Source organism: Caulobacter sp. P1_D6 (assembly GCF_056406095.1).
In genome coordinates this window covers 1-54,561 of sequence record NZ_JBFUAW010000015.1, presented here as the reverse complement: position 1 = coordinate 54,561, position 54,561 = coordinate 1, and the positions used below count along the sequence as shown (strand labels likewise).

Here is a 54,561-nt window from a genome sequence, read left to right as displayed (position 1 = left end):
AAACCTTCACCAGTTCGGCCACCGTGCTGCCGGTCCAGGTGTTCATCTGGGAGAACGCGTCGGAACGCGCCTTCCACGAACGCACCGCCGCCGCCATCATCGTGCTGCTGGTCTTCATGATCGTCATGAACGCCGCCGCCGTGATCCTGCGCCGCCGCTTCGAACGCCGGTGGTAGACTGATGACCTTCCTCAATCCCCTCGCTTCATCCCTTTCGCTGGGACACGCCATGCCGACCGAAAACCGCGACGACACCATCGCCGCTCATGCCCCGACCCTCGCCTCGGCGATCCCCGCCGGCCACGGTCACGTGACCACCAGCGAGTTCAAGATCCGGGCCCGCGACGTCAATGTCTTCTACGGCGAGAAGCAGGCGCTGTTCGACGTCAGCCTGGACGTGCCGGCCAAGTCGGTCACCGCCTTCATCGGCCCCTCGGGCTGCGGCAAGTCGACCTTCCTGCGCTGCATCAACCGGATGAACGACACCATCCCCTCGGCCAAGGTCCAGGGCTCGATCGAGATCGACGGCGCCGACGTCAACGCCAAGAGCGTCGACCCGGTGGTGCTGCGCTCGCGGGTCGGCATGGTGTTCCAGAAGCCGAACCCCTTCCCCAAGACGATCTTCGAGAACGTCGCCTACGGCCCCAAGATCCACGGCCTGGCCACCGGCAAGGCCGAGCTCGAGGCCATCGTCGAGGCCAGCCTGAAGAAGGCCGGCCTGTGGAACGAGGTCGCCGATCGCCTGCACCAGGCCGGCACCGGCCTGTCGGGCGGCCAGCAGCAGCGCCTGGTCATCGCCCGCGCCATCGCCGTCAGCCCCGAAGTGATCCTGATGGACGAGCCCTGCTCGGCGCTGGACCCGATCGCCACGGCCAAGATCGAGGAACTGATCGACGAACTGCGCAGCCAGTTCTGCATCGTCATCGTCACCCACTCGATGGCCCAGGCCGCCCGCGTTTCGCAGAAGACCGCCTTCTTCCACCTGGGCAAGCTGGTCGAAAGCGGTCCGACCGAGGAGATGTTCACCAATCCTCGCGACACCCGCACGCAAGACTACATCACCGGCCGCTTCGGCTAACCGGCAGGATCGACAAGCGATGACCGAACATACCGTCAAATCCTACGGCGAAGAGCTGAACCACCTCACGGCCGAGGTCACCCGCATGGGCGGCCTGGCCGAGGCCCAGGTCGCCGACGCCATCGACTGCATCGCCCGCCGCGACGCGCCCCTGGCCCAGCAGGTCGTGGCCCGCGACGAGCGGCTCGACACCCTGCAGGGCGAGATCGAGCGCAAGGCCTTCAGGCTGATCGCCCTGCGCCAGCCGATGGCCGTGGACCTGCGCCACGCCGTGGCCGCCTTGAAGATCTCGATGAGCCTGGAACGCTGCGGCGACATGGCCAAGAACATCGGCAAGCGCGCGCTGATCCTGACCGAAGCCGACCCGATGACCGCCCTGACCCGCTCGATCGAGCGCATGGGCCGCCTGGTCCAGGGCCGGCTGAAGGACGTGCTGGACGCCTACACCTCGTCGGACCTGCAGCGCGCCATCGGCGTCTGGGGCCGCGACGAAGAGGTGGACGAGCACTACAACGCCATCTTCCGCGAACTGCTGACCTACATGATGGGCGATCCCCGGACGATCAATCCGTGCGCCCACCTGCTGTTCGTGGCGAAAAACCTCGAGCGCATCGGCGACCACGCCACCAACATCGCCGAGATCATCCATTTCGAGCTGACCGGCGAGGAGATCATCTCCCAGCGGCCCAAGCTCGAGCTGTCGAAGTAAGCAAAGAGGGCCGGCCGAAGTGACTCCGTACGTTCTGGTGGTCGAGGACGAAGACGCCCTGGCCACCCTGCTGCACTACAACCTCGACAAGGAAGGCTACGTCGTCGGCGTGGCCGGCGACGGCGAGGAGGCCCTGACCATGGCCTCCGAGCGCGCGCCCGACCTGGTGATCCTCGACTGGATGCTGCCCAAGGTCTCGGGCATCGAGGTCTGCCGCCGCCTGCGCGGCCGCTCCGAAACCCGCAACGTGCCGATCATCATGCTGACGGCGCGCGGCGAGGAGAGCGACCGGATCCGCGGTCTCGACACCGGGGCCGACGACTATGTGGTCAAGCCGTTCTCGATGATCGAGCTGACCGCCCGCGTCCGCGCCGTGCTGCGCCGCATCCGCCCGGGCCTGGCCGACGACCGCATCACGGTCGGCGACATCGTCATCGACCGCGTCGCCCACCGCGTGAAGCGCCAGGGCAAGGAAGTCCACCTCGGCCCGACCGAGTTCCGCCTGCTCGACTATCTGATGCAGCACCCGGGCCGGGTGTTCAGCCGCGAACAGCTGCTGGACGCCGTCTGGGGCTCGGACGTCTATGTCGAGGCGCGGACGGTGGACGTGCACATCGGCCGGCTGCGCAAGGCGCTGAACGGGGATGTCGATGGGGATCCGATCCGCACGGTGCGTTCGGCGGGGTATTCGCTGGACCTGGACGCGGCTTAGGGACGGCGGATCAGTTTTGAAAGATGCGACAGCCCCGGCCGAAAGGTCGGGGCTGTTGGCGTTTTGGGGCAGTTACGGATGCTGCGCGGGCTTCCGCTAGCGACCCAAGGCGGGTTCGAAGGTCAGTTCTCAGCGATAAGAGCTTCAATCTCGGACCGGTGCAACCGCGCCAGGCCCCAAAGATATCTGGTGTTGGCGTCGTCGTTTCGGTCGATCCAGTTGTCGAGGCTCGACGCTTGGGCGGGGTCCTTGCACGCTTCTGCCCCGAACCTGTAGTTGGCCAAAAAGCCATCCGGCGCCGCCTCATGGTCAAGGGCGCGCAGCATGGCTTGCCGACGCTCCACGGGCGTCGATTCAAAATAGGTGCAAACGCCAGAGCGCACACCTTGAGCGAACCACAAGAGCCCTTCGACAAGCACGAAGAGAGGCTGCGAAATGCCATAGGTCGCATGCCTGGGCTGGAAGCTATCTGCCGCACAGATCATTGATGAGATCCAGGCAAGGCCATCGTAGTCAGCGGCTTTGAATATGCTGTCGAGATAGGCTGGCGCGACTTTCATCATGGCCGGCAGCATAACTTCTCCGGAAAGGCCGCCAAGGTCCGACATCGACCCATTGCTGACCTTGGATTACGGCCTCATGCTCACAACATGAGGAAGTTGCTCGCAGTTTCATTGGCGGTGCTGCTCGGTGGATGCTTGCCGAATGAAAAGCCGCCTCAGATCGCAGAGAACATGGAAGTGTCGATCGCTAACGAGGAGTGGCCGCCGCGCCTCGCGCGGTGGTTTCCGCTTGGCACGTCGGAAGCTGAACTCGTCACTACGTTGAGTTCGCAGGGCTTTGTCATCGACCTCACCAAAAAGACGGCGAAAGCTGATTGGTCCAAAGGGCTCTGCAACAACGAGGTTGATGTGGAGTGGAAAACCGACGATGCGGGTAAGCTCGCGAGCGTTGGAGGACGATACTTCCCGGTTTGTCCTTAGGTCCGAAAACCACCCTTAGCAGACGCTCAGAAGGTCCGGTTTTTGGCGCTCCGGCCGAAGGTTCGGTTTCGGCACCGGCGGCAATTTCCGCTTCCGACCCATGTCGGACGTTTGCGGAGTTTGCCTCGGTGCAACGCGTGCGAGGCGTGCGTCGGGGAAAGAGCTCCATGCGAGGACCGTAGAAGTCCGCCCCCGCTTTAGGATCGCTTAAGTCACCGCCTTTAAGTTCCCGCTGTGATTGTGTGGAGCTACGAAATGGCCGCGAATGCCACTCAGCTTTCTGCCAAAAAAATCGTGTTACGGCCGCCTCTAAGCGTGCTGTTCATCGGGGCTGCGAGCACCGCGCTCTGCTTGTTTTTTGCTATCGTCTCCAACTTGGTTCCCAACCCCACGACTACCGTTGGCACGACCGTATGCTTCTTAAGTTTTGCGCTTTTAGGAGTGTTAATTGTCGTCGAATATCTGATGGACCGGCATGAGCTCGACACTCGCGGTATCCGATCACGCGGCTTTTTTGGACAGATTAAGAGCGCGGCTTGGAATGACATCAGCCGTATTGGCTTCAATCAGAGTCTGCAGTGGTTCCACCTGCGAACGAAAGACGGTCGTCTGTGGCATGTCACGGCAATGCTTGTCGGCCTGCCAGCGTTCGGAAAGCTCATACTTGCTCACGTAAACCCGGCAGCCATCGACGATGACCTAAAGATTATGCTTCGCGAAATGGACAACGCGAGCAACCTGTCTACTCGTCAATGAAGGCACCCTAACGTCTCCTTTCCACCCTTCTCGGACTCTCGGAACGCCCGCTTAGCGCAAGCCACCATCCGTCCCGGATGGGGCGCATTCTTCAACCCTCTCCCTATGGGAGAGGGTTGAAGACGCGTCCATGCTCTGCGTTCAGCGAGCAAATATCCATGATTTCAAAGCCCTAGAAATTCTCGACCCAAACTTGTCCCCACCCTCCAAACCGCCCGCATACTTCTCCTCGCCCTGTCGCAGGGGAGGACGTCCGGCCGGCGACCTCGACGTGCGGCCGGGGCGGTCGAGCGGGAAGCGCTCGTCGGTGGTCTTCGGTGACGACCTTCGCGACGGTCCTGGGCAGGTTCCTTGAAACACAGGACGAAACCCAGGCGGCGGAGGGATCGGCGAACGCGGCAGCCGCGGGCTGAAATCGCCCGCGCGGTCCGGACGGGGTCGTCGCCCCTCCGCCCGCCGGGGGCCTCCATCGGAGCGGGTTAAGAATCCGCGATCCGAAGGCTTCTGGAAGACGGCCGCGCGGAGCGCCCGTGACGTGTCGAAACGGTATTCTCCAAACCTCTACGCCGGGCGCGCCCCGGACGCTCCGCCGCCTCCCCAACCCGCCGGTTTCCCGGTCGGGGACATGCGCTCGCGCGTGTCCCCAAGACTGTCGGTGCGTCGGTTGGGGACACGCCCAAGGGCATGTCCCCGGCTCGATCTCACAAAGAAACAGCCCCGGCCGCGGGGCCGGGGCTGCTGACGTTTGGACCTTCGTAGGGTCGGCCTAGTACCGGAAGCGCAGGCCCATGAAGTACTGCGGCCCGCTCTCGCTGACCTCGGTGATCGAGTCCTCGCCGGCCTTGTACATGATGTCCCGGGCGCTGGTGACGTTCAGCGCCTGCAGCTTCAGCTGGATGCTCTTGGTGATGTCGTACTGGGCCGACAGGTTCAGGATGCCCGAGCCCCGGACGCTGCGGTTGGTGCTGCTGTTGGGCTTGGAGTAGTCGGTCCGGTAGCGGTAGGAGGCGCGCAGCTGCAGCCGTTCGCCTTCCCAGTAGAGCGAGCCGTTGACGTTGTGCTTGGACAGGCCGCGCAGGTTGGCCGGCTCGGTATAGGGCGCGACCGTCGACGGGTCGGGGAATTCGAAATCGGCCTTGGCGTAGTTGTAGCCGATGGTCGTGCCCATGCCGTTCCACGGCGCGGGCAGGCCGCTGAACACATAGCTGGCGCTGGTCTCGAAGCCGTAGAGGTGACGGGTCTCCGGGTCGTTGGCCGGGGCCACGGCGTTGAACTCGACCAGCGAGCCGTTGGCGACGATCGAGGTGGTGAAGGGCTGCACCGCGTCGAAGGCCGCGTTCTTGATCCACTTGTAGTAGGTGGCGAACGAGAAGGCGGTGTCGCTGTTCAGGTAGAACTCGAGCGAGGCGTCCAGATTCCAGCTTTCCAGCGGCTTGAGCTGGGGGTTGCCGGTGGTCGAGTTGGCCAGGACCCCCTGGACGGTGGTCGCCGTCGCGTCGACGACGGGGGTGATCCCGACGTTGAACTCCTCGATCCCGACCCGCGAGATCGCCCGCGAGCCGGCCAGGCGCAGCCGGGTCTTTTCGTTGAGGTCGAAGTTCAGGTTCAGGCTGGGCAGCCAGTAGTGGTAGTCGCCCTCGCCCTCGATCTCGGACAGCGAGCCCGGCACGGTGACGATCGTCGCCACCGAACCGCCCACGGACGGGGTCACGGTGACGGCCGAGCGATAGCCGGTCGATTCCACCTTGGTGGTGACGTAGCGCAGGCCGACATTGCCGCTGACCGGGATGCTGCCCAGGTCCGACCCGAAGGACCCCATGACGTACAGCGCGCCGATCGTCTCGGTGACGTCGGTGTCCTCGGGGCCGCGGGAATCGGCCAGCAGCGGGTTGCTGTCGCGGCCGGTGTAGGTGCGGAACAGGCAGGCGTTGTCGAACTGGGCCCACGAGCGGACGTTGGTCGACGACTCCTTCATGAACTCGCTGGACGCGAAGGGCGTGCGGCAGTTGGTGTTGGCCTGGGCCACCAGCTGGGCCGCCGTCAGGCCGTCGCGGGCGATGGGGATGGCCACGTCGGCGTTGTTGTTGGCGTCGGTCTTGCGGGTGTGTTCCGAAAGACGGAAGCCGGCGCTGAGGCTCTTGAAGAAGCCGTCGCCCAGGTCGTACTTGCCGTCGACGCGCACGGCGCTGATGGCGTCCTTGCGGTCGGTGACCAGGCGGTAGCGGGCGTAGTTGGTGTTGCTGGCCGGCACGGCGGTGACGAAGTTGGCCGGGTCGTTGATGTCGAAGCCGATGAAGTCGACCGTCGGCACCACGTCGTCGGACCCGTCCAGCGTGTAGACCACGCGGCGGCCCGACCGCATGTTCGTCGCCTTCTGCAGCTCGGTGCGGTGCGACTGCGAATAGGAGACGTCGCCGTTCACCGTCAGGCGGTCGCCGGTCCAGCGCGTGGCCAGGCCGCCCCCGATGTATTCCTCCTCGCGCAGGCGGTCTTCCAACTGGATCTCGATGTTGGAGTTGCCCGTGTACTTGATCAGGGCGCCGTCGCTGAAGTCGTTGCCTTCGCCGCCGATGATCTGGGGCTTGATGCCGCGGGCGGCTTCGGTGATGGCCAGCTGGTTGCGGTTCTCCAGGCTGCTGCGCTTGGAGTACTGGCCGTCCAGGACGAAATCGAGCCGCTGGTTCGGGCGCCATTGCAGGGCGCCGATCAGGCCGTCGCGGATTTCGCTGGTGTTGATCTGGCGGAAGGTGCGCGAGGTCGTTGCGAAATAGAGCGGCCCCTCGGTCGTGCCGGCCTGGTTGGCGGCGCTGAGCGTCGGGCGCATGGCGCAGTTGAAGCTGGTGCCGGCCGCCGTCTGGGCCGCGGCCGTGCCGGTGATCAGGTTGGCGTTGTTGGCCGAGGTGTTGCAGGGGATGAAGGCGGAGTTGGTGGCGTAGTAGTCCTCGGGCGCGGCCTGGTCCTGGTGCTGGTAGCCCAGGCTGGCCCCGATCTCGCCGATCTTGGTCTCCCATTGGCGCGTGACCGAGATGTTGGCGCGGTAGCCCAGGCCGTCGCGGCCGCGGATGGCGCCGTCCTTGGGCAGGTAGACCTCGCGCCATTCGGCCTGGATGCGGGGCTTGGCGTCCAGCGGACGGATCGAGCGCAGGTCGATGACGCCGGCGATTCCGCCTTCGGCGAAGTCGGCCTGCTGGGTCTTGTAGACCAGCACGCCGTTGACGAGCTCGGACGGGAACTGCTGGAACGCCACCGAGCGGTCCGGCCCGGCGGTGCTGACTTCGCGGCCGTTGAACGTGGAGAAGCTGAGCGTCGGGCCCAGGCCCCGCACCGACAGTTCGTTGGCGTTGCCCTTGAACCGGTCGGCCGTGACGCCGGTGATCCGCTCCAGGGTGTCGCCGACCGAGTTGTCGGGCAGGGCGCCGATCTCGTCGTTGACGATGGCGTCGACGACCGTCTCGGAGCTGCGCTTGACGTTGATCGAGTTGCGCTGCGTGGCGCGCATGCCGGTGACGACGACTTCCTCGACCTGTTCGGTGGTCGGCGCCGGCGCGGCTGGGGCGGCGGTCTGGGCCAGGGCGGCGGCGGGCGCGACGGCGGCGATGGCGGCCGAGGCCATCAGGCCGATGCGCAGTGAACGAACGGACGTGTTGAGCAAGGTTCCCCCCAAAGGTTGATCAGGCGCGCTCGTGAACCGAGCGTCAGCATGGAAACAGGTTAGACCGATTATGACACCGGTGGCAAGATTGGTATGACCAGATTGCAAGGCGGCTACACCAGTCCGTCGGCTTGTGTGGCTTGGGCGCCAGCTTTCATGGCCCCGATTGCCATAACCCGGATCTCGGAAACGCTGTTTAGGGCATGACATGCCGCGAATTAGCGGTTGTTGACGGCTGCGCTCGGAAATTCTGGTATGACAAATGTCCCTTTGAGGTCAAAATTGGCCTAGCCACCGATCCGGGACGATGAGCGGCGCGGCGGGCCATGGGTGCTCCCACGGCTTTCGCGCTCCGGAGGCGACCTGCTAAGGCAGGGCCATGGCCCAGCTCGACGACTCCTATGATCCCCTGACGCCCGTGCCGTCCGAACGCCGGGCGTTCGGGGCGTTCGACGCCTTCTCGCTGTGGTTCAGCCTGGGGATCGGCCTGCTGGTGCTGCAGGCCGGGGCCTTCCTGGTTCCGGGTCTCAGCCTCGGCGCGGCGCTGGCGGCGATCGTCACCGGCTCGGTGCTGGGCGCGCTGCTGCTGGCCGCCGCGGGGGTGGTCGGGGCCGACACCGGGCTATCGGCCATGGGATCGCTGAGGCCGGCCCTGGGCGCGCGCGGAGCGGCGATCCCGGCGGTGCTGAACGCCGTCCAGCTGACCGGCTGGGGCGCGTTCGAGATCATCGCCATGCGCGACTCGGCCGACGCCCTGGCTCGGCAGACCTTCGGGGTCTCCAATCCGCTGCTGTGGACGCTGCTGTTCGGCGCCCTGGCCACTGGCCTGGCGATCCTGGGGCCGGTGTCGTTCGTGCGGCGGTTCCTGCGCGCCTGGGGGCTGTGGCTGCTGCTGGCCGGGGCCGGCTGGCTGACCTGGCGGCTGCTGGCCGATCACGACCTGTCAGGCCTGATGGCCAAGGCCGGAACCGGCGAGATGAGCTTCGCGGCCGGGGTCGACCTGGTGGTGGCCATGCCGCTGTCGTGGCTGCCGCTGATCGCCGACTACACCCGCTTCGGACGCTCGCCGCGCGGCATGTTCTGGGGCAGCGCCGCCGGCTACCTGTTGGCCAATGTCTGGTTCATGGCCCTGGGCGCCGGCTACGCCCTGGCGGCCGGGGGCGGCGAGGGCATGCTGCTGTCGGCCCTGGCGGCCAGCGGCGGCGGGATCGCCCTGCTGCTGATCGTCATCGACGAGACCGACAACACCTTCGCCGACATCCATTCGGCGGCGATCTCGACCGCGACCCTGGTGCGGGTCCGCTCGACCCGGCTGGCGCTGGCCTTCGGCGCGGTCTGCACGCTGGTCGCCCTGCTGGCCCCGATGGCCCGGTACGAGACCTTCCTGCTGTTGATCGGCTCGGTGTTCGCGCCGCTGTTCGGCGTGCTGCTGGCCGACCACTTGATCGTGCGCCGGCGACGCGCTGATCTCGTCGGCTCGGCCGTGGGCGGGCTGAACCTGTCGGGCCTGGCCGCCTGGGCGATCGGCGTCGGCGCCTATCAGGCGCTCAGCCGGGCGGCGCCCGACGTGGGCGCCACCCTGCCGGCCTTCGGGGCCGCCGCGGTGGTCTATCTGGCGCTCCAGGCCCTGGGTCGGCGCGCCGGCCGCGCCGCCGCGGGCTGACGCCTCAGACCTGGGCCGGGCCCGGCTCGACCGTCCACCAGTCGCCGTCCTTGGTGGTGGTCAGCCAGCCGCCCTGGCGCAGCCGGGGATCGTGCGACAGGTGCTGGCCGCTGTAGAACCGGTTGGCCAGGCGGATCTTTTCGCCGTATTTCAGCATCGGCGAACTGGACTGGAACTGGATCACCCAGGTCTGCTTCTTCTGGTTATCGCCCTCCAGGAACTCGTCGTAATAGTAGCAGTCGTGGGAGTCGGCCCACGCGCCCAGGATGTTGCGCGCCCCCGGTCCCGGTTCGCGCGACACCAGCATGACCTGGACGCCGTGCTGGATATAGGGCGGCAGGTCGGCGGTCGCGTTGACGAAGGCCAGCGGCGCGCGTCCGTCGCGCCCCAGGGTCGGGAACCAGGCCGCCACGCCCAGGTCCACGCAGATGTTCAGCAGGGCCGTGGGGATCGAGCTGCCGCCGACCGCCTTCATGGTGGCTTGGGCCGGACTCAGATATTTGCCGTTCTGATTCTTCAGCACGAAGGTGTCGCCGTAATGGACCTGGTCTCCGGGCTTGCGGGCGGTGTCCAGGAACGGCAGCGACCGGGCGTCGGTGCGCGGCTGGCGCAGGGTCAGCACGTCCTCGAAGGTCGGGGCGTTGCGCGCCCGGGCTCCGAACTGACCCACCAGGTCCGGCCGGCCGATCCCCTTCAGGATGGTGGCGATCACCGAGGTGTGGTCGTAGGGCGTCTGGGTGGGGGACCGAAACACCGTGCCCTTCTTGACATAGGGCGAGACCACGATGGTCGGCACCCGCGCGCCCAGGCGGTCGAACTTGAAGCCGGCCTTGTTCTGGTAGGGCGGCTTGCCGTTCGGGGCCCACGGCGGCTGGACGACGCCGGGTTTCAGGTCGGCGGTCTGGTGGTCGAACGAGCCGACGAACTCGTCGAAGGTGATCAGCAGCAGGGTCTTTTCCCAAGCCGCCTTGTGCGAGATCAGGCTGGTGTAGACCTCCTTCACGAACTGCTCGCCGGCCAGGACGCTGCCCGGCGGATGGTAGTCGTTGCCCAAGGCGCTTAACAGGTTCTGGTAGACCGGGTTGTCGGTCGTGGTGTGGGCGATGGTCCAGTACGGCTCGATGTAGCTGAACTTCGGCAGCTTGCCGGCGCGGGCCTTCTTGTGGAACTCGTCCAGCTTGTGGAAGTGGTCGGCGGCCTTGGGGATCTTGTCCTTGATCCACGGGAACAGCCGCCAAGTGTAGCAGGACTCCAGTTCGCCGGAGGCCAGCTCGGTCAGGTACTTGGTGTAGGGCCTGAACGCGACGAGCAGGGCGCCGATCGCCAGGGCCAGCCCCGGTCCCACCACCGGCACGGCGCCCAGCAGCGCCAGCAGGACGCCCTGCTCCTTGATCAAGGCCGAAATCTTCTGCGGCAGGTAGCTGGTCTGGAAGAAGACGTTCCAGTCGACCTTGGCCTCGTGCAAGGCGTTGAAGATGGTCGGGGCGTCGACGCGGTCGTCGCCGATGGCCATTTTCAGGATCTTTTCCAGCGCCTTGGCCTGGGGGTTGGTCTCAAGCTCGCCGTTGTTGACCATGCCGTTCGAGGTGCCGCACATCAGGAACGAGCGGTTGGGATTGGTCTGGGACGGCACAGAGGCGTACCAGGCGTCGCTGACCGCGTAGTAGCGGGCCAGCTGGTTCAGCACCGGCGCCTGGCCGGGCGTGAAGCACTCCATGATCATCGGGGCGGTGTTGCGGATGTCGGGGTCCTTCAGGCCGCGTTTCTGCAGGACCTGGACGAAGTCCTCCAGGACGCCCTTCATCGTCACGGGCGGATTGGGGCCGGGGTTCTTGCCGTAGAACTGGGTCAGGACCTGGTCGAACTCCTCGCCGGGGGCGATGTTGGGAACGGTGAATCCCCTCGCTCCGTACTCGGGCTTGGCGCTGAGCGTGCCGTTCAGCGCCGTGTTGACGAAGTTGTTCGGATTGATCGAGGCCAGGCCGCGAAAGGGCGCGCCGGGACTGGCCGGGATGAACGCCTCGGGCGTCTCGTGCTGGTAGAGCCAGCCCAGCAGGCCGTCGAAGGTCCTGTTTTCCAGCATCAGGACGACGATATGGTCGATGTTCGCGAGCGTCATGGCGATCTCCCGGAAGGCGGCCAGAAGGCTAGGGCGTCGCCTCACAAAATGCTACCTAATGGCGAATTCTGTCAATATGCGACTTCAGGGGGTGTGGTTGGCGGCCGCGCGTCATTCGTCTTGACCCCGCGCTCCGGCCACGCGACACCCCGCCCTCATGGAAAAGCTGAACATCCTCCTCGTCGGGTCTGGCGGGCGCGAGCACGCCCTGGCCTGGAAGATCGCCCAGTCGCCGCTGTGCGGACGCCTGGTGGCGTCGCCGGGCAACCCCGGGATCGCCCAGGTCGCCGAACTGCGCGCCGTGAAGATCACCGACGTGGCGGGCCTGGTGGCCCTGGCCCGCGAGATCGCCGCCGACCTGGTCGTGGTCGGTCCGGAATCGGCGCTGGAGGTCGGGCTGGCCGACGAGCTGGCCAAGGCCGGCATCCCCTGTTTCGGCGGCAGCGCCCAGGCCGCGCGCCTGGAGACCTCCAAGGCCTTCACCAAGGACTTCTGCCAGCGCCACGACCTGCCGACGGCGGCCTATGGCGTGTTCACCGACGCGGCCTCGGCCGGGATGTTCCTCGACACGCTGGAAGCGCCGTTCGTGATCAAGGCCGACGGCCTGGCGGCCGGCAAGGGCGTGGTGATCGCCGCCGACCGCGCCGAAGCCGACGCCGCCGTGCTCGACATGCTGGGCGGCCGTTTCGGCTCGGCCGGCGCGCGGGTGGTCATCGAGGAGTTCATGCACGGCGAGGAAGCCTCGCTGTTCGCCATCTGCGACGGCAAGACCGCCGTGCTGTTCGGCGCGGCCCAGGACCACAAGCGCGCCTATGACGGCGACGAGGGCCCCAACACCGGCGGCATGGGCACCTATTCGCCGCCGCCCGTCCTGACCCAGGCCCTGGTCGACCAGGCCTGGCGCGAACTGGTCGAGCCCACCGTGGCCGGCATGGCCGCAGAGGGCTGCCCCTATGTGGGCGTGCTCTATGCCGGGCTGATGCTGACGCCGACCGGCCCCAAGCTGGTCGAGTACAACGCACGCTTCGGCGACCCCGAATGCCAGACCCTGATGCTGCGCCTGGAGAGCGATCTGGTCCCGCTGCTGCTGGCCGCCGCCAAGGGCGAGCTGGCCTCGGCCGACAAGCCAGTGTGGCTGGACCAGGCGGCGATCTGCGTGGTGCTGGCCGCCGAGGGCTATCCCGACGCCCCCAAGACCGGCGGCCTGATCCAGGGCGCCGACAGCGAGTTTGGCGGCGAGGCGGTGATCTTCCACGCCGGAACGACCCGCGACGCCGATGGCCGCCTGGTGGCGTCCGGCGGCCGGGTGCTCAACGTCTGCGCCCTGGGCGCGACGCTGCACGAAGCCCGGGACGTGGCCTATGCGGCCCTGGGCACGGTGTCGCTGGAGGGCGGGTTCTATCGCTCCGACATCGGCTGGCGGGCGCTGAGCCAGCACGGATGACCCTGTCGACGCTCATCTGGCCTCGGTCTCGCCCGGATCACGGCCAACGCGCCGCCGCCGGGCGTGTGATGCATGTTGCGTTGGTGGTCATCGGTTCGATGGGCGTGGTGATTGAGCTGCTGAACTGGCATGGGCGCTGGGGTCATCTGGCGCGGTATGCGGTGATGTGGCTGGTGGCGGCTTGCCTGGGTCGGGGCCTGAGGTTCTGGCTTTCTCGCGAATAGCACCGCGGCGCTTGCACCCTTCGCCCCACGCTCTAATGTCCCTTTCAAACAAGCGTTGGGGAGTAAGCGCATGGCCGTGGCCGAACAGTCCGCCCAGGATCTGAATTCCGGGACCAAGCCCGTCGACCCGCGCCACGCCATCGACGAGGCCAGGCTGGCGACCTGGCTGGAGGCCAATGTCGAGGGCTATCAAGGTCCGCTGGAGGTGCGCCAGTTCAAGGGCGGCCAGTCCAATCCGACCTATCAGCTGGTCACGCCGGCCAAGAAATACGTCCTGCGCCGCAAGCCGCCGGGCAAGCTGCTGCCCAGCGCCCACGCCGTCGACCGCGAGTTCAAGGTGATCTCGGGCCTGAACAAGGCCAGCTTCCCCGTCGCCAAGGCCTACGCCCTGTGCATGGACGAGGAGGTCATCGGTACGATCTTCTACGTGATGGACAATGTCGAAGGCCGGATCCTGTGGGACGGGACCCTGCCCGACTACCAGCCCGCCGAGCGCCGGGCGATCTACGAGGCCGAGATCGCCACCCTGGCCGCCCTGCACAATGTCGACTACGCCGCCGTGGGCCTGGCCGACTACGGCAAGCCGGGCAACTACTTCGCCCGCCAGATCGACCGCTGGACCAAGCAGTACAAGGCGTCCGAGACGAAGGTGATCGAGGACATGGACCGGCTGATCGCGTTCTTGCCGACCAGCTGTCCGGCCGACGACGTCACCTCGATCGTCCATGGCGACTACCGCCTGGACAACATGATCCTGCACGCCGCCGAACCGAAGGTGGTGGCGGTGCTGGACTGGGAGCTGTCGACCCTGGGCAATCCGCTGGCCGACTTCAGCTACTTCCTGATGAACTGGGTCATGCCGTCCGACCAGCGCGGGGGCCTGGCCGAGATCGCGGACCTGACCGCCTACGGCGTGCCGACCATCGAGGAGGCCGTGGCGCAGTACTGCAAGGCGACCGGCCGGGATGGGCTGCCGAACCTGGACTGGTACTTCAGCTACAACCTGTTCCGGCTGGCGGGGATCTGCCAGGGGATCGTGGGCCGGGTGCGGGACGGCACGGCGGCGAGCGCGCATGCGGAGATCATGGAGGCGCGGGTGCCGGTGCTCGCCAGGGGCGCCTGGGAGTTCGCCAAGAAGGCCGGGGCTTAGGCGGCTTCAAGACCTCCCCCCGTGGGGGAGGCGATCGCGCAGCGATCGGTGGGGGGCGTTTTAGGGTCGTCGATCCTGCAGGTGATCGCCTGCCGAATACTCCCCCCACCGTCGGCTTCGCCGCACCTCCCCCACAGGGGGAGGGCCTTAAAGCCCAACCGACTCCAACACCGCCGCCAGCACGTCTTCTTCCTCGAACCGCGCCCGCACCGGCCACGCGGTCACCCGATCCCGCCATTCCTGCGGCAACCGCACCCAGTCCTTCTCGGTCGTCACCAGGCCCGCGCTATAGGCCTGGGCCCGGTCCCACAGGAAGTTCAATGTCGCCTCGTCGTAGTCGCCGTGATCCGGATAGGGCGCGAAGTCCACCAGGTGGCAGCCGGCGGCCTGCAGGGCGCGCTCGACCTTCCACGGCTTGCCGATGCCCGCGAAGCCGACCTGGCGGCCCTTGGGCGGCGGGGCGGCGGGTTCGAGCCGGGCGATCAGCACCGGCGTGTCGCCGAACAGGGCCAGCAGCGCGGGATCGGCGGCCGGCAGGTCGTCGGGCAGCAGCACGATCACCGCGTCGGTGCGCGCCAGGCTGACCTTCAACGGCTCGCGCATCGGCCCGGCCGGGAACACCTTGCCGTCGCCGAACGGCCACTCGTCGTCGCGGGTCTCGCCGTCGACCACCACCAGCGACAGGGTCTTGCGCAGGTCGGGGTTCTGGTGGCCGTCGTCCATGACCACCACCTCGGCGCCGGTCGCCGCGGCCTTGCGCGCCCCCAGCACCCGGTCGCGCGACACCCACATGGGGAAGTCCTGGGCCAGCATCAGCGGCTCGTCGCCGACGTCCTTGGCGGTGTGGCGCGCCACGTCGACCCGCACCGGGCCCTTCAGCTTGCCGCCATAGCCGCGCGACAGGCCGTGCGCCCGCCGCCCGCGCTGGGTCAAGGTCAGCAGAAGCTCGCGGACGATCGGCGTCTTGCCCACCCCGCCCACCGTGAAATTGCCCACGCAGATCACCGCGCAGTCGGCGCCGCGCGGCTGGGTGCGGGCGATGCGGCGAGCGGTCTGGGCGGCCCAGATCCACGACAGCGGGGTCAGCAACAGGCGCGTGAGGGGGCTGGGCGCGCCTTCACGGCGGTACCACCAGCGCGGCGTGGCCAGCTTCATGCCTCGATCTCCGCGTCCAGCAGCGCGAGGATGCGGTCAAGGCCGGTGCGGGCCTCGGTGTCGCGCCGGGCGACGAAGGCTCGGGCGCGGACCGCCCGCAGCTTCAGCATCTCCGGCCCGGCCAGCAGGTCGGCCAGGCGCGCGCCCAGCACCGGGGCGTCGGCGAAGGCCACGCCCTCGGCGTCGCGCAGGTCGGCATAGGCGGTCAGCCAGTTCTCGACGTGGGGGCCCGAGACGATCGGGCAGTCCAGCCGCGCCGGCTCCAGCGGATTGTGGCCGCCGATCCCGGCGACCAGGCTGCCGGCCACCAGGGCCAGGTCGGCCAGCCGGTACCAGAGGCCCAGCTCCCCCAGGGTGTCGGCGACGATGACCTCGGTGGAGACGTCGGGCTCCCGGCTGCGCAGGCTGACCGTGGCGCCGGTCGCCTGGGCCAGGTCGACGATGGACGGGCCGCGTTCGGGATGACGCGGGACGATCACCAGGCGCGGCCGCCCGTAGTCTTTATTGGCGGGCAGGGCGCGCCAGGCGTCCAGGACGACCTCGTCCTCGCCCGGGTGGGTGCTGGCGGCCAGCAGCACAGGCCGGTCGCCGAGCCGCGCGCGCAGGCCGGCGAGCGCCGCCTCGTCGACCGGCAGCGGGTCCGCCCCGAACTTCAGGTCGGCCTCGCCGGCCACGGTCCCGCCCAGGGCGGTCAGGCGGTCGGCGGCCCGGCCGTCCTGGGCCAGGATCAGGTCGAAGCCGCTGAAAAGCTCCCAGGCCGCGAACGGCCGGGCCTGCCAGCCGGCGTAGCTCTTGTCCGACAACTTGGCCGAGACCAGGGCCAGCTTCACGCCGCGCGCCTTGGCGGTCAGCAGCAGGTTGGGCCACAGCTCGCTCTCGACGAACACCGCCAGGTCCGGCCGCCAGTGGTCGATGAACCGCCGGGCGCCGCCGGGCGTGTCGACCGGCAGGAACTGGTGGATCGCCCCGGCGGGCAGGCGGCGGGCCAGCAGCTCGGCCGAGGTGACGGTGCCGGAGGTGACCAGGACCGCCACGCCCGGCCGCTCGGCCCGCAGGCGTTCGACCAGGGGCAGGATCGACAGGCTCTCGCCGACGCTGGCCCCGTGCAGCCAGACCAGACGGCCTTCAGGACGCGGGGCGGTCGGCCGGGCCAGGCGCTCGTGCAGCCGCGCGCGGTCCTCCTTGCCGGCCTTGGCGCGGCGATCCAGCAGCAGGGGCGCGAACGGCTCCAGCGCGGTGGTCGCCGCGCGATAGAGCTGCAGGGACAGGGGAAGGCTCACACTGCGTCCGCGCCGGCCAGGTGGCAGGTGGCGACGCCGCCGCTCTCGACCTGGATGGTGACGTGGCCGATCTTGAAGCGCTTGGCCATCTCGCCGCAGATGTCGTGCAGGAACTGGTCGTTGTCCGGGTTCTCGGGGCGGACCAGGTGGGCGGTCATGGCCGTCTCGGTGGTGCTCATCGCCCAGATGTGCAGGTCGTGCACCTCGGTGACGCCGGGGCGTTCGGCCAGCCAGGTCTTGACCGCCTTGGGGTCGATGCCGCGCGGGGCGGCGTCCAGGGCAAGGTCCAGCGAGTCGCGCAGCAGGCCCCAGGTGCCCAGAACGATCACCGCCACGATGGCCAGGCTGACCACCGGGTCCAGCCACAGCCAGCCGGTGAACCACATGGCGGCGGCGGCCACCACGACCCCCGCCGAGATGGCGGCGTCGGCGGCCATGTGCAGGAAGGCCCCGCGGATGTTCAGGTCGTCCTTGGAGCCCCTCATGAACATCAGGGCCGTGGCGGTGTTGATGACGATGCCGACGCCCGCGACGATCATGACCGGACCGGCCTCGATCGGCTGCGGATCGGCGAAGCGGCGCACGGCCTCCCAGGCGATGGCCCCGATCGCCACCAGCAGCACCACGGCGTTGGTCAGCGAGGCCAGGATCGTGCCCTTGCGCAGGCCGTAGGTGTGGCGGCCGCCCGGCGCCTTCTTGGCCAGGATCACCGCGCCCCAGGCCATGAACAGGCCCAGCACGTCGGAAAGATTGTGGCCGGCGTCGGCCAGCAGGGCCAGCGAATGGGTCATCAGACCGGCGACGGTCTCGGCCGCCACGAAGCCGATGTTCAGGGCGGCGCCGATCGCGAAGGCCTTGCCGAAGTCCTTGGGCGCGTGGCTGTGGCCGCCGGGACCGTGGTGATGATGGTGGTCGTGGCCGTGCCCGTGACCATGGTCATGATCGTGGCCATGGCCGTGGTGATCATGGTCGTGCTTGTGGTCGTGCCCGTGGGGCGGATCGTGCGGCATGGGGTCTTCTCCCATCAAGGACGGGACGGATCAACTTCCCAGCCTTCAGGCGCGGCGCTTTCGTCGCGGAACCGCGATAAAGGTGGGGCGTAGTCCTGGCGATGGGAGAGCGCGCGACATGATCCGACTTCACGAGCGACCCGTGGCATGGGCGGCTTTGCTCGCCGCCTGTGTCCTGACGGCCTGCTCCGAGCCGAGCGCTTCAGATCCGGCGCCGGCTCCCGGTCCGACCGAGGTCAGGACGCCGGCGGCGTCGCCGCCGCCCTCCGCGCCGGTGGCCGCCGAGCCCAGCGCGCCGGCGGAAAGCCCGACCGAAAGTCCGACCGTCGGGGGCGACGGCTCGGCGATCCAGCTTTCGCCCCTGGCCTCCGCCGACCTGCAGGCCGAGCCGTTGCAGGGCGAGCTGGCGTGCAGCTTCGCCACCGGGGACGCCGCGCCGCTGCTGTTCGCCCAGGGGAACGTCGCGTCGAAGGAGGCCGCTCAGGGCGTGGTCAAGGTGGGGGACTATGTCGAGCGGGTGGCCGCCCCGGGCGGTTTCGACGGCATGCTGAAGGGCGCGGTCTTCACCGGCGCCGGCAAGACGATCCGCATCACGCTCACCGGGCCGGCCATCGGCGGCGGCGAGTCTCCGCCGCGTCCCGCGACCCTGACCTACGACCGCGCAGACGGCGCCAGCCGGACCATCGCCGGCCGCTGGACGTGCGGTCCCTAGACCGGCTGCGTCTCGCCCACGATCGCCTCGGCCCGTCGGTTCACGGCCGACAGCCGCGCGGCCCAGGTCTCGAGCAGCACGTCGGGGTCGTCGTCGCGGGCCATGGCCACCGGTTCGTCCCAGACCATGGCGGCCTTGGCGAAGGGCAGGGGGATGATGGTGCGGTCCCAGGTGTTGAGGCGGATGCACGGCTTCATGGCCACGCCGACGAACAGCACGGGCGCGCCGGTCATCCGGGCCAGGGCCAGGGCGCCCTTCTGCATTTCCTCGACCGGACCGCGCGGGCCGTCGGGCGTGATGGCCATGGCCCCGCCGTCGCGCACCCATTTGACCATGTCGCGGAAGGCCTGCTCGCCGCCCTTGTTCTTGGCGGTGTCGGTCTTCTTGACCGACGAGCCGCGGATCGAGGGCAGGCCCAGCTTGCTGATCGTGCGGGCGATGAACTCGCCGTCGCGCGACTGCGAGACCAGCACGCGGATCTCCGGCTTGTCCGGGCCCTGGGGCCAGGTCGTCGGCCCGACGGGCACGCGCGAATGCCAGAGGGCCAGGATCGCGCCGGTCTTGTCGCGCAGGCTTTGCGCCCACACCGCCTGGGCGTGCTCCTGGCCTTCGCGGGTCCAGCGCAGGGTGGCGTAGACCAGCCGCAGATAGCCGACCATCAGGTTGGTCATCAGGATCATGACCCAGGGCGAACGCAGGGGCCTCAAGCGCCGATCTCCGAAGGGGTCTCCGGCAGTTGATCCAGGTCCTGGGCCTTGGCCAGGCGGGCGTAGAGGCCCTTGTGGCGGACCAGCGAGGCGTGGGTGCCGGTCTCGACCACCCGGCCCCTGTCGATCACATAGATGCGGTCGGCGTCCTTCACGGTCGACAGACGGTGGGCGATCACGATGGTGGTGCGGCCGGCCATCAGACGTTCCAGCGCCGCCTGGACCTGGGCCTCGCTCTCGGTGTCCAGGGCGCTGGTGGCCTCGTCCAGCAGCAGGATCGGGGCGTCCTTGAGGAAGGCGCGAGCGATGGCGATGCGCTGGCGCTGGCCGCCCGACAGCCGCGTGCCGGCCTCGCCGACCAGGGTGTCGTAGCCCAGGGGCAGCTCGCCGATGAAGTCGTGCGCCGCCGCCTGGCGGGCCGCGGCTTCGATCTCGTCCTCGGCGGCGCTGGGCCGAGCGTAGGCGATGTTGGCGCGGATGGTGTCGTCGAACAGGAACGGCTCCTGGGTGACCAGGGCGATGTGGTCGCGCAGGGACGCCAGGGTCACGCCGCGCACGTCATGGCCGTCGATGGTCACCGCCCCGGCGGTGACGTCGTAGAAGCGCGGGATCAGGTTGAGGATCGAGCTTTTGCCGCCGCCCGAGGGGCCGACCAGGGCCACGGTCTCGCCCTTGCTGGCGGTCAGGCTGACGTCCGACAGGGCCGGGGCGTTGTCGCCATAGGCGAAGTTGACGTGGTCGAAGGCGATGGTCGCCTCGCCGGCCGGCAGGACCTTGGCGTCGACCGGATCGACGATGGCGGCCTCGACGTCCAGCGCCTCGAACAGGCGCCGGGCGCCGGTGAAGCCCTCGCTGAACACCGTCTGCAGGTTGGCGACCTGCCGCAGCGATTGCAGCGACGCGCCCAGGGCGAACAGGAAGCCGGTGAACGCGCCGGCGGTCATGCCGCCCGTGCTGGCTCGCCAGCCGGCGTAGATGAACACGGCGGCGGTGATCAGCGCGCCGAAGGTCTCGGTGGCCGGGGCGGCCATGGCCTTGGCGTTGGAGCCCTTGATCAGGTGGCGTTGGCGGCGCTCGATCACGGCGGCCACGCGGCCTTCCTCATAGGCCTCGCGGTTCTCCATCTTGACGATCTTGACGCCGTCCAGGCTCTCCATGATCGCCGTCGACAGGTTGGAGGTCTCGCCCATGGCCCCCTTGGCGGCTTTGGTGGTCTTCTTGGAGAACCGACGGATGAACAGGCTGGCGACGGGGGCGACGACCAGCACGCCGGTCGCCAGGATCCAGTCGAGCTGGAACATCACCACCAGCATGCCGACCACGGTGAGGATTTCGCGGGTGTAGTTGACCACGCCGCTGGTCGCGGCTTCGCGGATCAGCGTGGCGTCGTAGAGCATCGACGAGACGTACGAACCGGAATGGGCGCCGCGCAGGCGAGCCAGATCCGAGCGAACCAGCTTGCCGAACAGTCGCACCTGCATGTCGCCGACCACGCCGTTGCCGATCTGGTTGATCGACCGCGTCTGCAACACCTGGAACAGGCCGCGCGAGATGGCGATCGCGGCGATCAGCAGCGGGATCCGCCACAAGGCTCCGGGCTGTGGATGGGTGATCAATTGGTCGACCGCCGGCTCCAGCACCTTGGCCAGGCCCGCGCTCAGGGCAGCGACGATCGCGGCGCTGATCATGGCCGTCGCAAGGGTTCCTCGCCGGGGCTTGAGGTACTCGCGCCAGATCCGCGCGGCGAGGGCGCGGTTGGTCACTTGCGGCGCGGCGGGATCGGTCATGGAGGCAGGGGTCGGATTTCGGGGCCGTACTGTCAAGCTGGACCATAGGTTGTCATTGCGGCGGGGGTGCGGCGCTGTGGCTTTTGCATTACAGGGCTGTGGCGCCTAATTACGCCTCTTCACCGAAGGACCATCCCTTGCCCGGCTATGACACCACGACCCGCTGGGGGCGGTTCAAGACCTACCTCTCGTACCTGTGGCACGACCACGCCTATCTGCGCCTGGGCTTCAAGAACGACCACTGGATCAGCCCCGAGCTGGTGCGCACCAACCAGCCGTGGCCGCACCAGCTGGCCGAGTGGAAGAAGAAGGGCGTCAAGACCGTCATCAACCTGCGCGGCGGGTTCGACGGCAGCTTCTACGCGCTGGAGAAATACGCCTGCGAGAAGGTGGGCCTGAAGATGGTCGACTTCGTGATCACCTCCCGCGAGGTGCCGATCAAGGAACGGGTGCTGGGCGCCCGCGACCTGTTCGAGAGCATCGAATATCCGGCCCTGATGCACTGCAAGTCGGGCGCGGACCGGGCCGGCATCATGAGCGTGCTCTACGCCCACTACCGCCTGGGCCTGCCGATCGAGGAGGCCTTGGAGCAGCTGTCGTTCAAGTACCTGCACATCAAGCAGGGCAAGACCGGCGTGCTGGACTACACCTTCGAGCGCTACCTGAAGGACGCCGCCCCCAAGGGCCTGACCTTCACCCAGTGGGTGGAGAGCCCCGACTACGACCCCGTGAAGATCAAGGCCGACTTCCGGGCCGGGATGATCGGCGGGATCGTGACGGAGGGGATCTTGCGGCGGGAGTAGTTTCTAGCTCCTCCCCCTGTGGGGGAGGTGTCGGCGAAGCCGACGGAGGGGGGAGTGATGCGTCCTCGACCACAACCCGGATCGACGACCCTAAAACGCCCCCCACCGGCCTTCGGCCGCCTCCCCCACAGGGGGAGGGCCTGGATCAGTCCAGGCTCGGATCCAGCAGCTTGTGGGCGTGGATGATGAAGTACCGCGCGTGGGCGTTGTCGACCGTGGCCTGGGCCTTGGCCTTCCAGGCCTTGTGGGCGTCGCCATAGTTGGCGTAGGCGCCGACGAACTCGACCTGGGACAGGTCGCGGAACTCGATATCGGAAACGTTCTTCAGTTCACCGCCGATCACGAGGTGAAGAAGCTGCTTGTCGCTCATGGCGTGGAATTTCCTGCGCGGAAGTTATCGTTGCGGCAGGTCGATATGCCCGACGCGTGACAGGATCAACGGGTGAAGCGCCTTATTGGCGCAAACGACGCTCGGAAGCAGCGGATTTGCGCGGTTATACGTGAAGGAGCGGCCGGTATGGTCTGTCAGCAGCGCCCCGGCCTCGGCGCAGATCAGGTCGGCGGCGGCCAGGTCCCACTCGTTCTTGGGCGACAGGGCGACGGCCGCGTCGAAGGCTCCGGCGGCCACCAGGCACAGGCGGTAGGCGATCGAGTTGCGGCTCTCCACCCGCATCGGCGGCCACGGGTTCACCCAGGCCGGATGCACGAACATCTTGGCGTCGCCCAGCATGGCGGCGTCCTCGAGGTCCTCGGTGTCGCTGGGGCTGATGGCCATGCCGTTCAGATAGGCGCCGCCGCCCAGGGTGGCGACATAGGTCTCGTCCAGGGCCGGGGCGTGGACCACGCCGGCGATGGGGCGGCCGTTCTCGACCACGGCGATCGACACGGCGAACCAGGGCTTGCCCTTCATGAAGGCCACGGTGCCGTCGATCGGGTCGACCACGAACTGGCGCGGCGTGGCCAGGCGCGCCGGGGCGTCGGCGGTCTCCTCCGACAGCCAGCCATAGTCGGGGCGGGCCGCGCCGAGGGTCGTCTTCAGCAGCGTATCGACCGCCAGGTCGGCGTCGGTGACCGGCGAGCCGCCGTCCTTGGACCAGATCTTCAGTCCGCCCTCGCGGGCCGAGAGCGCCAGGGCTCCGGCTTCGCGCGCCGCGGCGAGGATCAGGTCCAGATCGGTCATTTTCCGGCGATCGCCAGGGCGTCGACCAGCAGGGACGGACTGTTGCTGGCGCCGCGCAGCTCCAGGTCCAAGCCGGGGACCAGGCGGGCGTAGATGTCGATCAGGTTGCCGGCCACGGTGATCTCGGTGACGGGACCGGTCGAGACGCCGTTCTCGAACCAGAAGCCCGAGCAGCCCACCGACCAGTCGCCGGTGTTGCCGTTCAGCGAGGGGCCGAACATCGAGGTCACCAGCAGGCCCGTCCCGGCGTCCGCCATCAGGCCGGCCAGATCGCGCTCGCCCGGCTRCATCGTCAGGTTATGGGTCGAGACGCCCGACGGGCCGGCCAGGCCACGCGAGGCGTGGCCGGTGCTCTCCAGGCCCAGCTGCTTGGCCGAGCTGATGTTCATCAGCCAGGTGGTCAGCACGCCGTCGTCGATCAGGGCGCGGGCCTCGCAGGCCACGCCCTCGTCGTCGAACGGGGCCGAGCCCAGGCCGCGCAGGCGGAACGGGTCGTCCAGCAGATTCACGCCCTTGGCGAAGATCCGCTGGCCCAGCTTGTCCTTCAGGAACGAAGTCCCCCGGGCGATCGACGGGCCCGAGATCGCGCCGATCAGCGGGCTGATCAGCGACATGGCCAGGCGGTTCTCGAAGATCACCGGGGCGGTGGTCGAGTCCAGCTTGCGGGGGTTCAGCTTGGCCACGGCCTGGGCGCCGGCCTTGGCGCCGATGCTCTGGGGCGTGGGCAGGTCCGAGGCGTGGCGGGTCGAACGACCTTCGCCGCCGCGCTCCATGCCCGCGCCCTCGCCGGCGATGGCCGAGGCCGAGACGCCGAAGCCGCTGGCCTGGTGCAGGCCGGAAAAGCCCTCGCTGGTGACCAGCCGCCAGGTCGAGGCGCTCCACGACGACGAGCCGCCGTCGGAATTGGTCACGCCCTCGACGGCGCGGGCGGCGGCCTCGGCCTCGCGGGCCTGGGCCTCCAGGGTCTCGGCCGAGGGCTCGGTCGGGTCGTAGAGGTCGAGATCCCGGAACGGACCGCGCGCCAGGCGCTCGGCCGGGGCCAGGGCGGCGTAGGGATCCTCGGGGGCCAGGCGGGCCATGGCCACGGCGCGGTCGATCAGCTTGGCGCGGCCCTCGGCCGAGATGTCCGAGCCCGACACCGTGGCGCTCTGCTTGCCGACGAACACCCGCAGGCCGATGTCGCGGGATTCCTCGCGCTCGACCTCCTCCAGTTCGCCCAGGCGGACGCTGACGGAGAGGGATTGGCGCTGCGCGAACACGGCTTCGGCGGCGTCGGCGCCAGCGGTTCGCGCGGCGGCGAGCACGTCATGCAACAGGTTTTCGTCCATGCGGTCTTATGGACGAGGCGGCGGGGCGGGGGCAAGGCGGGTTTGAGCCGCCCCCGCCGCCTAGACCTTTTGCCCGCTCAAACCTTCTTGAACGTCGCGATCCAGTTGGCCTCCCAGGTCTTGCCGCCGTCGGCCGAGAACGCCTGCTCCAGGGCGAAGGTCCTGTCGGTCACGTCGGAAAAGATGAAGCGGACGAAGATCGACCGACCGCCTAGGGTTTCCTGGTTGTAGAACTCGCCGCGACCCTCCCTGAAGCCGCCGACCATCGGGGCGCCCAGGTCACCGTCCCGGCCGTTGGCGAAGCGGATGAACCATTGGCGGGTCGCCGGATCGTAGAGCCGTAGGCTCAGGCCCTGGATGCGGCCGGCCGGGCCGCTGACGTCGATCTCGCCGAGGTTGGCCTGGCCGCCCCAGACCTTCCGGACGATCGAACTGCCGTCGTATTCGACCCAGCTGGTCGAGCCGGTCAGGGGGCGCTCCAGACGCCGGATGTGCGTGGTCCAGTCGCCGAACTCGAAGTCGAAATCGTGCTGGCCGTCGGGGCGGGGCGCCGGCGCGGCGGCGGCCGGCGGCTCGGCGCGGGCGAACCCGGCGGCGGGGGGCAAGGCAAGCGTCAGGCCAAGCAACAACGGGCGTAGGGGGCGGAATACACGCATCTTGGGGTCTCGGCTCCAGAGTGGGCTCGAGAAATCCCTGCGCGCTTTCCTAGCGCGAGTAGAGGTCCACTTGGCTCGAAAAAGACCTAGCCAATCGCGTAGAACAGCAGCGCCACCGCGCCGAATATGTAGGCCAGCCAGGTGCAGATCATGCCCAGGGCGCGCGGGATCGAGGCGCCGCCGCTGTTGGACAGGCCCACGGCGTGGATCAGCCGGCCGGCGAACAGCACCAGCCCCACCACGTGGATGGCCAGCGGCGGGGCGCCGACCAGGGCCAGGACGATGATCGCGGCCAGGCCGACGGGGATGTATTCGCTGGCGTTGCCGAAGGCGCGGATGGCGCGGGCCAGTTCCGGAATGCCTTCATCCCCAAGAGCGACCTTATGCTTCTGCCGCAGGCGCACGACCAGCAGCGACAGGGTCAGCAGGAGCAGGACGTGCAGACCCACCCACAGGGCGGCGGCGTGTCCGGAGGCGATGGTGTCCATCGGTAGTCACTCGTGAAACTGGTCGAACGTGGGCCGCATAAGGTTCAGCGTTCGCGAGAGCTGGCAAGCCGGATCGTCGGGGAGGCGACTAAGGGGCGGGGAGCCACGCCGGCCGCCGTTCCGGCGCGCCTGTCCAGGTCCAGTCCGCGAGGAGCTCGATGAGGTCTTGCCTCGAAAGCTGGATTCCGGCCGCGGGCGGCCGGAATGAAGAGGCGGTGTAGCCCGCGGCGCGCAACGCTTCGCCATGCGGCTCGATCGCGTCGTAGTCCGAAACGATGGCTGTTCCCCTGGGGGCGCCAAAGTCCCGGACCAGCAGATCGACCCGCATGACGCCCGTGGCCAGAATGAGCTCCATCGGCCCTTCGAGGTCGAGACCCAACCCCTGGGCGGCGTCGCGCCAGCTGTCGACGTGACCCCAGACCATTGGCTTACAGCTCCCGGCCGACCGGATAGAGCTTGTAGTGGTCGTCGTAATACGGCGTGCGCGCGTAGAACCAGCCCAGGCGCGCATCCGGATCAGCCGCGAACTTCGGGTCGGCCGCCAGCTTGGCCTCGAACTCGGCCTTCAGCGCAGGATCGGCGGCCAGCATCTTCTCGGCCAGGGGGGCGATGGCGTAGCCCTCGATGTATTCCACGCGCTGCAGCACCTCGGGGAACATGCCCCAGGCGAAGAAGCTCTCGTCGCTTTCCGGCTCCAGCAGCAGGGTCACCATCTCGCCCAGCGGCTGATCAGTGGAAATGCGCACCGAGCCGGCCGGGAAGGTCACCGTGCGGGTCTCATGGGTGACCGGCCCTGCGGCGATCTCGACATGGCCCTCGCTGGCGCGGGGCGCGATCTTCGGCGCGGTGAAGCGGATCATGTCGACCGACACCGTCTTGGGCGCCGCCAGGGCCTCCATCGCCACGCCGTGGACGCGCAGGCGCTCGATCACGTCGGGCTTGGCCGACGAGATCCAGTAGGCCTTGGCCGGGGTCAGGTCGAGCGCCGGCTCGCTGGTGTAGAGCGGCAGCGACCAAGGCTTGGGATCGGGCTTGCCCAGCCAGCGCACCTCCTTGCCGCCCGAGGCGGGGGAGTCGTAGGTCTCGTACTGCACGCCCAGGAAGCTGACGGTGTGCAGCGCCTTGCCGCCGCCCCCGAAGCTGGTCCCGAAATTGGCCTTGATCACGGCGGGGCGCTCGGCGCGGTCCTTCTCCTCGGCGGCGCGCAGGGCGGCGCCGTCCTTGGCCAGCACCTTCAGGGTCTCCTCCAGCAGGACGTAGGTGCCCAGCACCCGCTGCCGGTAAGGCTTCAGCGAATGGTTCTCGACCAGCACCGTGGCGATATGGGCCGCGTCGCCGTAGCCGTTGGAATAGCGCAGGGAGGCCGGCGAGGCGCCGAGCCCCTTCTTGGGGTCGCGGTCGTCGAGGGCGAAGACCAACTGGCCGGGGATGTGTCCCGCCGCCTTCAAGCCCGCCGAGGTGGCCGGCAGGTAGGTCTTGTCCAGCCAGGCGCTGGTGGCCTTGGAGCGCGCGAAATCGCCCTGGTAGCCGGCCCAGCCGTAGGTGACGTCGTACTGGTAGTCCTCGCCGTCGGTGACGTGGATGTCCATATAGAGGTCGGGCTTGATGCGATCGATCAGCGTGATCATCGCCCGCATCTCCGGCGCGTCCAGCTTGCCGTAGTCGCGGTTCAGATTGAGGTTCTGGGCGGTGTGCCGCCAGCCCTGGATCGTCGGGCCGCGCTGGTTGGGGCGGCTGTAGGGCGAGGCGCGTTCATGGCCGTCGACGCTGAAGATCGGCACGAAGACCAGGTTCACGCCGTCCAGCAGCCTGTCCTTGCCGTGGAACGTCATGTCGCGCAGCAGCATCATGCCGGCGTCCTTGCCGTCGATCTCGCCCGGGTGGATGCCGGCCTGGACCAGCAGCACGGGCTTCCTGGGATCGAACTTGTCGCCGTCCTTGCTGACGTACAGCACCAGCAGGTCGCGGCCCTCGGGCGACTTGCCGAAGGTCTCCATGCGGATCAGCGGCGAGGCCGCGGCCAGCTTTTCCAGCCAGGCGCGGGTCTCTTCGTAGTTCGGCGAGGCGGTCAGGCCGGTCAGCTCAGACGGCGTGATCCAGGGATCGGACGGCTTGGCGATCAGCTTCTCGCTGGCGCCGCGCCAAGCCAGGGCGGGCGGAAGGATCTCGCCTTCCCAGGGAGCTTCAGGAGTCTGCGCCATGCTCACACCCGCTATCATCGCGACGGCGATCGCCGTCAGCCCGGTCTTCCAGATCATGCCACGCCCGCCCACACCCACTAGTCTTGGGACGCTTTCGCTACAGGATGCTTCCGCCGACGCCGAGTCCCAGCATGACGTGAGTGTTAGAGGCGCACCTAGAAAATCGCCGCGATCGCCTTCAGCGCGCCTTCGACGACGACGTTGAAGGCGAACTCGTTTCCGAAACCCTTGGCCCGGGTTCCCAGCGACTCAGGCATGGAAGCGCCACATCGCGGGCATGAGTTGGCGGACGGCCGCAAGCCCTTGCCGCAATCGGTGCAATAGAGCCTGGACCGCGCCATCCGGAACTATTTCCGCGTCACCAGGTCCATGAAGCGCTGCTGCAGGACCTTGTCGGTCTTAAACACGCCGCGGAACTGGGTGGTGATCGTCGAGACGTCGTGGTGGTGGACGCCGCGGGTCGACATGCACTGGTGCTCGGCGTCGATCAGCACGGCCACGCCGGCGGCGCTGAGGTGGTCCTCGATGGCGTCGGCGACCTGCATGGTCATGGTCTCCTGCGTCTGGAGACGCTTGGCGAAGATCTCGACCAGGCGCGCCAGCTTGGACAGGCCCACCACCTTGCCGGTCGGCATGTAGGCCACCCAGGCCTTGCCCAGGAACGGCGCCATGTGGTGTTCGCAGTGGCTCTGCACGTCGATGCCGCGCAGCATGACCATGTCGTCATAGCCCTGCACGTCCTCGAAGGTGCGGCTCAGCTCCTGCGCCGGATCGCCGTGATAGCCGGCGAACCACTCGCCATAGGCGTCGACCACGCGTTGCGGCGTGTCGAGCAGGCCTTCGCGGTCGGGGTTGTCGCCGGCCCAGGCCAGCAGGGTCCGGACGGCGGCCATGGCCTCGTCTCGGGTGGGGCGCTGGGCGGGTTCAAGATCAAGGCCGGTGTCGTTGTCGAGACCGATCAGGGTTCGCTCGCGGGTCAGTGCGTCCATGTCTGAGGAAGGTCTTTCCACGGGCTGAGTTGCGCCAGGACGCCTTTCGTCCTGGAATTACGCGTGCCACCCGTCGCGCACATTGACCTAATCAATCGTGGTCGTGCGCGCGTGCTCTCGTTATATGGGGCCAATCCGTATCCCCGCAACACTCCCGCGACGTCAGGCCGCTCCCTTCCCATGACCATCAAGCTGTACGACACCATGGCGCGCGAGAAGCGCGACTTCGTTCCCGCCGATCCGAGCCGGGTGACGATGTATGTCTGCGGACCGACGGTCTACAACCACGCCCACATCGGCAACTTCCGGCCGGTGGTGGTGTTCGACGTGCTGTTCCGCCTGCTGCGCCACGCCTATGGCGAGGACGCGGTGGTCTATGCCCGCAACGTCACCGACGTGGACGACAAGATCAACGCCAAGGCCACGGCCGAGGGCGTCGAGATCAAGGTCATCACCGACCGCTACCTGGCCGCCTACCACCAGGACGCCGCGGCCCTGCTGACCCTGTCGCCCAGCCTGGAGCCCAAGGCCACCGAGCACATGGGCCCGATCGTCGAGATGATCGGCAAGCTGGTCGACAACGGCAAGGCCTACGCCGCCGAGGGCCACGTGCTGTTCGACACCCAGAGCTTCGCCGACTACGGCGCGTTGTCGGGCCGCGACCTGGACGACATGATCGCCGGGGCCCGGGTCGAGGTCGCGCCCTACAAGCGCCATCCCGCCGACTTCGTGCTGTGGAAGCCGTCCAAGGAGAACGAGCCCGAGTGGGACAGCCCCTGGGGCGCGGGCCGTCCGGGCTGGCACATCGAGTGCTCGGCCATGATCGACAAGCAGCTGGGCCGGACGATCGACATCCACGGCGGCGGCATCGACCTGACCTTCCCGCACCACGAGAACGAGCTGGCCCAGAGCCGCTGCGCCCATGGCCAGCCGGTGCTGGCGAACTACTGGCTGCACAACGGCTTCCTCGACATGTCGGGGGAGAAGATGTCCAAGAGCCTGGGCAACGTGATCATCCCGCACGAGCTGCTGAAAACCACGCCGGGCGAGGTGATCCGCTGGGCGCTGCTGTCGGGCCACTACCGCCAGCCGCTGGACTGGACGCCGGAGCTGGTCGAGCAGAGCAAGAAGGCCCTGGACCGCCTGTACGGCGCCCTGCGCCGCGCCAAGAGCGTCGAGGCCGGCGAGTCCGAGCCCTCGGACGAGGTGCTGGCCGCCCTGACGGACGACCTGAACACGCCGCTGGCGGTTTCGGGCTTCTTCGAGCTGTCCAGCGCCATCGAACGGGCGGTGACGGCCGGCGACGAGCCGGCGATCACGGCCAACAAGGGTCGGCTCCTGGCCTCGGCCGGTCTGCTGGGCTTCCTGCAGGCCGATCCGGACGCCTGGTTCGAGGGCGACGCCGACGACGACCTGAAGGCCAAGGTGGAAGACCTGCTCAAGCGCCGGGTCGAGGCCCGCACCGCCAAGGACTGGACCGCCGCCGACGCCATCCGCGCCGAGCTGGACGGTTTGGGCGTGGTGGTCATGGACGGTCCCGCCGGCGCCACCTGGCGCATGAAGGACTGAGCATGAAGCTCGATCAGCAGATCGTCCTGGTCTCCGGCGCCGGCCGGGGCCTGGGCGCCGCCATCGCCCGGGCCTTCGCCGCCGAGGGCGCGAGCGTGGTGATCAACTATCGCCGCAGCGAGGCCGCCGCCCTGGCCCTGGCCGAGGAGCTGGGGGACCGCGCCGTGGCCCTCCAGGCCGACGTCAGCGACCGTGAGGAAGCCCGCCGCCTGGTCAACGACGCGGCCGAGCATTTCGGCAGCCACGTGACCACGGTGGTCAACAACGCTCTGGGCGACTTCAGCTTCAACGGCGACGGCCGCCACACCATCCAGTCGATCCCCTGGGAGGACTTCCAGAACCAGCTGGACGTGTCGCTGCGCGGATCGCTGAACCTGATCCAGGCCACGGCGCCGGCCATGGAAGCCGCCGGCTTCGGCCGGGTGATCAACATCGGCACCAACCTGTTCCAGAACCCGGTGGTGCCCTATCACGACTACACCGCCGCCAAGGCCGCCCTGCTGTCGCTGACCCGCACCGCGGCCGCCGACCTGGGCCCGTCGGGGATCACGGTCAACATGCTGTCGGGCGGCCTGCTGCGCACCACCGACGCCAGCGCCGCCACGCCCGAGGCGATCTTCGACCTTATCGCCCAATCGACGCCGCTGCGCCGGGTGACGACCCCGGCCGAGTTCGCGGACGCGGTGCTGTTCTTCGCCTCGCCCTGGAGCCGGTCGGTCACCGGCCAGAACCTGGTCGTGGATGGGGGATTGGTTCGCGACTAAATTACACGCATAATCCGCTTGTCCCGGAGTGCTAGGTCATGCGCGCCTATTTCCAGATGTTCGCCGGCTACAACGCCTGGGCCAACCACCGCATCCACGCGGCCTGCGCCATGCTGGACGAGGCGGACTACAAGGCCGAGCGCGGCGCGTTCTTCGGTTCGATCCACGGCGCGCTGAACCACCTGATCGTCACTGATCGCATGTGGCTGGCGCGGCTGCGGGGCGAGACCCTGCCGCCGCACGGGCTGGACGCGGTGATCTTCCACGACCTGGCGACCCTGCGCGAGGCGCGGGTCCACGAGGACGCGGCCTTGTCGAACCATGTCGCCGCCCTGACCGACGAGCAGCTGGCGGGCGACTTCCGCTGGACGCGGATCGCCGACGGGGCGGTGGTGACCCAGCCGCTGTGGGCCGCCCTGGCCCATATCTTCAACCACCAGACCCATCACCGGGGTCAGGTCCACGGCCTGCTCAGCCAGGCCGGGATCGACCCGCCCTCCCTCGATCTGCCGGTCTTCCAGAAGGCCAGCGGCCTGGGATTTTCCGAGTGAGTTTTTCAGAGTGAAAGTGCTAGAGCGACGCCCATGCAACGCGCCGTAGAACACCGCACCGGGGTGCAGGCCCCCGCCGAAGTCGTCTGGGACGTGATCGCGGACTTCACGACCTGGAAGGACTGGAACCCGGTCCACCCCCGCATCGAGGGCGAGATGCGCATCGGCACCAACTTGGTCGTCGACCTTGTGCCGATCGCCGACGGCCCGGTGACCACGCTGACGCCGATCGTCCAGGACTGGGTGCCCTTCGAGCAGCTGCACTGGCGCACCAGCCGGCTGGGCGGTTTCGTGACCGCGATCCGCTATCTCGAGATCGAGAACATGGGTCCGTCCAACGCCACCTTCTCGAACGGCGAGCTGTTCATGGGGCCGCTGGTCCGCCTGGTCGGCCGCGAGGAGCGTCGCCGCCTGCGCGGGGCCTTCACCCTGATGGGCGAGGCGGTGAAGACGCGCGCCGAGACCATCTGGTCGCAACGCCTGAAGAACCCCACATAGGTCCCATGATCGACGACCTTTATTCGGCCCGCATCCTGGGCCTGGTGGCCAACATGCCCCGGGCCGGACGCCTGGCCGCGCCCGACGCCAGCGCCGAGAAGACCGCCAAGCTGTGCGGCAGCCGGATCGTGGTCGACGTGACGGTCCAGGACGGCAAGGTCGCCGACTTCGCCCAGGACGTGGCCGCCTGCGCCCTGGGCCAGGCCTCGGCCGCGATCCTCGGCGCCCAGGTGGTCGGGGCGGATCTTTCCGAGATCGAGTTGGCCCGCGACGCCTTGCAGTCTATGCTCAAGTCAGGCGGCCCGCCTCCCCAGGGCCGATTTTCGGAGCTCGCCGTGCTGGAGCCGGTCAAGGACTATCCCGCCCGTCATGCCTCGACGCTGTTGGCGTTCGAGGCCGCGGTCGAGGCTGTCCGCAAGGCCACAGGGGCGACCCAAACCCGAACTAGCCGCGTCGGCGCCGCTTGATCGGGACTTTTCGCTAGTCGATAAGTCCTCGACTCCGTTCGCGAAAGCGCCGGCATGACACTTTACGAACGCACCGTCGACCTGGGCCTGCGGGCCTACAAGACGACGCTCTCGCCCTTCATCGGGCGTCAGTGCCGGTATTTGCCGACCTGCTCGGAATACGCGGCACAGGCGCTCAAGGATCACGGGCCCCTGAAGGGGTCCTGGCTCGCGGTGGGACGGATTTGCCGCTGCAATCCGTTAGGTGGTTCTGGGTACGACCCGCCGCCTCCGCCCCGCGAGCCGCGCAAGTGGAAATGTGAAGAATGATCGACCTGATTTTCCCCGACGGCTCGGCCCGCCAGTACGCTGACGGTTCGACGGGCCGCGACGTGGCCGCCTCGATCTCCAAATCCCTGGAAAAGAAGGCGCTGCTGATCAAGCTGGACGGCACGCTGCTGGACCTGGATCGTCCGCTGACGCCCGACCTGCTGGGCGGCGGCAACAAGTTCGAGATCATCACGCGCGAGTCGCCCGACGCGCTGGAGGTGATCCGCCACGACACCGCCCACGTGCTGGCAGAGGCCGTGCAGGAACTGTTCCCCGGCACCCAGGTCACGATCGGCCCGAACGTCGAGGACGGCTTCTATTACGACTTCGCCCGCGACGAGCCGTTCAGCCTGGACGACCTGCCGAAGATCGAAGAGCGCATGCGCCAGATCGTCGACCGCGACGAGAAGATCCGCCGCGAGGAAGTCGACCGCGACGCCGCCATCGCCGACTTCGAGGCCATGGGCGAAAGCTACAAGGCCCAGATCATCCGTGACCTGCCGGTCAGCGACACGATCACGGTCTATCACCAGGGCGAGAAGTGGAAGGACCTGTGCCGCGGGCCTCACCTTCCGTCGACCAAGGCGGTGGGCAAGGCCTTCAAGCTGACGAAGCTGGCCGGCGCCTATTGGCGCGGCGACCAGAACAACGCCCAACTGCAGCGCATCTACGGCACGTCGTGGGCCAGCGACGCCGACCTGGCGGCTCATCTGCTGCGCATCGAGGAAGCCGAGCGGCGCGACCACCGCAAGCTGGGCAAGACGATGGACCTCTTCCACATCCAGGAAGAGGGCAAGGGCATGGTGTTCTGGCACCCCAAGGGCTGGACGCTGTACCTGGCGCTGGAGGCCTATATGCGCCGCCGCCTGGACGCGGCCGGCTATCGCGAGGTCAAGACGCCCCAGATCCTCGACAAGAGCCTGTGGGAGCGCTCGGGCCACGCCGAGAAGTTCGGCCACGCCATGTTCATGTGCGAGAGCGCCGAGGGCGAGGTCCTGGCCGTCAAGCCGATGAACTGCCCTGGCCACATCCAGATCTTCAACGTCGGCCAGAAGAGCTATCGCGAGCTGCCGCTGCGCATGGCCGAGTTCGGCGCGTGCCACCGCTACGAGCCGTCAGGCGCCATGCACGGCATCATGCGGGTGCGCGCCTTCACCCAGGACGACGCCCACATCTTCTGCCGGGAAGAGCAGGTCACGGAGGAATCCGCCCGCTTCATCGAACTGTTGCGCAGCGTCTATAGCGACCTCGGCATGCATCTGGCCGACACCAAGTTCTCGACGCGTCCGGAGTTGCGGGCGGGCGACGACGCGGTCTGGGACAAGGCCGAATCCGCCCTGTCCGCGGCCGCCGAGGCGGCGGGCGAAACCCTCGTGCTGCAGGAAGGCGAAGGCGCCTTCTACGGCCCGAAGCTGGAGTTCTCGCTGAAGGACGCCATCGGCCGGGTCTGGCAGTGCGGCACGCTGCAGCTGGACTTCGTGCTGCCCGATCGCCTGGACGCCGAGTACGTGGCCGAGGACGGCTCCAAGAAGCGTCCGGTCATGCTGCACCGGGCGATCCTGGGCTCGTTCGAGCGTTTCATCGGCATTCTGCTGGAAAACTATGCCGGCCATCTGCCGTTGTGGCTGGCGCCGGTTCAGGTCGTGGTGGCCACGATCACCTCGGACGCCGACGACTACGCACAACGTGTGGCTGAGCGATTGACTTCCATGGGCATTCGCGCAGAGGTCGATTTCAGAAACGAGAAGATCAACTACAAGATTCGTGAGCACAGCCTTGCGAAGGTTCCGGTGATTGCAGTGGTCGGGCGTAAGGAAGCCGAAAACGGAGAAGTCGCCCTGCGTCGCCTCGGCGGCGAAGGGCAGAAGGTGTTGTCGCTGGAGGACGCCGTGCGGGCGTTGACCGAGGAAGCGACCCCGCCGGACCTCGCCCGTGATCGCGCCGTGGCGGCCCCCGCCGAGTTGGCGCAGGCCTGATGAACAGTATTCTTCCCTCTCATTCGACCTTCGTTGCGGGTGTGCGGCCGATCCGGCCGCGCATCTCCGTCGTCATGGTCGTCTACCAGACGGGAGAAGCGCTGGTCGAAAGCATCCTGCACGTCCTGGCCGAGCCGCTGGTCGACGAGTTCGTCATCGTCGACAACGGTTCTCCCGCGGAGGAGGCCGAGCGGTTGCGGGCCCTGGGACGGACCGAGCCGAGGATCGTGCTGCAGCAGGGCCACGGCAATGTCGGCTTCGCGCGCGGCGCCAACATGGGCGCCGAGACCGCCCGGGGCGAATACATCGTCTTCCTCAATCCGGACGCCAACCTGCAGGCCCAGTGCATCGAGGCCCTGGTCGCTGCCTTCGAGGGGCAGCCGGTGCCCACAGTTGTCGGGGCGCGGGTGATGAACACCGACGGCACAGAGCAGCGCGGCGGCCGTCGCGGCGAGGTCACGCCGGTCACCACGCTGCTGAGCTTCGGCCACCTGACGTCGCGGTTCAAAAGCCTGTCGAAGTTCGAGATCCACCGCGAGCATGAGCCGACGCCGGACGCGCCGATCCCCATGCCGACCATCTCCGGCGCCTGCTTCGCGCTGCGCCGCGAGGACTTCGAGCGGCTGAGCGGTTTCGACGAGGGCTTCTTCCTGCATGTCGAGGACATCGACCTCTGCTGGCGCGCGCGCCAGGCGGGGGGGCAGGTCCTGTTCCAGCCGGCCGCCCAGGTGATCCACCTGGGCCACACCAGCCTGGAGCACCCGGTGAAGGTCGAGTTCCACAAGGGCGTTGGCCTGTCGCGCTACTTCATCAAGCGGGCCGACACGATCCAGCGCTACGTGATCGCCGTCTTGCTGGCCCCGCTGATTCTGGCGATGAGCGTGTCGCGGCCGCTGATCTGGAAGATCACCGGCCGGCCGATCTAGGCGTAGAGATCGCGCTGCGTCGCCCAATCCGGCTTCGCGCAGACTCGCGAACCGAGAAAGCCAGGATCAGTGCGTTCGAAGAACAGCCTGGCTTCGACCTCGAAATCGTCGATGTCCTGAAAGAGAAGCACGCGGCTCCCGTCGCGAAGGCCCAGGTCGCCCACGACGTCATTCAACGGCTTCCCCGCGTGGAAGAGAAGATAATAGAGGTCGTCTTCCGTGCGGTCGTTGAAGTCGCAATAGATCTTCAGCATGGTGGCTAGCCTGGAAAACCGCCCGCCCGCGCCAGCGACGACGCCGGTGACGCCTTGCCCAGGCGTTCGCTGATGTCGCGGCCGATCTCGATCAGGGCGCCCAGGTCGTAGCCGGTCTCGAAGCCGGCCCGCTCCAGCATGTAGACCAGGTCCTCGGTGCCGATGTTGCCGGTGGCGTTGGGCGCGAACGGGCAGCCGCCCAGGCCGCCGACCGAGGCGTCCAGAACATCGACCCCGGCCTCGACGCTGGCATAGGCGTTGGCCAGGCCGGTGTTGCGGGTGTCGTGGAAGTGCATGCGCAGGCGGACGTCCGGCGCGGCGGCGCGCACGGCCTCGATCCGCCGGCGGACGGTCCAGGGATCGGCCACCCCGATGGTGTCGGCGATGGCCAGTTCGGTCACGCCCATCGACGCCGCGTCGCGGGCGATGGCCACGACCTGCTCCTCGGAAACCTCGCTGTCGAACGGGCAGCCGAAGGCCACCGAGATGGTGGCGGTGATCGGCGGGCCGCCCTCGACCGCTTGGCGCTCGACGATGGCGGCCAGGGCGTCGACCTGCTGGGCGGCGGTGGCGCCCTGGTTGGCCAGGCCGAAGCCGTCGGTGGCGCAGACCACGACATTGGCCTCGTCGCACTGGGCCGCCACGCAGCGTTCCCAGCCGCGCATGTTCAGCACCAGGCCGATGCGCGAATGCTCCAGGTCGGGCTTCAGCGCCGCCTGGATCTCCTCGGCCCCGGCCATCTGCGGCACGCGGTTGGGATTGACGAATGAGACGGTCTCGATGCGCCTGGCGCCCGCCGCCTCGAGCCGGCGGATCAGGTCCAGCTTCTCGTCGACCGGCAGGGACAGCTTCTCGTTCTGCAGCCCGTCGCGCGGGCCGACCTCGACGATCTGGATGAAGCGGCTCATGGCTGGGCCTCCTCGGCTTGGGTTTCGTCGCCGGCCTCGTCGTCCGGGCGGATCGACGCGCCGCGATAGAGCGTCAGACGCTCCTTGTCGCCGTCGGAATAGTCGAAGCCCTCGACCACCCCGGCCGGCCGGGCGGTCTGGCCCAAGGCGGCGAGGGCGGCCTGGAACGCCTTTTCCTGGCGGCCCTCGACCACGGCGGGACGACCCTGGGCGACGGCCTTGGCCGCGCCGACCGGGTCGGTCAGCTCGGTCGTGGTGCCCAGCAGGAAGATCATGCTGGGCTCGGAATAGCCGGTGACGGCCACCGGGCCCGGCGCGCCGCCGCGGGGCGCCAGGTCGGCCTGTTCCAGAGCCTTCTCCAGGCGGGGCGACAGCAACAGCGGCTCCAGCCGGGGGATCAGCAGGCCGACGAGGGCGCCATGGGCCGCTATGCCGACGGCGCCGGCCGTGACCAGGGCGATGGCGGCGGTCCTGCGCATCACCAGCACCGATCCGGCGGCTCCCGCGGCCAGGAACAGCAGGGCGGTCAGGATGGTCCAGGGCAGGTCGGACGGGTCGCCGTACTCGACGTGCAGATAGACGGCCATGGCCGCGAAGATCAGGCCAGCCAGAGCCGACAGGATCGCGCCGATCAGGCGGGGCATGCGCGGCAGGGACGTACGCAGGGTGGCGGCCATCAGCATGGCCAGGGCGGGATAGGCCGGCAGGGTGTAGTGCACCAGCTTGGTCGGCAGGATCTCGAACACCAGCCAGGTCGGGATCAGCCAGCAGAGGGCGAAGCGGATTCCCGCCTCCCTGCGGCCGGTCCAGCCCAGGGTCACGCCCGACGGCAGCAGCAGGGTGGCCGGGAACACCATCAGGAACGCCGCCAGGGTGTAGGCGCCGGGCCACGCGCCGTGGCTTTCCTGGCCGCCGGCCAGCTTGGGGGCCAGGTCGCCGGTCACGGCCGTCGACCAGAAGGCGCCGTCGGTGGCCACGGTGATCATCATCGCCCAGGGCAGGACGATGGCGGCCAGCACGGTCACGCCCCAGCCCCAGCCCAGGTCCTTGATCCAGGTCGCCTTGCGGTCCCAGATCCACAGGGCGATCACGCTGAGCACCACGACCATCAGCCCGACCGGGCCCTTGATCAGCACGCCCATGGCCAGGCCGATCCAGAAGGCCAGCTTGGTCCAGCGGTTGACGGTCTCGCCGGCGAGATGGGCGGCGTAGATCCGCATCAGGGCGGCCATGGCCAGGGTGGTGAAGCCGCACAGCGCCGCGTCGGTCTTGGCGATGAACGCCTCGCTCGACAGCAGGATGGTCGCGCCCAGTATGCCGCCGGCCAGCAGGCCGGTCCGGGGTCCCAGCAGCGCCGCCGCGCCCCAGGCGCAGGCCGCCGCCGCCAGCATGGCCCCCAGCAGCGAGGGGATGCGATAGGCCCAGATGCCGCGATCCTCGGCGGCCGAGAAGGTGGTGACGGCGGCCGCCTGCAGCCAGTGGATGCCGACCGGCTTCTTGAAGCGCGGCTGGTCCTGGAACTTGATGACGACCATGTCGTCGGTTTCCAGCATCTGGGCGGTCGCCTGGGCGAAGCGCGATTCGTCGCGGTCGAGCGGCGGCATGGCGAACAGGCCGGGCAGGCCGGCGACCAGCGCCACCAGCGCGGCGAACAGCGGACCGCGCCAGCCGCGGCTCCAATCATCCAGGCGAGATTCAAGCGTCATTCTAGTGGAATAGCACGATCCTTCTTTCTGGCTATTTTTGCGCTATGAGAGGGCGATGACCGCTTCCGCTTCCACTATTCCCGACTATTCCGTCGTCGTGCCCGTCTTCGACGAAGGCGGGGCGGCGCCCGCCCTGGCGCGCGAGATCGCCGCCGCCTTCGCGGGCGAGAACCACGAGATCATCTTCATCGACGACGCCAGCCGCGACGACACCAAGGCCCTGCTGGTGGCGCTGAAGGCCGAGATCCCGCAGTTGCGGGTGCTGGGCCACCGCAAGAATTCGGGCCAGAGCCGCGCCGTGCGCAGCGGCGTGCTGGCCGCCCGCGCCCCGATCGTCATCACCCTGGACGGCGACGGCCAGAACGACCCCGCCGACGCGCCTCGTCTCGCGAAAGCCTTGAAGGCCGCCCCGCCCGAGCTGGCCCTGGTCGGCGGCGAGCGGGTCAAGCGCCAGGACAGCTCGGCCAAGCGCTTCGCGTCCAAGTTCGGCAACGGCGTGCGCAAGCGCATGCTGAAGGACACCGCCAACGACACCGGCTGCGGGCTCAAGGCCTTCCGCCGCGAGGCCTTCCTGCGCCTGCCCTACTTCGATCACATCCACCGCTACATCCCGGCCCTGATGCTGCGCGAGGGCTATCAGGTCGAGTTCCAGCCGGTGAACCATCGCCACCGCGAGAGCGGGGTGTCGAAATACACCAACTTCGGCCGGCTCAAGGCCTCGGTGTCCGACCTGCTGGGCGTGATGTGGCTGCAGACCCGGGCCCGCAATCCGCAAGGCGTGGACGAGGTCTAGCGAGGCGAGATCTGGGCGCGGCTCGCCCGTCGGGCGGCGCCGCCTTTCGGGAATCCGCAAAACCGGTTAACCCTGATGCCCGTCGTCGCGCCTTGGGGGCGCGCCTCTCGGGGGAGAGCCAGATCATGTTCGCCGCGTTTCCGCTGCTGGCCCTGCCGGTGCTGGTCTACAACCTGATCGTCCTGACCCTGGCGGGCGGCTTCAACGCCAACGCCGCCCAGTACCGGTTGGCCGAGCAGCTGTTCACGATCCACATGACCTCGAAGGCCGACTGGGCCGTCAGCCTGGGCGACCTGCTGCTGGCCGCCTCGCTGGTGGTGCTGTTCGTCGAGCTCCTGAAGTCGACCACCAGCCGCAAGATCGCGATCATCAACCACTCGCTGTCGATGATCCTGTTCATCGTCTGCCTGGTCGAGTTCCTGCTGGCCCCGGCCTTCGGCACCTCGGTGTTCTTCCTGCTGACCGTCATGGTCCTGCTGGACGTGCTGGCCGGCTTCATCGTGACGATCGTCTCGGCCCGCCGCGACGTCGACTTCGGCGACGCTCACTAGGCTTCGCCGAGCGCCAATTTCGACAAGACCCTTGTGGCGAAGCCTGTCGATGCTGACATCGTAGGCTGTTCACGAGGATCACGATCATGGCGTCCAAACCCGACATCTGGCTGGCGGCCGGCCTGCGCACTCCGTTCGCCAAGGTCGACGGGCCCCTGAAGGCCCATGACGCGATCGCCCTGTCGGTCCCGGTGGTCCAGGCCATGCTGGCGCAAGGGGCTCGGCCGGACTTCGCCATCTGGGGCACGGTGATCCCCAACCTGACCTGGAGCAACATCGCCCGCGAGGTGCTGCTGGACGCCGGGGCCGACCCGACCATCCCGGCCTTCTCGACGATCATGGCCTGCTCGACCAGCATGATCGGCGTCATCGAGGCCGCCGGCATGATCGACGGGCGCGGCCGCGATCTGGCCCTGGTGGGCGGGGTCGAGAGCATGAGCAAGGTCCAGGTCGGGGCCAGCATCGGCTTCTCCGACTGGCTCAAGGGCTTCCAGGCCGCCAGGACCGCCGGCCAGAAGCTGGCGCACCTGACCAAGCTGAAGGCCAGTGACCTGAAGCTCTGGATCCCCAAGGTGGCCAACCGCACCACCGGACTGTCTATGGGCGAGCACACCGAGATCACCGCCAAGGAATGGAAGCTGTCGCGGGCCGACCAGGACCAGATCGCCTTCGAGAGCCACCAGCACGCGGTCGCGGCCTGGGAGGCCGGCTTCTTCGACGACCTGGTGATCCCGGTCGGCGACGTGAAGCGCGACACCATCCCGCGCAAGGACTCCACGCTGGAGAAGCTGGCCAAGCTGGGCCCGGCGTTCGACAAGACCAGCGGCCAGGGCACGCTGACGGCCGGCAATTCCTCGCCCCTGACCGATGGGGCGGCGGCCATCTGGGTTGCGTCCGAGGCCGGGCTGGCGCGACTGCCGGCCAAGACGCCGCGTGTGAGGATCGTCGACTACGAGGTCACCTCGATCGACCTGCGCCACGAGGGCCTGCTGATGGCGCCGGCCTACGGCGTGCCGCGCATGCTGGCGCGCAACGGCCTGAAGTACGCCGACGTCGGTCTGTGGGAGATCCACGAGGCCTTCGCCGCCCAGGTGCTGTCGCACATCGCCGCCTGGGAGGACGAGACCTTCCGCCGGACCAAGGCCGGGGTGGACGTCGATCTGGGCAAGTTCCCGCGCGAGCGGATGAACCCGACGGGCGGCAGCCTGGCGGTCGGCCATCCGTTCGGCGCGACCGGGGCGCGGATCCTCAGCCAGGCGGTCAAGGAGCTGGCCACGCGGCCCAAGGGCGAGAAAGCCGTCGTCAGCATCTGCGCCGACGGCGGTCAGGGCACGATGATGCTGCTGGAAAGCGCGTAATTGCGGTCGGGGACATGCCCTTGCGGCGTGTCCCCATTAGGAAGCGCCGTGTCTGATCAGGGACACGCCGCAAGGGCATGTCCCCGGCCGCGCGAGCCTAGGTCAGCGCCGTGAAGATCAGCGTCACCACGGCGATGTCGAAGAAGCGGGTCACGGCGGTGAGCAGCATGATGGGTCTCGTCGGCTGAATTCACCGACCACCAAGCAAGACTGGCGCCAACGCCGCCTCCTGCGTTAGCCTTCGTCATGGCCTTGTTCTTCGACCAGCTCTGGTACGACGCGCGGCTCGCCGAGCGGGGGCTGACGCGGGCGGTGCTGGCCGCCGTGGCCGGCATGACCAACGAGGAGCTGACGCTGGCCTACAAGGACCAGCGCGAGCTGACCGCCGCCCAGATCGCCGCCTTCGCCGAGCTGCTGGGCGTTCCGCTGGCCGAGGCGGCGCGCCGGGCGGGCGTGGGCGCGCACGCCGCGGCCTTGCCGGGCGAGACGCTGTCTCTCGAACAGAAGATGGCGGTGCTGGAGGCGCGGGTCGCCGTGCTCGAGGCCGAGATCGCCCGCCTGAAGGCCCTAAGGCAGGACTAGATCTCGGTCTTCTTGATCAGGCCCGCCTTGGGACGGCGGTCGGCCGGGCCGGAATATTCCGTGCCGAGATAGGTCGAACGCGCCGCGTCGAGCACTTCCTGCCCACCGCGCAGACCGCGCTTCTGGCCGTTCTGGCCCATCAGGTGGGCGGCGAAGGTCGCGAAGGCGCCACGTCGGGAATCGCGCGGCGGCGGGGCCGGCTGTTCGTCGCGCACGAAGGTCACGTCCTCCTCGCCGTCCGCCTCTGGGCGGTCGGCGTCGCGCGGCGCGGGCAGCGCGCGTCGGGCGGCCTGGGCGCGCCGGATAGGGTCGATCGGACCGTTCATGGTGAAGAGTTGTGGTCCACGACGGTTAAGGACCGGTCAGCCGGCGTGGTTAAGGGGCGTTAGCCGGCGGCCTAGGGCTTGGTCGCCAGCTTCTCGATCTGCTGCTGCATGGCTTCCAGCTGGCGCTTGAGGTCGGCCAGGGAGTCCTCGCTGGGCGCGGACGGCGGCGCCGCGGCGGGCGGCGGCGGTTCGGCCGGGGCGGCGGGGGCGTCCTCGGGCCGGGCGTAGGCGAACGGCGAGAACATCTTCATGGCCCGGTCGAACAGCGCCATGTTCTGGCGGATCTGCTCTTCGTAGACCCCCATGCCCGGCATGCCCTTGGTCCCGGCGATGCCCGGGGTCAGGCCCGCGAACTGGGTGCGCATGCGCTCCTGCTGCTTGGTGAAGCTCTCCAGCGACATTTCCAGATAGCTGGGCAGGAAGGCCTGCATCGAGTTGCCGTAGAAACCGATCAGCTGGCGGAGGAACTGGATGGGCAGCAGGTTCTGGCCGCCGCCGCGGTTTTCCTCTTCGAAGATGATCTGAGTCAGGACCGAACGGGTGATGTCGTCGTTGGTCTTGGCGTCGTAGACCACGAAGTCGATCCCCTCCTTCACCATGTCCGACAGGTGCTCGAGGGTGACGTAGGACGAAGACGCTGTGTTGTAGAGGCGACGGTTGGCGTACTTCTTGATGACGACCTTCTGGCCGGCAGCCTTCTCGCCAGGAGCGCGGGTCTGGCCCGTTTCGCCGTTTTCGTTGTTCTCGGACATTTCGTTCCCTAGGACAGCGTTGTCTCCGCCTTTTCGCATCGCACTATCGCGGATGCAAAGACATGGCGCCAGTACCGGCGGCGCTTGGAGCTCGCAACATCCCGTGAAAATGTGCAGGTGACGAACCCTGCACAGTTATGCAAGGTGATGGTGCACTGCAAAATCATGGGCGCCGCAACTGCGAGAAGCCCGGAATCACGTCACGGGAGCTATTTCGCCATGAGCGACATCGTCATCGTTTCCGCCGCCCGCACGCCGGTCGGATCGTTCCTCGGCGCCCTCTCCAGCCTGCCGGCCCACGAGCTGGGCAAGCTGGCCATCCAGGCCGCCGTCGAGCGGGCGGGCATCACGCCGGCCGACGTCGACGAGGTGATCCTGGGCCAGGTGCTGCAGGCCGCCGCCGGCCAGGGCCCGGCCCGCCAGGCCTCGGTCAACGCCGGCATCCCGGTCGAAAGCCCGGCCTGGAGCCTGAACCAGCTGTGCGGCTCGGGCCTGCGCGCCGTGGCCCTGGGCGCCCAGCAGATCGCCGCCGGCGACGCCAACATCGTGGTGGTGGGCGGCCAGGAGAGCATGAGCCAGGCCCCGCACGCCCAGGCCCTGCGCAACGGCCAGAAGATGGGCGACCTGTCGTTCGTCGACACCATGATCAAGGACGGCCTGTGGGACGCTTTCCACGGCTACCACATGGGCCAGACCGCCGAGAACATCGCCGCCCGCTGGCAGATCACCCGCGAGGCCCAGGACAAGTTCGCCGTCGCCAGCCAGAACAAGGCCGAGGCCGCCCAGAAGGCCGGCCGGTTCGACGCCGAGATCGCGCCGGTCACCATCAAGGGCCGCAAGGGCGACACGATCGTCGACAAGGACGAGTTCATCCGCCACGGCGTCACCCTGGACGGCATTTCGGGCCTCAAGCCCGCCTTCACCAAGGACGGCACGGTCACCGCCGCCAACGCCTCGGGCCTCAATGACGGCGCCGCCGCCCTGGTGCTGATGAGCGCCGACGAGGCCAAGAAGCGCGGCCTGACCCCGCTGGCCCGCATCGCCTCGTGGGCCAACGCCGGCGTCGCGCCCGAGATCATGGGCACCGGCCCGATCCCCGCCTCCAAGAAAGCCCTGGAGAAGGCCGGCTGGAAGGTCTCGGACCTGGACCTGGTCGAGAGCAACGAGGCCTTCGCCGCCCAGTCGCTGTGCGTGGTCAGCGAGCTGGGCCTCGACCCGGCCAAGGTCAATGTCAACGGCGGGGCCATCGCCATCGGCCACCCGATCGGCGCCTCGGGCGCGCGTATCCTGACCACCCTGGTCCACGAGATGAAGCGCTCGGGAGCCAAGAAGGGCCTGGCCACGTTGTGCATCGGCGGCGGCATGGGCGTGGCGATGTGTGTCGAGGCGGTCTGACAACCGTTTGTTTGGATTGGGCGTTTCGAGCAAATTTTCATGACGGCGCGCGTGGGGGCTTGCTCCCACGCGCCACTCGCGCGCAACCATAAGAGACGTTAGCGGGAGATAGACATGGCGAGAGTTGCGTTCGTGACCGGCGGCACCCGGGGCATCGGTCGTGCGATCTGCGAGCGGCTCGTAGCCGACGGAATGAAGGTGGCGGCCGGCTATTCCGGCAATGAAGAGGCCGCCGCGGCCTGCGCCGAGAAGCTGGGCGTGATGGTGGTCAAGGGCAATGTCGGCTCGTTCGACGACTGCGCCGCCGCCGTCAAGAAGGTCGAGGCCGAGCTCGGGCCCATCGAGGTTCTGGTCAACAACGCCGGCATCACGCGCGACGGCATGCTGCACAAGATGACCTATGATCAGTGGTCCGAGGTCATCCGCGTGAACATGGACTCGGCCTTCAACATGACCCGCCCGGTCATCGAGGGCATGCGCGAGCGCAACTGGGGCCGGATCATCAACATCAGCTCGATCAACGGCCAGAAGGGCCAGATGGGCCAGACCAACTACTCGGCCGCCAAGGCCGGGCTGATCGGCTTCACCAAGGCCCTGGCGCTCGAGAACGCCAAGAAGGGCGTCACGGTCAACGTCATCTGCCCGGGCTATATCGACACCGAAATGGTCGCCGCCGTGCCCGAGAACGTCCTGGCAGGAATCATCGCCGGCATCCCGGTCGGCCGGCTGGGCAAGGGCGAGGAGATCGCCGACATGGTCTCGTTCCTGGCCGGCGAGCGGGCCGGCTTCGTGACCGGCGCCACCCTGACGATCAACGGCGGTCAGTACATGGCGGCCTAAAGGTCACAGGCCGTCGCAATAAAGACATGACGGCTTGACGAAGACTCCCCGACGGTTTGAAGATTCCGACCGGCGGGGAAACTCTTCCAAGCATTTCATGACGTCCTCCGGGAAATTGCGTGGCGGTAACAAGGTCTTCTGCGTCCAAGATTCGCCCCACTCGCGGGGCATGACCCTGGGTATGAAGAGTCAATCGGCGGTGACGGCGGGGCCAGGACGCTGGGCGATCCTGCTGGCGTTCGCCCTCGCGGCCACCGCCGGCGCGGCGCACGCGCAATCGGGCTTCAGCCTGCGCGACGCCTTCTCCAAGAATCACGGCGAAACGCGCAAGGCGCCGGCTCCGCCGATCGCCCGCTACGTGTCCGAAACCGGTGACGCCTTCATCCTGGACCGGGCCGCGCCCCAGCCGCTGATGAAGTTCGAGAACAGCTCCGAGATCTGGGTGCTGTCGTCCCAGCCGGCGCCGCGCGGCGACACGATCTACAAGAACGAACTGGGCGAGCCTGTGCTGCGGGCCAGCAAGCTGGGCGGCATGACCCTGTTCACCCGCGAGCGGCCGGGCGGCGACGCCGCCGCCCTGATGGGCAAGGCCAGCTCGATCCAGCCGCCGCCATTCATCTCGGTCAACGTCCTGTTCCAGCGCCTGGTCCAGGCCAGCGCCCGCGCCAGCCGCGCGGCCCAGCACCGGATCTCGTTCGAGACGATCGACGACGCCACGCCCGGCACCTCGGTGCTGGTCGCCGACACCGCCACCGTCACCGCCGAGGCCTTCGAGCGCATGGCCCGCGACGGCGACCGCAGCCTGCTGACCCGCGTGACCCGCGTGCTGCTGGCCGAGGGCCACAAGCCCGGCGCCAGCCTGAAGGGCGGCGACCTGACGGTCATCTACGCCCCGGGCAAGGGTCTGTCGGGCCGCCCGTCGTCCAAGCGGATCATCAAGATCGTCAACAAGTAGCGGCTCAGCGCGCCGCGCAGCCCTGCTTGTCCAGCCACGCCAGCGCGACCGCTTCCGCCGCGTCCGGCGCCGTCGCCTCGTCGGGCGTCATCGGGCCGTCGTAGCGCCGCCCCAGGCGATCCTCGACATAGGCGGACGTCAGGGCCAGCACCGCGCCGTCGGACAGCACCACCGTACTGTTGGCGGTCGTGAACCCGGCGGTCGGCTGGCCGAACGACCGCGTCGCGGGGCGGCCGACGAAGGCGATGGCCGTCATCTCGCCGGAGCTGCCGGTCTTCGGCCCCAGCAGCACGGCCACCGGCGCGTCGGGCTTTCTCAGGACCTCCTTGGACATAGCCGCCCCCGTCGGCCAGGGCTTGGCGCCTCCGGCGTCAACGAACGCGCCGTGCGAGCCGGGTCCGAGCAAGGGCGCCAGGCCCCGCACGCCGGGCCACATGTCGCCGCCCGTGTGCTCGCGCAGATCGATCATCCAGCCGCAGACCTCGGCGGCGTCCGCCGTCTTCAGGAACGCCTGGATCGCGTCCCGATAGGCCGCGCCGGTGTCGCTGGGGTCGGTGAGGTCGCGATGCAGGCCGGGCAGGGCGAGGTTGGCGACGTGGCCGGTCATGCGGCCAACGGGCAGGGCGTGGCTGCGCGGCGCGGCGCCCGACGGCCTCGCCGGCCTCGATGGGGTCGGAGGGCGCAGGAAGGTGTGCCGTTCGCCCAGCGCCGAAATCGTCGCCCTTATGGCCGGATAGGTCTCGCGCGGGGTCGTGGCTCCGGCCGCCTTGGCGTAGGCCTCCGCCCTCAGCCGGGGCCAGTCGGCCTTGGCGGTGTTGATGTGCCGGGCCTGGAGCAGATCGAGGGCGTGATCGAGATAGGCCTTGGCTTCGCCTGTCGGGACGGGATCGACGGCGCCGAGATCCTCGAGTTTGGCCGTATCGATCCAAGCCGCGCCGCCACCGTTCAGCAGCAGCCCGATCACCAGGTCCTTGGCGTCGGGCGCCACATAGCCCTCGATGACGCTGGTGCTCCAATCGGCGCTTCGGATCGGGCGGTCCATCATGTTGTCGAAGAAGGTCGGCTTGCCGTCGGCGCTGTCCACCCGCGCCCACAGCCCGACCGGGCCGCTGCCGGGCTCGACCCGCACCGCGGCGCTGTAGCGGAAGCGGTGGCCGCGCAGGGCGGCGACGTCCAAGTGCTGCAACAGCGTTCCGAAGGCGCCGGATCCGTCCGGCGCGTCCGCCTCGCGCCAGAGCCGCGCGGACGACCGGCCGTCATGGGGCTGATCGGAGCGCAACGCCACCCGGTAGCCCGCTGTGCTCACGCCCGCCGGGAGTTTCCAGCCCGGCGGCGCCTGGCCGGCTTCCCCCTGTTCGAAATCGCCGTTCTTCAGCAGCGGGGGCTCGGTCGCCGCCGTCAACATCATGCAGCCCACGGCGATCAAGGCGACGCGATCGTATCTCATGAGAGTTCCCCCAGGGCGACCAGATCAGCCAAGCTCTACCTGAGGGCATAATTGTGGCTCCGCTTGCTAGCCCAGCCGCTTGCGGACCTGGATGAACAGGTAGGGCTCGAACGGCAGCGAGCGGTACTCGATCTTGTCGACCACGTTGTCGGCGCGCGAGCCTTTGTAGATCGTCCGCTCGCGCGTGATGTTGCGCGAGGCCCAGTTCGACAGGGTGGTGCGCACGGTCAGGTCCGAGCGGGGCTTCCACTCGACGAAGCCCTCGTAATACTGCTCGGCGCGCTGGGTGCGGACCTCGTTGAAGCGGAAGCGGCTGTATTCGTTCGCGCAATTGGTCGAGACGCCCCAGCTCCATTTGCCGCCGGGCATGTCGCGCGTGAAGCTGACGTTGCAGACGAACGGCGTGGCGTTGGTGATGCGGCGCTTCTCGAAAGTGACCGGGTCGGTGACCTCGCTGTCGAACCAGGAAAAGCGCGTCTTCAGCTGGCCGCCGGAAATCCCGAGCTTCTGGGTCGGCAGGGTCATGGCGATCACGAACTGGTCGGAGCGGCCGTCGCCGATGTTGCTGGGCGCGTCGCCGCCGTCGGGCAGGGGCTTGTAGTCGACGACGTCGGAGATTTCCGAGTGGGTCAGGGTGGCCGAGATCGAGCCCGCCCCCCAGAACCGCCGCTCCCACGCCACTTCGCCCACCCACGAGCGCTGGGGCTCCAGATTGGCGTCGGCCCCGTCCTGGCTGCCGGCCGCCAGGTCGGCCGAGGCGATGAAGTCGCCGAAGTCCAGCTGCCCGACCTCGCGCTCGACCCGCACCCGCAGCTGGTCGACGCTGTTGGGGCTCCAAGTCACCAGCACTCGGGGCTTGGGATAGAAGAAGCTGCGCTCCAGGTCGGTGTCGCCGCTCTGGGTGATGCGCGACACCTCCATCCGGGCGCCGGCCTCGACGGTCAGCTTCGGGGTGGCCCGCCACACGGCCTTGCCGGCCGCTTCGCCGCGCAGCTCCTCGACCTTGGCCTGGGTGCGGGTGGTGTCGGCGTTGGCCCGGTAGCGGACGTCGCCGTCCAGGAAGTTATAGGCGCCCTCGACGCTGCCTTCGAGTGACAGGGCGGCGGAGCGGCGCTGCTTGACCTCGGCGCGCAGGATGCTCTCGCCGGTCTTGTCGCGCTCGTAATAGTCCTCGTCGCTGCCGGGCTTCACGAAGGTCGAGCCGTAGGTTTCGTCGCCCAGGTTCTGCAGGAACACCAGCTGCAGGTCGGTGCGGGGCGAAAGCTTGCGGTCGTAGCGGGCGCCGAACTCGCCGGTCCAGTTCTCGTCGGTCTCGCCGCTGTCCTGGCGGCCGGGGCCGGGCTGGTACTGGGTGTAGACGACGTCGCGGTCGAACGAGAAGTACTCGATCTTGGCGTTGACCCGGATCTTGCCGCCCGGCGCGGCGCGCTGGATGGCGCCCCGGGCGACGTAGTTCTGGATCTCGTCGTAGCCCTTCAGGGCTTCCTTGATGGTCGGGCGGCCGTCGGGGAAGCTGGTCACCCGCGACCCGCCGTCGAAGGTCTGGTCGGTGCGGTCGATCGTGGCCAGCAGCGAGCCCTCGATTTCGTTGACCCCCTCGCGGCGCGAGGCCTGGAACTCCAGCAGCGGGCCGAAGAAGCCATCCGGATAGAGATAGGTCTGGATATTGGCGACCTTCTCGACCTGCACGGTCGACTTGATCACCACATTGGCCAGGATCGTCTGGCCCTGCATGTCGATGCCCGGGGCGCCGCCGCGGATCAGCTCCACGCGCTCGACGGCCGAGGCCGAGATGCGCTTGAGGATGCCTTCGAGATTCTCGCTCTTGGTGGTGGGGCGCTCGCCGTTGATCAGCACGTTGCCGGCCGTGCCGGCGAAGCCGCGGGCGCTGTCGCCGCCGTCCAGCCGGAAGCCGGGCAGGCGGGCGATCATGTCCAGGGCGGTGCTGGGGCGCTGCTCGGCGAAGAAGCTGGGCGGATAGCTGATCACGCCGCGCTGGGCCTCGGTCGCCGCCGTCGCGGCGGGCGTCTCGGGCGCGGCGGCGGGCGTGGCCGCCTGGGCCTCTGGCGCGGCCAGTCCAAGAGCGAAGATGACGGAAGCAAGACTCATTACGCGGATCCCCCAAAGCGCCCCCGCTTTGTGGCCGCGAACCTGTCGGTCCAGCTGCGCTAGAACCAGTTACAAAACCGAAAGGTAGGTTACATTTGTGAAATGTTTCCGCCAATCACCTTGACGGTTGGCGGAAACATCAGGTTTCACAAAGGCTTGCGGCTATACCGCCGTGCCGCCGACGGTCAGGCCGGTGATCTTCAGCGAGGGCTGGCCCACGCCCACCGGCACGCCCTGGCCCGACTTGCCGCAGACGCCGATGCCGGGGTCGAAGTCGAAGTCGTTGCCGATCATCGTCACGCGGGTCAGGGCGCTGGGGCCGTCGCCGATCAGGGTCGCGCCCTTGACCGGAGCGGTGATCTTGCCGTCCTCGACCAGGTAGGCCTCGGTGCACTGGAAGACGAACTTGCCGTTGGTGATGTCGACCTGGCCGCCGCCGAAATTGGCGCAGTAGAGGCCGCGCTTCATCGAGGCGATCATCTCGGCCGGGTCGTCGTTGCCCGCCAGCATGCCGGTGTTGGTCATGCGCGGCATGGGCATGTGGGCGTAGGACTGGCGGCGGCCGTTGCCGGTCGGGGCCATGCCCATCAGGCGCGCCGACATGCGGTCGTGCATGTAGCCGACCAGGACGCCGTCCTCGATCAGCACGGTGCGCTCGGTGGGAGTGCCCTCGTCGTCGATGGTCAGCGAGCCGCGACGGCCGGGGATCGCCCCGTCGTCGAACACGGTCACGCCCTTGGCCGCGACCCGCTCGCCGATGCGGCCGGAGAAGGCGCTGATGCCCTTGCGGTTGAAGTCGCCTTCCAGGCCGTGGCCGACGGCCTCGTGCAGCAGCACGCCGTTCCAGCCCGGGCCCAGCACCACGTCCATCTCGCCGGCCGGGCAGGCCACGGCGTCGAGATTGACCAGGGCCATGCGCAGGGCTTCGTCCACCTGGGCCTGCCACTTGTCGGGGCTGATCCAGGCCGAGAAGCCGGCGCGGCCGCCGGCCCCGGACGAACCGGCCTCGCGCTTGCCGTCCTTCTCGACCGTGACCTGGACGTTGACGCGGACCAGCGGCCGCACGTCGCGCAGCAGACGGCCGTCGGCGCGCAGGATCTCGACCACGCGGCGCTCGCCGGCCATCGAGGCCATCACCTGGACCACGCGCGGGTCGCGGGCCCGAGCGAAGGCGTCGATCTCCTGGAGGAGCGAAACCTTGTCGGAGAAGGCGGGGGACGAAACCGGGTCGTCCTCGCCGTAGAGTTTTTCGTTGGTGGCGCGCGGGGCCTCGGCGCTGACCCCGGCGTAGCCGCGGCGGGCCAGCTTGGCCGAATCGGCGGCGCGGCCGATGGCGGCTTCCGAGATTTCGGCGGAGTGGGCGTAGCCGGCGGTCTCGCCGGCCACCACGCGCAGGCCGAAACCTTCGCCCGAATCGTAGGAGGCGCTCTTCAGGCGGCCGTCGTCGAACACGAAGGCCTCGCTCTCGGAGCGTTCGACGAACAGCTCCCCGTCGTCGGCTCCGGCCAGGGCCTCGCCGAGGATGGCGCGGGCGCGCTCGGGATCGACGCCGGCGGCGGCGAGCAGGGAGGGGGCGGTCATGAGAGCGGTCATGGGGTCACAGGTAAGCGTTTCATCCGCCTTCGTCATCACCCCGGCGACGATTCGACGCCGGGAGGTGAATGGAGGTGGGGACGCACACTCACGGCAAGGCCTGTGGGAATCCGGCCGAGACCGTGGTGTGAGTGTGTGTCCCCCTCGTTGCCCTACCAGTCCTGGTGGACCTCGCCGGAGCCGGCGACGTTCGAGCTGAGGACGGTCGGCTTGCTGGTCAGATAGACGTCGCCGCTGCCGGCCACGTCGACCTCGGTCGCGCCGTGCGGGGCGACATGCGCCTCGCCGCTGCCCGCCAGGTTGATCCTGGCGTCGCCGGTGTCGAGGCCGCGCAGGTCGGCTTCGCCGGAGCCCGCGACCTGCAGCTCGACCTTCCTGGCCTTGCCCTGGGCCTCGACCTTGCCGCTGCCGTTGATCTCCAGCACCAGGTCCGGCTGGTCATAGGCCTTCAGATAAAGGTCGCCGCTGCCGTTCAGGGTGAAGCTCCGAACGCCGGGCGCGACGATCTCGATCGAGAGCTGGTCGTTGTCGCGTCGGGTATGGAAGGAGATCGAACCGTCGCCGTCGCGCAGGGTGAGGCGGCCGTTCTCCATGGTCACGCGGTCGACCAGGTCCTTGGGCCCGACCACCTTGACGCTGGCCCCGGCCCCGGCGGCGGCCTGGGTGAAGATCACCTCGGCCGGCACGTCGATCTGCAGGGCGTCCGAACCGCTCCAAGCGATCTGGGCGGTCGTGGTCTCGCCGTTGTCGCCGTCGTCGTGCGAGCCGCGGCCGATGCGGACATGGTCATCGCCGTCGTTGACTTCGATGTTCCAGTCGGCCGGGAAGTTCCAGCCGTGCTTGGCGATATCGCGGCCGCCCAGCGCGAAGGCGCCCGCGAAGCAGCCGAGGGCGAGCACGAAGCTGGCGACGGCGACGATGGTCAGGTTGCGGATCATGACGGTCCCCTCAGACCTGGGTTTCGATGGCCGGCTTCAGCAGCCGGTAGTGAAGACGCCCGAACCAGACCAGGCCGTTGACCAGCCAGATGGTCAGCAGGGTGGTGACGGCGGCCATGGCGGTGGCGGCGGCCATGAAGCCGATGCCCATCAGGAAGGCCACGGCCGGACCGCCGGGCAGTCCGGCGAATGGTCCCGCGGTGGTCACCGCGCCCCCGGCCACGAACATGACGATGGCGGCCATGAAGAGAGCGAACAGCGTCCCCAGCACGCCCATCAGCAGGGGCAGCAGGAACAGGATGTCGATCGCGCCCAGGCCGACGATGGCGAAGATCGCGCCGGCGGCGGCCGACGGGTTCTTGGTCTCCTCCCAGCGCTTGACCCCCTGCTCGGCGCGCTGTTCGCGGGCCAGGCGCTCGGGGTCGCCCAGGGCGGCGGCCACTTCGCTCTCGCTGCGCCCGGCTTCCTGGGCATCGTTGAAGTGGGCCTCGTAGTCGGCGACGATGTCGGCGATCTGCGCGGCGGGCATGCCGGCCAGGCCGCGCTTGAGGCGGATGAGGAATTCGGCGCGCGTCATGCGGCGGCTCCCAGGATGTTTTCCACGGCCGAGGTGAAGGCCGCCCATTCGGCCTTCTGGGCCGTGAAGCTGGCCCGACCGGCCTCGGTCAGGCGGTAGTACTTGCGCGGCGGGCCGCTCTGGGATTCCACCAGATAGGTCTCGACCTGGCCGTCCGACTGCATGCGGCGCATGAGCGGGTAGATCGTCCCTTCCCCCATATCGATATCCTTGGCGAGCTTGCTGGCGATTTCGTAGGCGTAGCTGTCGGCGCGCGACAGCAGGGCCAGCACGCACAGCGCCAGCACGCCTTTCTTCAGTTGAACTTCAATGGCTTCCGTCACGGCGTTGCGTTCCCGTTGCTGAGCACCCTTGTGACGCAAGGTAGTGTCTGATGCAAGGTAGCTGTCATTACATGTTAGTAATGCTACGTAACGAAAGCGCGCTGAAACGGCCCTTGTTGAGAGCTGTTCGCAGGTGGGGCGCCCTGGCTCCACGCAAGGCGTTCCGGGGAACGCCTCTGGTGCTTGGCAACGGGGATTGGAGCGCGTATGCACGCCAGCGACCGGCCAGAGACGCCGGGGCCGGCCTTCGATTCCACGTCGCCTGACGAAGTCGATTGCCTAAGCCCCGTGTCGCTGGTCGTATTGTGCATGTCGGCGCGGCGTGGGTTGATCGCGACGCCAAATCGCCGCCGAAACGGGCCGTGAGGGATATGAAGGCGCAAATTCAGGGGATGCGGCGGAAGTTGATGGGCGTAGCCGCCATCGCCGCCACGACGATGGCCCTTTCGGGCGTGTTCGCGGGGCAAGCCCTCGCCAAGGGCGCCGAGTTGCTGGGTCAGCCGACCCCGGGCGCGATCGATCTTCAGCAGGCGGCCTCGCCGCTGAAGTATGAAGCGATCTGGTTCCACAACGTCGTCCTGATGCCGATCATCACGCTGATCACCCTGCTGGTGCTGGGCCTGATCATCTGGATCGTCGTGCGCTACAACGCCAAGGCCAACCCGGTCCCGGCCAAGTTCAGCCACAACACCACCGTCGAGATCATCTGGACGATCGGTCCGGTGCTGATCCTGATGATCATCGCCATCTTCTCGTTCCGGCTGCTGTTCGCCTACAACGACATGCCCAAGCCGTACCTGACGGTGAAGGCCACCGGCTACCAGTGGTACTGGGGCTATGAGTATCCCGACCAGAAGATCAGCGAGATCACCTCGGTGCCGCTGAAGAAGGAAGAGGCCGTCGCCAAGGGCGTGCCGTACCTGCTGGCCGCCGACAAGCCGATGGTCGTCCCGGTCAATCAAGTCATTCGCGTGCAGGTCACCGGCGCCGACGTGATCCACGCCTTCGCCCTGCCGGCCTTCGGTCTGAAGACCGACGCCATCCCGGGCCGCCTGAACGAAACCTGGTTCAAGGCCGACAAGATCGGCGTCTATTACGGCCAGTGCTCGGAACTCTGCGGCGTCGACCACTCGAACATGCCCATCGAGATCCATGTCGTCAGCCAGGCCGACTTCGACGCCTGGGTGAAGACCAAGACCTCGCCCCAGTGCTCGGAACTCTGCGGCGTCGACCACTCGAACATGCCCATCGAGATCCATGTCGTCAGCCAGGCCGACTTCGACGCCTGGGTGAAGACCAAGACCTCGCC

General features: G+C 68.2%; 55 protein-coding genes and 1 pseudogene (1 of these 56 only partly in view). 28 read left to right on the top strand and 28 right to left on the bottom strand.

Annotated features, from left to right (window positions below; genetic code table 11):
* The 4 genes in view from pstA to phoB are tightly spaced (at most 52 nt apart) and all read left to right on the top strand, a layout consistent with a single transcriptional unit that may run on beyond the window.
* Positions 1-176 carry the final stretch of a phosphate ABC transporter permease PstA gene (gene pstA / locus AC1DYP_RS10665; protein ID WP_477046304.1) on the top strand. 1,126 nt of this gene lie to the left of the window's left edge, so the window shows 176 of its 1,302 coding nt (coding positions 1,127-1,302); its start codon lies beyond the left edge, outside the window; it ends in the stop codon at positions 174-176.
* 52 nt (positions 177-228) lie between these two features.
* On the top strand, positions 229-1,077 hold the full coding sequence (gene pstB / locus AC1DYP_RS10660; protein WP_477032794.1) for a phosphate ABC transporter ATP-binding protein PstB: 849 nt from the start codon (positions 229-231) through the stop codon (positions 1,075-1,077).
* Between the two features lie 19 nt (positions 1,078-1,096).
* Positions 1,097-1,786 (top strand): phosphate signaling complex protein PhoU, encoded by a 690-nt coding sequence (phoU, locus tag AC1DYP_RS10655; RefSeq protein ID WP_477032793.1) that lies wholly within the window; start codon positions 1,097-1,099, stop codon positions 1,784-1,786.
* 19 nt (positions 1,787-1,805) lie between these two features.
* Entirely contained in the window at positions 1,806-2,498 is a 693-nt protein-coding gene (gene phoB / locus AC1DYP_RS10650) for a phosphate regulon transcriptional regulator PhoB (RefSeq protein WP_012288542.1), read from the top strand.
* Between the two features lie 122 nt (positions 2,499-2,620).
* On the opposite strand, the gene AC1DYP_RS10645 is transcribed toward phoB, so the two are convergent.
* Positions 2,621-3,073 carry a hypothetical protein gene (locus AC1DYP_RS10645; protein ID WP_477046303.1) on the bottom strand — a complete coding sequence of 151 codons (453 nt, stop codon included), beginning with the start codon at positions 3,071-3,073 and terminating at the stop codon, positions 2,621-2,623.
* 75 nt (positions 3,074-3,148) lie between these two features.
* Here AC1DYP_RS10645 and AC1DYP_RS10640 point away from each other — a divergent pair, with 75 nt between their 5' ends.
* Both AC1DYP_RS10640 and AC1DYP_RS10635 read left to right on the top strand, forming a co-directional pair.
* A complete protein-coding gene (locus tag AC1DYP_RS10640) occupies positions 3,149-3,481 on the top strand; it encodes a hypothetical protein (protein ID WP_477046302.1) in 333 nt (110 codons plus the stop codon).
* Positions 3,482-3,736: 255 nt separating this feature from the next.
* Positions 3,737-4,237 (top strand): PH domain-containing protein, encoded by a 501-nt coding sequence (locus tag AC1DYP_RS10635; RefSeq protein ID WP_477046301.1) that lies wholly within the window; start codon positions 3,737-3,739, stop codon positions 4,235-4,237.
* Between the two features lie 766 nt (positions 4,238-5,003).
* Here the strand turns inward: AC1DYP_RS10635 and AC1DYP_RS10630 are convergent.
* On the bottom strand, positions 5,004-7,889 hold the full coding sequence (locus AC1DYP_RS10630) for a TonB-dependent receptor (protein WP_477046300.1): 2,886 nt from the start codon (positions 7,887-7,889) through the stop codon (positions 5,004-5,006).
* Positions 7,890-8,268: 379 nt separating this feature from the next.
* Between AC1DYP_RS10630 and cytX the strand changes: the two genes are divergently transcribed.
* On the top strand, positions 8,269-9,552 hold the full coding sequence (gene cytX / locus AC1DYP_RS10625; protein WP_477046299.1) for a putative hydroxymethylpyrimidine transporter CytX: 1,284 nt from the start codon (positions 8,269-8,271) through the stop codon (positions 9,550-9,552).
* A 4-nt stretch (positions 9,553-9,556) separates the two neighbouring features.
* Here cytX and AC1DYP_RS10620 read toward each other — a convergent pair whose 3' ends face one another.
* Complete coding sequence (locus tag AC1DYP_RS10620) at positions 9,557-11,671, bottom strand: alkaline phosphatase family protein (protein ID WP_477046298.1); 2,115 nt, start codon at positions 11,669-11,671, stop codon at positions 9,557-9,559.
* Positions 11,672-11,828: 157 nt separating this feature from the next.
* Between AC1DYP_RS10620 and purD the strand changes: the two genes are divergently transcribed.
* From purD to AC1DYP_RS10605, 3 genes are all read left to right on the top strand, one after another.
* Entirely contained in the window at positions 11,829-13,115 is a 1,287-nt protein-coding gene (gene purD / locus AC1DYP_RS10615) for a phosphoribosylamine--glycine ligase (RefSeq protein WP_477046297.1), read from the top strand.
* Positions 13,112-13,339, top strand: coding sequence for a hypothetical protein (locus AC1DYP_RS10610; RefSeq protein ID WP_477046296.1), 228 nt, complete (start codon positions 13,112-13,114; stop codon positions 13,337-13,339). The genes purD and AC1DYP_RS10610 overlap by 4 nt, the downstream gene beginning before the upstream one ends.
* Before the next feature lie 70 nt (positions 13,340-13,409).
* Positions 13,410-14,489: a phosphotransferase gene (locus AC1DYP_RS10605; RefSeq protein WP_477046295.1), complete on the top strand. Its 1,080-nt coding sequence runs from the start codon at positions 13,410-13,412 to the stop codon at positions 14,487-14,489.
* Between the two features lie 147 nt (positions 14,490-14,636).
* Here the strand turns inward: AC1DYP_RS10605 and lpxK are convergent, their stop codons facing one another.
* Genes lpxK through AC1DYP_RS10590 form a run of 3 tightly spaced genes read right to left on the bottom strand, consistent with a single transcriptional unit; the run spans position 14,637 to position 17,934 of the window.
* Entirely contained in the window at positions 14,637-15,644 is a 1,008-nt protein-coding gene (gene lpxK / locus AC1DYP_RS10600; protein ID WP_477046294.1) for a tetraacyldisaccharide 4'-kinase, read from the bottom strand.
* On the bottom strand, positions 15,641-16,924 hold the full coding sequence (locus AC1DYP_RS10595) for a 3-deoxy-D-manno-octulosonic acid transferase (RefSeq protein ID WP_477046293.1): 1,284 nt from the start codon (positions 16,922-16,924) through the stop codon (positions 15,641-15,643). The genes lpxK and AC1DYP_RS10595 overlap by 4 nt, the downstream gene beginning before the upstream one ends.
* Positions 16,921-17,934, bottom strand: a complete 1,014-nt coding sequence (locus tag AC1DYP_RS10590; protein ID WP_477046292.1) for a cation diffusion facilitator family transporter — start codon at positions 17,932-17,934, stop codon at positions 16,921-16,923. The genes AC1DYP_RS10595 and AC1DYP_RS10590 overlap by 4 nt, the downstream gene beginning before the upstream one ends.
* A gap of 118 nt (positions 17,935-18,052) precedes the next feature.
* Between AC1DYP_RS10590 and AC1DYP_RS10585 the strand changes: the two genes are divergently transcribed.
* On the top strand, positions 18,053-18,646 hold the full coding sequence (locus AC1DYP_RS10585) for a hypothetical protein (RefSeq protein ID WP_477046291.1): 594 nt from the start codon (positions 18,053-18,055) through the stop codon (positions 18,644-18,646).
* Here the strand turns inward: AC1DYP_RS10585 and AC1DYP_RS10580 are convergent.
* Positions 18,643-19,353, bottom strand: coding sequence for a lysophospholipid acyltransferase family protein (locus AC1DYP_RS10580; RefSeq protein WP_477046290.1), 711 nt, complete (start codon positions 19,351-19,353; stop codon positions 18,643-18,645). The two genes, AC1DYP_RS10585 and AC1DYP_RS10580, sit on opposite strands and share 4 nt — an antisense overlap.
* Positions 19,350-21,140 carry an ABC transporter ATP-binding protein gene (locus AC1DYP_RS10575; protein WP_477046289.1) on the bottom strand — a complete coding sequence of 597 codons (1,791 nt, stop codon included), beginning with the start codon at positions 21,138-21,140 and terminating at the stop codon, positions 19,350-19,352. The genes AC1DYP_RS10580 and AC1DYP_RS10575 overlap by 4 nt, the downstream gene beginning before the upstream one ends.
* Positions 21,141-21,277: 137 nt before the next feature.
* On the opposite strand from AC1DYP_RS10575, the gene AC1DYP_RS10570 reads away from it, so the two are divergent.
* Positions 21,278-21,943, top strand: a complete 666-nt coding sequence (locus AC1DYP_RS10570) for a protein tyrosine phosphatase family protein (protein WP_477046288.1) — start codon at positions 21,278-21,280, stop codon at positions 21,941-21,943.
* Positions 21,944-22,088: 145 nt separating this feature from the next.
* Here the strand turns inward: AC1DYP_RS10570 and AC1DYP_RS10565 are convergent, their stop codons facing one another.
* From AC1DYP_RS10565 to folE, 9 genes and pseudogenes are all read right to left on the bottom strand, one after another.
* Positions 22,089-22,313 carry a DUF4170 domain-containing protein gene (locus tag AC1DYP_RS10565; protein WP_477032779.1) on the bottom strand — a complete coding sequence of 75 codons (225 nt, stop codon included), beginning with the start codon at positions 22,311-22,313 and terminating at the stop codon, positions 22,089-22,091.
* Between the two features lie 24 nt (positions 22,314-22,337).
* Positions 22,338-23,123: a 3'(2'),5'-bisphosphate nucleotidase CysQ gene (locus AC1DYP_RS10560; protein ID WP_477046287.1), complete on the bottom strand. Its 786-nt coding sequence runs from the start codon at positions 23,121-23,123 to the stop codon at positions 22,338-22,340.
* Positions 23,120-24,451: a TldD/PmbA family protein gene (locus tag AC1DYP_RS10555; protein WP_477046286.1), complete on the bottom strand. Its 1,332-nt coding sequence runs from the start codon at positions 24,449-24,451 to the stop codon at positions 23,120-23,122. Before AC1DYP_RS10555 ends, AC1DYP_RS10560 begins: the two co-directional genes overlap by 4 nt.
* Positions 24,452-24,528: 77 nt before the next feature.
* On the bottom strand, positions 24,529-25,056 hold the full coding sequence (locus AC1DYP_RS10550) for a hypothetical protein (protein ID WP_477046285.1): 528 nt from the start codon (positions 25,054-25,056) through the stop codon (positions 24,529-24,531).
* 137 nt (positions 25,057-25,193) lie between these two features.
* Positions 25,194-25,595 (bottom strand): MAPEG family protein, encoded by a 402-nt coding sequence (locus AC1DYP_RS10545; protein WP_477032775.1) that lies wholly within the window; start codon positions 25,593-25,595, stop codon positions 25,194-25,196.
* A gap of 88 nt (positions 25,596-25,683) precedes the next feature.
* Complete coding sequence (locus AC1DYP_RS10540) at positions 25,684-26,019, bottom strand: hypothetical protein (RefSeq protein ID WP_477032774.1); 336 nt, start codon at positions 26,017-26,019, stop codon at positions 25,684-25,686.
* Positions 26,020-26,023: 4 nt separating this feature from the next.
* Positions 26,024-27,853, bottom strand: a complete 1,830-nt coding sequence (locus AC1DYP_RS10535) for a M14 family metallopeptidase (protein WP_477046284.1) — start codon at positions 27,851-27,853, stop codon at positions 26,024-26,026.
* Positions 27,854-28,059: 206 nt separating this feature from the next.
* Positions 28,060-28,137, bottom strand: a pseudogene (locus AC1DYP_RS10530) (zinc-ribbon domain-containing protein); the annotation flags it as partial.
* A gap of 6 nt (positions 28,138-28,143) precedes the next feature.
* Positions 28,144-28,785: a GTP cyclohydrolase I FolE gene (folE, locus tag AC1DYP_RS10525; protein WP_477046283.1), complete on the bottom strand. Its 642-nt coding sequence runs from the start codon at positions 28,783-28,785 to the stop codon at positions 28,144-28,146.
* 180 nt (positions 28,786-28,965) lie between these two features.
* Here folE and cysS point away from each other — a divergent pair, with 180 nt between their 5' ends.
* From cysS to AC1DYP_RS10485, 8 genes are read left to right on the top strand one after another with little or no spacing between them, the layout of a single operon-like run.
* Positions 28,966-30,354, top strand: coding sequence for a cysteine--tRNA ligase (gene cysS, locus AC1DYP_RS10520; RefSeq protein ID WP_477046282.1), 1,389 nt, complete (start codon positions 28,966-28,968; stop codon positions 30,352-30,354).
* Between the two features lie 2 nt (positions 30,355-30,356).
* Positions 30,357-31,118, top strand: coding sequence for a 3-oxoacyl-ACP reductase (locus tag AC1DYP_RS10515; RefSeq protein ID WP_477046281.1), 762 nt, complete (start codon positions 30,357-30,359; stop codon positions 31,116-31,118).
* Positions 31,119-31,156: 38 nt separating this feature from the next.
* Complete coding sequence (locus tag AC1DYP_RS10510; RefSeq protein WP_477046280.1) at positions 31,157-31,669, top strand: DinB family protein; 513 nt, start codon at positions 31,157-31,159, stop codon at positions 31,667-31,669.
* Between the two features lie 33 nt (positions 31,670-31,702).
* Entirely contained in the window at positions 31,703-32,167 is a 465-nt protein-coding gene (locus AC1DYP_RS10505; protein WP_477046279.1) for an SRPBCC family protein, read from the top strand.
* A 5-nt stretch (positions 32,168-32,172) separates the two neighbouring features.
* Complete coding sequence (locus tag AC1DYP_RS10500; RefSeq protein ID WP_477032767.1) at positions 32,173-32,634, top strand: iron-sulfur cluster assembly scaffold protein; 462 nt, start codon at positions 32,173-32,175, stop codon at positions 32,632-32,634.
* A gap of 54 nt (positions 32,635-32,688) precedes the next feature.
* Positions 32,689-32,943: a membrane protein insertion efficiency factor YidD gene (yidD, locus tag AC1DYP_RS10495; protein WP_477032766.1), complete on the top strand. Its 255-nt coding sequence runs from the start codon at positions 32,689-32,691 to the stop codon at positions 32,941-32,943.
* Complete coding sequence (gene thrS / locus AC1DYP_RS10490) at positions 32,940-34,919, top strand: threonine--tRNA ligase (protein ID WP_477046278.1); 1,980 nt, start codon at positions 32,940-32,942, stop codon at positions 34,917-34,919. Before yidD ends, thrS begins: the two co-directional genes overlap by 4 nt.
* The gene (locus AC1DYP_RS10485) at positions 34,919-35,845 is read left to right on the top strand and encodes a glycosyltransferase family 2 protein (RefSeq protein ID WP_477046277.1); all 927 of its coding nucleotides are present in this window, start codon (positions 34,919-34,921) and stop codon (positions 35,843-35,845) included. The genes thrS and AC1DYP_RS10485 overlap by 1 nt, the downstream gene beginning before the upstream one ends.
* On the opposite strand, the gene AC1DYP_RS10480 is transcribed toward AC1DYP_RS10485, so the two are convergent.
* Genes AC1DYP_RS10480 through AC1DYP_RS10470 form a run of 3 tightly spaced genes read right to left on the bottom strand, consistent with a single transcriptional unit; the run spans position 35,842 to position 38,713 of the window.
* Positions 35,842-36,099 carry a hypothetical protein gene (locus tag AC1DYP_RS10480; protein ID WP_477046276.1) on the bottom strand — a complete coding sequence of 86 codons (258 nt, stop codon included), beginning with the start codon at positions 36,097-36,099 and terminating at the stop codon, positions 35,842-35,844. The two genes, AC1DYP_RS10485 and AC1DYP_RS10480, sit on opposite strands and share 4 nt — an antisense overlap.
* 5 nt (positions 36,100-36,104) lie before the next feature.
* A complete protein-coding gene (locus AC1DYP_RS10475) occupies positions 36,105-37,007 on the bottom strand; it encodes a hydroxymethylglutaryl-CoA lyase (RefSeq protein WP_477046275.1) in 903 nt (300 codons plus the stop codon).
* Positions 37,004-38,713, bottom strand: coding sequence for an ArnT family glycosyltransferase (locus tag AC1DYP_RS10470; protein WP_477046274.1), 1,710 nt, complete (start codon positions 38,711-38,713; stop codon positions 37,004-37,006). Before AC1DYP_RS10470 ends, AC1DYP_RS10475 begins: the two co-directional genes overlap by 4 nt.
* Before the next feature lie 55 nt (positions 38,714-38,768).
* Between AC1DYP_RS10470 and AC1DYP_RS10465 the strand changes: the two genes are divergently transcribed.
* The 4 genes from AC1DYP_RS10465 (at position 38,769) to AC1DYP_RS10450 (ending at position 41,997) form a co-directional block, all read left to right on the top strand.
* Positions 38,769-39,506 (top strand): glycosyltransferase family 2 protein, encoded by a 738-nt coding sequence (locus tag AC1DYP_RS10465; protein WP_477046273.1) that lies wholly within the window; start codon positions 38,769-38,771, stop codon positions 39,504-39,506.
* Between the two features lie 125 nt (positions 39,507-39,631).
* Entirely contained in the window at positions 39,632-40,057 is a 426-nt protein-coding gene (locus tag AC1DYP_RS10460) for a hypothetical protein (protein ID WP_477032759.1), read from the top strand.
* Positions 40,058-40,143: 86 nt separating this feature from the next.
* Positions 40,144-41,415, top strand: a complete 1,272-nt coding sequence (locus tag AC1DYP_RS10455) for an acetyl-CoA C-acyltransferase (RefSeq protein WP_477046272.1) — start codon at positions 40,144-40,146, stop codon at positions 41,413-41,415.
* Positions 41,416-41,661: 246 nt separating this feature from the next.
* On the top strand, positions 41,662-41,997 hold the full coding sequence (locus AC1DYP_RS10450) for a DNA-binding protein (RefSeq protein WP_477046271.1): 336 nt from the start codon (positions 41,662-41,664) through the stop codon (positions 41,995-41,997).
* Here the strand turns inward: AC1DYP_RS10450 and AC1DYP_RS10445 are convergent.
* Both AC1DYP_RS10445 and phaR read right to left on the bottom strand, forming a co-directional pair.
* Positions 41,994-42,323, bottom strand: coding sequence for a hypothetical protein (locus tag AC1DYP_RS10445; protein WP_477046270.1), 330 nt, complete (start codon positions 42,321-42,323; stop codon positions 41,994-41,996). The genes AC1DYP_RS10450 and AC1DYP_RS10445 overlap by 4 nt on opposite strands.
* A 71-nt stretch (positions 42,324-42,394) precedes the next feature.
* A complete protein-coding gene (phaR, locus tag AC1DYP_RS10440; RefSeq protein WP_477032755.1) occupies positions 42,395-43,075 on the bottom strand; it encodes a polyhydroxyalkanoate synthesis repressor PhaR in 681 nt (226 codons plus the stop codon).
* A 219-nt stretch (positions 43,076-43,294) separates the two neighbouring features.
* Between phaR and AC1DYP_RS10435 the strand changes: the two genes are divergently transcribed.
* The 3 genes from AC1DYP_RS10435 (at position 43,295) to AC1DYP_RS10425 (ending at position 46,265) form a co-directional block, all read left to right on the top strand.
* Complete coding sequence (locus tag AC1DYP_RS10435; RefSeq protein WP_477032754.1) at positions 43,295-44,470, top strand: acetyl-CoA C-acetyltransferase; 1,176 nt, start codon at positions 43,295-43,297, stop codon at positions 44,468-44,470.
* Positions 44,471-44,584: 114 nt separating this feature from the next.
* Positions 44,585-45,310, top strand: a complete 726-nt coding sequence (gene phbB / locus AC1DYP_RS10430) for an acetoacetyl-CoA reductase (RefSeq protein WP_477032753.1) — start codon at positions 44,585-44,587, stop codon at positions 45,308-45,310.
* A 181-nt stretch (positions 45,311-45,491) separates the two neighbouring features.
* The gene (locus tag AC1DYP_RS10425; protein WP_477046269.1) at positions 45,492-46,265 is read left to right on the top strand and encodes a DUF4908 domain-containing protein; all 774 of its coding nucleotides are present in this window, start codon (positions 45,492-45,494) and stop codon (positions 46,263-46,265) included.
* Between the two features lie 4 nt (positions 46,266-46,269).
* Here the strand turns inward: AC1DYP_RS10425 and AC1DYP_RS10420 are convergent, their stop codons facing one another.
* The 6 genes from AC1DYP_RS10420 to AC1DYP_RS10395 all read right to left on the bottom strand — a co-directional run bounded on the left by AC1DYP_RS10420 (position 46,270) and on the right by AC1DYP_RS10395 (position 53,252).
* The gene (locus AC1DYP_RS10420) at positions 46,270-47,712 is read right to left on the bottom strand and encodes a S41 family peptidase (protein ID WP_477046268.1); all 1,443 of its coding nucleotides are present in this window, start codon (positions 47,710-47,712) and stop codon (positions 46,270-46,272) included.
* Between the two features lie 66 nt (positions 47,713-47,778).
* Complete coding sequence (locus AC1DYP_RS10415; protein WP_477046267.1) at positions 47,779-49,821, bottom strand: TonB-dependent receptor plug domain-containing protein; 2,043 nt, start codon at positions 49,819-49,821, stop codon at positions 47,779-47,781.
* Between the two features lie 162 nt (positions 49,822-49,983).
* The gene (gene tldD, locus AC1DYP_RS10410) at positions 49,984-51,414 is read right to left on the bottom strand and encodes a metalloprotease TldD (protein WP_477032749.1); all 1,431 of its coding nucleotides are present in this window, start codon (positions 51,412-51,414) and stop codon (positions 49,984-49,986) included.
* A 152-nt stretch (positions 51,415-51,566) separates the two neighbouring features.
* Positions 51,567-52,352 carry a GIN domain-containing protein gene (locus tag AC1DYP_RS10405; RefSeq protein WP_477046266.1) on the bottom strand — a complete coding sequence of 262 codons (786 nt, stop codon included), beginning with the start codon at positions 52,350-52,352 and terminating at the stop codon, positions 51,567-51,569.
* Between the two features lie 10 nt (positions 52,353-52,362).
* Complete coding sequence (locus AC1DYP_RS10400) at positions 52,363-52,929, bottom strand: DUF1700 domain-containing protein (protein ID WP_477046265.1); 567 nt, start codon at positions 52,927-52,929, stop codon at positions 52,363-52,365.
* Positions 52,926-53,252: a PadR family transcriptional regulator gene (locus AC1DYP_RS10395; RefSeq protein WP_477046264.1), complete on the bottom strand. Its 327-nt coding sequence runs from the start codon at positions 53,250-53,252 to the stop codon at positions 52,926-52,928. Before AC1DYP_RS10395 ends, AC1DYP_RS10400 begins: the two co-directional genes overlap by 4 nt.
* A 371-nt stretch (positions 53,253-53,623) precedes the next feature.
* Here AC1DYP_RS10395 and coxB point away from each other — a divergent pair.
* The coding region (gene coxB / locus AC1DYP_RS10390; protein ID WP_477046263.1) for a cytochrome c oxidase subunit II at positions 53,624-54,561 on the top strand (938 nt) is incomplete at its 3' end.

Excerpts from the sequence above, each read along its gene's own strand:
- pstB (WP_477032794.1), top strand. The coding sequence starts at position 229 with ATGCCGACCGAAAACCGCGACGACACCATCGCCGCTCATGCCCCGACC.
- phoU (WP_477032793.1), top strand. The coding sequence starts at position 1,097 with ATGACCGAACATACCGTCAAATCCTACGGCGAAGAGCTGAACCACCTC.
- AC1DYP_RS10645 (WP_477046303.1), bottom strand. The coding sequence starts at position 3,073 with ATGCTGCCGGCCATGATGAAAGTCGCGCCAGCCTATCTCGACAGCATA.
- AC1DYP_RS10640 (WP_477046302.1), top strand. The coding sequence starts at position 3,149 with ATGAGGAAGTTGCTCGCAGTTTCATTGGCGGTGCTGCTCGGTGGATGC.
- AC1DYP_RS10635 (WP_477046301.1), top strand. The coding sequence starts at position 3,737 with ATGGCCGCGAATGCCACTCAGCTTTCTGCCAAAAAAATCGTGTTACGG.
- cytX (WP_477046299.1), top strand. The coding sequence starts at position 8,269 with ATGGCCCAGCTCGACGACTCCTATGATCCCCTGACGCCCGTGCCGTCC.
- AC1DYP_RS10620 (WP_477046298.1), bottom strand. The coding sequence starts at position 11,671 with ATGACGCTCGCGAACATCGACCATATCGTCGTCCTGATGCTGGAAAAC.
- purD (WP_477046297.1), top strand. The coding sequence starts at position 11,829 with ATGGAAAAGCTGAACATCCTCCTCGTCGGGTCTGGCGGGCGCGAGCAC.
- AC1DYP_RS10610 (WP_477046296.1), top strand. The coding sequence starts at position 13,112 with ATGACCCTGTCGACGCTCATCTGGCCTCGGTCTCGCCCGGATCACGGC.
- AC1DYP_RS10605 (WP_477046295.1), top strand. The coding sequence starts at position 13,410 with ATGGCCGTGGCCGAACAGTCCGCCCAGGATCTGAATTCCGGGACCAAG.
- lpxK (WP_477046294.1), bottom strand. The coding sequence starts at position 15,644 with ATGAAGCTGGCCACGCCGCGCTGGTGGTACCGCCGTGAAGGCGCGCCC.
- AC1DYP_RS10590 (WP_477046292.1), bottom strand. The coding sequence starts at position 17,934 with ATGCCGCACGATCCGCCCCACGGGCACGACCACAAGCACGACCATGAT.
- AC1DYP_RS10585 (WP_477046291.1), top strand. The coding sequence starts at position 18,053 with ATGATCCGACTTCACGAGCGACCCGTGGCATGGGCGGCTTTGCTCGCC.
- AC1DYP_RS10575 (WP_477046289.1), bottom strand. The coding sequence starts at position 21,140 with ATGACCGATCCCGCCGCGCCGCAAGTGACCAACCGCGCCCTCGCCGCG.
- AC1DYP_RS10565 (WP_477032779.1), bottom strand. The coding sequence starts at position 22,313 with ATGAGCGACAAGCAGCTTCTTCACCTCGTGATCGGCGGTGAACTGAAG.
- AC1DYP_RS10560 (WP_477046287.1), bottom strand. The coding sequence starts at position 23,123 with ATGACCGATCTGGACCTGATCCTCGCCGCGGCGCGCGAAGCCGGAGCC.
- AC1DYP_RS10545 (WP_477032775.1), bottom strand. The coding sequence starts at position 25,595 with ATGGACACCATCGCCTCCGGACACGCCGCCGCCCTGTGGGTGGGTCTG.
- AC1DYP_RS10540 (WP_477032774.1), bottom strand. The coding sequence starts at position 26,019 with ATGGTCTGGGGTCACGTCGACAGCTGGCGCGACGCCGCCCAGGGGTTG.
- AC1DYP_RS10535 (WP_477046284.1), bottom strand. The coding sequence starts at position 27,853 with ATGATCTGGAAGACCGGGCTGACGGCGATCGCCGTCGCGATGATAGCG.
- folE (WP_477046283.1), bottom strand. The coding sequence starts at position 28,785 with ATGGACGCACTGACCCGCGAGCGAACCCTGATCGGTCTCGACAACGAC.
- cysS (WP_477046282.1), top strand. The coding sequence starts at position 28,966 with ATGACCATCAAGCTGTACGACACCATGGCGCGCGAGAAGCGCGACTTC.
- AC1DYP_RS10515 (WP_477046281.1), top strand. The coding sequence starts at position 30,357 with ATGAAGCTCGATCAGCAGATCGTCCTGGTCTCCGGCGCCGGCCGGGGC.
- AC1DYP_RS10510 (WP_477046280.1), top strand. The coding sequence starts at position 31,157 with ATGCGCGCCTATTTCCAGATGTTCGCCGGCTACAACGCCTGGGCCAAC.
- AC1DYP_RS10505 (WP_477046279.1), top strand. The coding sequence starts at position 31,703 with ATGCAACGCGCCGTAGAACACCGCACCGGGGTGCAGGCCCCCGCCGAA.
- AC1DYP_RS10500 (WP_477032767.1), top strand. The coding sequence starts at position 32,173 with ATGATCGACGACCTTTATTCGGCCCGCATCCTGGGCCTGGTGGCCAAC.
- yidD (WP_477032766.1), top strand. The coding sequence starts at position 32,689 with ATGACACTTTACGAACGCACCGTCGACCTGGGCCTGCGGGCCTACAAG.
- thrS (WP_477046278.1), top strand. The coding sequence starts at position 32,940 with ATGATCGACCTGATTTTCCCCGACGGCTCGGCCCGCCAGTACGCTGAC.
- AC1DYP_RS10485 (WP_477046277.1), top strand. The coding sequence starts at position 34,919 with ATGAACAGTATTCTTCCCTCTCATTCGACCTTCGTTGCGGGTGTGCGG.
- AC1DYP_RS10480 (WP_477046276.1), bottom strand. The coding sequence starts at position 36,099 with ATGCTGAAGATCTATTGCGACTTCAACGACCGCACGGAAGACGACCTC.
- AC1DYP_RS10475 (WP_477046275.1), bottom strand. The coding sequence starts at position 37,007 with ATGAGCCGCTTCATCCAGATCGTCGAGGTCGGCCCGCGCGACGGGCTG.
- AC1DYP_RS10470 (WP_477046274.1), bottom strand. The coding sequence starts at position 38,713 with ATGACGCTTGAATCTCGCCTGGATGATTGGAGCCGCGGCTGGCGCGGT.
- AC1DYP_RS10465 (WP_477046273.1), top strand. The coding sequence starts at position 38,769 with ATGACCGCTTCCGCTTCCACTATTCCCGACTATTCCGTCGTCGTGCCC.
- AC1DYP_RS10460 (WP_477032759.1), top strand. The coding sequence starts at position 39,632 with ATGTTCGCCGCGTTTCCGCTGCTGGCCCTGCCGGTGCTGGTCTACAAC.
- AC1DYP_RS10455 (WP_477046272.1), top strand. The coding sequence starts at position 40,144 with ATGGCGTCCAAACCCGACATCTGGCTGGCGGCCGGCCTGCGCACTCCG.
- AC1DYP_RS10450 (WP_477046271.1), top strand. The coding sequence starts at position 41,662 with ATGGCCTTGTTCTTCGACCAGCTCTGGTACGACGCGCGGCTCGCCGAG.
- AC1DYP_RS10445 (WP_477046270.1), bottom strand. The coding sequence starts at position 42,323 with ATGAACGGTCCGATCGACCCTATCCGGCGCGCCCAGGCCGCCCGACGC.
- phaR (WP_477032755.1), bottom strand. The coding sequence starts at position 43,075 with ATGTCCGAGAACAACGAAAACGGCGAAACGGGCCAGACCCGCGCTCCT.
- AC1DYP_RS10435 (WP_477032754.1), top strand. The coding sequence starts at position 43,295 with ATGAGCGACATCGTCATCGTTTCCGCCGCCCGCACGCCGGTCGGATCG.
- phbB (WP_477032753.1), top strand. The coding sequence starts at position 44,585 with ATGGCGAGAGTTGCGTTCGTGACCGGCGGCACCCGGGGCATCGGTCGT.
- AC1DYP_RS10425 (WP_477046269.1), top strand. The coding sequence starts at position 45,492 with ATGAAGAGTCAATCGGCGGTGACGGCGGGGCCAGGACGCTGGGCGATC.
- AC1DYP_RS10420 (WP_477046268.1), bottom strand. The coding sequence starts at position 47,712 with ATGAGATACGATCGCGTCGCCTTGATCGCCGTGGGCTGCATGATGTTG.
- AC1DYP_RS10415 (WP_477046267.1), bottom strand. The coding sequence starts at position 49,821 with ATGAGTCTTGCTTCCGTCATCTTCGCTCTTGGACTGGCCGCGCCAGAG.
- tldD (WP_477032749.1), bottom strand. The coding sequence starts at position 51,414 with ATGACCGCTCTCATGACCGCCCCCTCCCTGCTCGCCGCCGCCGGCGTC.
- AC1DYP_RS10405 (WP_477046266.1), bottom strand. The coding sequence starts at position 52,352 with ATGATCCGCAACCTGACCATCGTCGCCGTCGCCAGCTTCGTGCTCGCC.
- AC1DYP_RS10400 (WP_477046265.1), bottom strand. The coding sequence starts at position 52,929 with ATGACGCGCGCCGAATTCCTCATCCGCCTCAAGCGCGGCCTGGCCGGC.